The following is a 57671-nucleotide window of genomic DNA, read 5'->3' on the forward strand; positions in this document are numbered from 1 at the left end:
CCGCGCAAAATGTTGAATCGATGGAGCAGCTGGTGCGTTCGGTCACCCACGCCTATTTAAGCTATATTGATGAGCGCGGTCTGATTATCGAACGGTTGCAGGCTGAACCGTCCGTGTCCGAAAATCATGATCCGACCGACTATAACCGCGACATCGCGGTCGACCATCTGACCGATTATGTCATGCGCTTTTACAAAATACCCCGACGCATCGCTCGCGCGGCCACCGATATCTCGTTCGGACTTCCAGCCTCTGCGGGTTCCTATCTGCACCGCAATGAACTGGACGTGCAAATGGTCGAGGATTTGACCGTGGCGATGATTCTGGGAACGTTGAGCGATCTTGAAAACCGGTTCGGGCATTTGCCGCCCGATTACTGAACCGTCCCTGATCCCTACATCGGAAAGATGGTGTGGCCGCCATCCAATATGATGCACTGCCCGGTCATGAAACGGCTTTCCTTGCCGGCAAGAAAGACCGCGATGCCTTCCATATCTTCAAGGCGTCCAATCTCTCCCGAGGCGGCACGACGTCGGGCGGAATCCTGGAAATGCTGTGGTGTATCCAGCGACATTTCAGTCTCGATAAAGCCGGGTAGTATTGCATTTGCCCGGATGCCCGCCCGGCCATATTCGATAGCCAGACCGCGCACGAGACCGGCAACCGCAGCCTTTGTAGTCGAATATCCGGTTGCCATGGGAATACCCATCAATCCTGCAATTGACGATGTAACGACAAGGCTGCCGGGCTTTTTCGCCTCCAGCCAATGGCCGATGGCGCATTGAAATGAAGTTATCACGCTTTGGACATTCAGGTCTGTGGTCGCGGCCCAGTCAGCCCGCGACATTTTGTGAAATGGCCCGCGAACGCCCGAACCACCGGCATTGGCAAAAAAGCTGTCGACAGTGCCGAACCGGGCGAGCGTGTCGGCAAAGCTTGCCTGCGTACTGGCATCGTCGGTGACGTCGCACACAAAGGCGGCCGCTTCGCCGCCCAGAGCCTCAAGTTCGGCCACGGCAGCTTCGTTTTTTTCGGCATTGCGGCCCCAGATGGCGACCTTTGCCCCTGCCTTCACAAGGCCTTTGGCCATGGCAAGGCCAAGGCCCGCATTACCGCCGGTGACGATTGCCACATGCCCGCTCAAGTTAAAAATTGCCGCGCTCATATCCGCACTTCATCCCCGTTCCTGTTTTGCCACATTTCATGCCTGTGTGCATTATTCCATATGCATGGCAAAATACCCTATGGCAGGTCAAAGGCTTTCGCCATGTAAAAGGCCGCAGCGCGTATCCTTCGCGCCGCGGCCCATCGCCTGTCGATCAAAATTTGAACGTGGTCGTCACACCATAAGTGCGCGGTTCCAGAATGCGGGCGTTGCGATAGCTGCCCACCAGGTCGCTTTCGATGATCGAATTGGTGATATTATCCTTGTCGAAGATGTTTTTGACATAGGCCTCAACATTGATGGTCGCGTCGTCATTGCTGAAACGCAGCAAGGCATTGGCGACGCTCCATGGCTTGATCCGGTCGTTCACGGTGTTGAACTCCCGAGCGAAATAGCGGCTCTGCCAGCTATAGTCGCCACGGATCGTCGCACTCCAGCCGCCCGCGCCCAGAGGCACGGTATACTCACCACCCACGGCAATTTTGAATTTGGGCGCATAGGGCAGTTCATTGCCTTTCAGCGTCAGCCGGACTTCGGGCGTTTTGGTCGGCGTTCCGATGCCATTCCATTGTGCAGGGTTGGCCGGATCGCTGGTTTCCTGGCCCGGCGCCAAGCCGCCGAGCCGTGTGTTCAGATAGGAAGCGTTGGCATTGAACAGCAGGCCATCAGCCGGTGCCCAGAGAAATTCGCTTTCCAGCCCCCAAATCTTTGCATCGGTGTTGATGGTTTGCACCGAGGTGCCCCGCCGCTGGCCCAACTGCAGATTTTTATAGTCATAATAGAAGCCCGAGAAATTCGCCTGCAAAGTGCCGTCGGCAAATTGGTTCTTCGACCCTATTTCATAGGCATTGATAAATTCGGGATCGAATGTCGGCAAAGCGGAACCGATGGCGTTCAGCCCGCCGCCTTTAAACCCGCGGGAGAAGGACGCGTAGAGCAGATTATCATCGGTCAGCTTATGGTCGATGACGGCGCGACCCGTAAACGCATCATATTCACCCGCCAATTCGGTAAAGGCAGGGACCGACAAAAATATCGTCCGCCCGCGTGTGGATTTCTTGTCCTTGGTATAGCGTATGCCCAGCGTGACTTTGGTCGCGTCGCTCAATTTGTAATAGGCCTCGCCAAAGGCCGCGAATGATTTCGTGCTGGCATCGCGGGTATCCGCGTTGAACGACCAGGCCTGCTGCGGCAGTCCACGCAGCACACGGGCAAACAGTTCAAGCCCTGGATGGTAGATCTGGAAAGATGCATCACCCTTTGTGTTGAAGAAGTTGATGCCGGCCGTGAAATCGAACGCGCCGTCAAAATCGGATACAGCGCGGAACTCTTGATAATAGGTGCGGCCCGAGGCAACAAAACTGTCCGTCGCGCGCAGTTCGGTCGTGGTCACCGTGGTTTCGCGGTCAAGATTATAGGTCACGGGAATGCTGAACCGGAACGGAAGTACGGCATTGTCGAAATCGGTCCGCGCCTCGGAACGACCCTTGGAAAAGGCAGTCAGCGACAGAAGCGTGATGGGACCGAATTTCTGGCTGATCTCTGCGGTGACATTGGTCTGCCGTCCCACGAAACGCGAGTCATAATCGGTGGCGACCTTGCGCAGGTCGGTCGGATTTTGCGCGCCGGCATAGATGCTTGCCCCTGTCGGGAACAAGGTGCCGCCAAAACCGAAGGCGTTTGTGGCGTTCAGCAATGTCTGGAACAGGACACCGCTGGTGTCAGGGGAATCAAATCCGAGTTCAACCGGCGAGCAACCCAGTACCGGTGTCGCCTTGCACAGCCGTTTGTTCTCGCGCGAACGGCTGCTGTCTTCGCTGGAATGGTTCACCATGATGTCGATGCTGGTATCGGGACCCGGTACGATACGGAGAGATGCCCGCACCGAATGCTGGTTTCGCCCGTCAATGTCTTTGCCGGTACCGATATTCTTGGTGTAGCCGTTGCGGTTCAGATAAAAGCCCGCCAGCCGCAGTTGCACAACATCATCAAATCCAAGGTTCAGCGCCCCATGCACGCGCTTCGTATCGAAGCTGCCATATTGGGCGGTGACATAGCCGCCAAATCCCTCTTCGGGTTTCTGGGTAATCAGGTTGATGGTACCCCCGGTTGTGTTGCGGCCGTAAAGCGTACCCTGCGGACCGCGCAGAACCTCGACGCGTTCCACATCGAAATATTCGTCCTGCGAGCGAAAGCCTACAGGCGCAAAATTCAGAAGAACGCCGGTTCCGTTATCCGCCGTTGAGGAAATGGCATTGTTGCCGATACCCCGCAAAGTCGGCCGGTCGTTCCCGACGATGAGCAAATTGGGCACTTGCAATTGCAGATCGAGCGTATCGTCGAGCCCCTGTCGCTCGATTGTTTCCGAGGTAAAGGCCGAAATCGCGATCGGAACATCCTGAATAACCTCGGTCCGTTTCTGTGCGGTCACAACAATTTCGCCAATGGCGGCGTCGTCCGCACCATTGTCGGCGGCTTCCTGTGCATGGCCGGCAGTCGGCAGCATCATTGCAACAGCTGCAGCCGAGCCGATCAGATATCCACGTAAATTCAGATAGTTCATCCTTCATCCCTCCCATTCGCTCATCAGCGACTCTTATTGACGGTTTGAACAATAAACTTTATTGTAATATCCGTCAATAGAGGAGCGGCGACGCAAGGATGGCTGCGCCGCCGCACATGGGTTTACGCCTCTGCGTGGATAGGGTTGTGTGGCCTTAGTTCTTCCGCATCCAGAATGGTGGAACGATGTGACCGCGCCGATACGCCTTGACGAGCAGGATCACGCCCGCAGTCGTGCATAAAGTGAATGCGGTCAGCGAAGCTTCCAATCCGAATTTTCCTCCGGTCAGCAAATCGGACCCATCAATGATCGGCTTGATAAGTCCCGGCTCGGCAACGCCGCCAGACACGACCCCGCCAAAGACAGCTGACTGCGTGTAATTCCAAGACATATGGAAGCCGATGCTCATCCATAACCGGCGGGTCAGCATATAGGCCGCAGCAAGCAGGAGGCCGGCCTCGACACTGATGAACACCGCCCCGATCAGTGTTGCGTCGGGATTGGTGAGATGCCCAAAGCCGAATACGACCGACGAAACTATGATCGAAATCCAGCTTCCCAACCATTCTTCAACGATCCGGAACAACGCCCCACGAAACAGAAGCTCTTCCAGAAAACCGGAACTTATCGCCAGAGCGATGGCCGGAAGCATGATGGACAAGGGGTTGAACCCTTCGATGCGGAATATCCCCAGCACGTACAAAATCATCATGCAGCCGGTATACAGACCCGCCCCTATCAATAGCCCGATGCCCATCTCCTTCGGCATGCCGGACAGGGAAAATTCAGTGACCTCCCGGCGTTCGATCCAACGGACAAAGCCGAAATAGATACACATGGCCAATGAAGCCATGGCAGAAGCCGCAACGATTGCTGCCGCAGCGTTGCCCTTATTCTCCTCCATGAAGGTATTGCTGAAGGCAATGCACCCAAATAGCGGCGCGCCCAGCAGTACCAGACGGATCAGCGGGAACTGCAATATGCGCAGCCATGTCGGCGGTGGCGATGTCACTTCACTCATGTCAATTTTCCTTCCCCCTTGATTGCCATCCGGCCGAGCTGGTGCGGACGGATGACATGCTACCAAATGCCAGTTTCGGTCCTATTGCTTCCAGCTGTTATCCTTCGGATTGAAGTCCACAAAGATCCCCGTATCGAGTGTAACGGTGCTGAGAGCCTTGCCTTTTGAAACGCGAACCTCGGTTGCGCCTCCATCGGATTGCCAAGTTGCTGGTGTGCGGTGCACGCGCTCGATGGTGCCATCGGCATATGTCAGGACAAGATCGAACGGCATCGCCATGCCTCCTGGATTGCGCACATTTACAATATGCGTTCCCCCTTCCGTGCGCACACCACCCACGGCAAGGTCCATATAATTATAGCCAAAGAACCAGTTTTTGAAGAACCAGCTATGGTCGCCTACACCTGCATTGTTAAAGCTGTTGAACATGTCCCACGGCAGGGGACGTTTCCCGTTCCAGCGCTCCATGAAGGTGTGCAATCCCTTTTTGAAAGCTTCATCGCCCATCAGGTCCTTGAGCGCCAGATAGCCGAGCGCTGCTTTCCCATATTGGTTGAATGCGAATACCGGCGCCTGCCCAAACAGGGAATCATGCGGGGTAATGACCGGGATATCATTGCCTGAAGCAGCTTCAGGCCAGCCGACCTTTACGACCCGAAAATCCTTGAACAGGGCGTCCGCTTTTTCGACACCAAGCACCTCCCGGTTGCGGAGATATTCGAACGCCGTGGTCCAGCCTTCGTCCATAAAGGGATAACGTTTCTCGTTGATCCCCATGTAAAAGGGAAACCAGCTATGCAGGATTTCATGCGTCGCGACAAAGCCGGTGAAGGCATTTTCAGGCAAGCTGGCGGCTTCCGCGCTGCCGATATTTGATCCGTCATTGACCATCATCGGATATTCCTCATCCGCCCCGCCCAATATGATGGTCGTTTTAGGATATGGATACGGCACTCCGGGATATTTGGTGGAGGCAAATTGCAAGGCCTGCCGGCCATATTCCACGATCGGTTTGAAGTCGGTTGCACTGTCGGCATATGCTGCCTGGACACCCGCGCGGCGGCCCGTCTCCGGTGCCACCACAACACTCGACGCCTGCCACCGGTAGTGGTTGCTGAGTGCCAGCGCAAAATCGGGCACATGCTTTGCACGCCATTTCCAGCTTAGCATTTCCGCACGTGCCGTTACCTTGCCGCCCTTGATGTCGGCGGCTTCGGCAATGGTTGCGACCTGATCGCTTTTCTCGCTTTCCTTCAGGCGGGCGACAATGTGGGGCTGCAAAACGTCGGACGGGTTTTGCAATTCTCCTGTTGCCCACACCACATAGTCGCGCGGCGAAACAACCTCGACCTCAAAATCTGCAAAGTCGTTGTTAAACTCCCGTCCCATGGTGAACAAACGGGTGTCCCAGCCGCTTTCGTCGCTGTAGTTGGTGACGCGCGGGAAGAAATAGGCGAGGAAGAACGTGCTTTCGTCAATCGCGCCTTCTTTCCAGCCCTTGTCGCGCACCAGATCATAGCTCCAGCGCATCTTGATCGAAACGCTCCCTTTTGGAGGAATCGGTTTGGGTAAGAGGATGGTATGCATCGTACTGCCCGGAAAATTCATCCCGGCCAGTGGACTTTGGGGATCTTCCCAGAGCATTACTGTTCCGTCGACGCTGAACTCTTCAACGGTGATGCCCGAAGTCATGAAATCGCGCGACGTCGGATATTCACGAAGCGCCTCGGGCTTATGCGCATCCATGTACATGCGGAAAACCAGAGCAGGAAGCGGATCGGGGCTGTTGTTGGTGTAGATGATTTCCTGTTCGCCGCGCACTTTCTTGTCAGGGGGAGCGACCGTCATCTTTATTTTATGGACCGAATGATTTTGCCAATAGTTCGGCCCGGGTTTCCCGTCCCGGCTGCGCGTCCCTTTTTCATAAGCATTCTGGATATGGCGCGGCTCATATAGCCCGGCATCCGCATGCCCATTGGAAATCAGCCACGGGTTTTCGTTGGCCGACGCGACGGAAGGCGAAAGGAGACTGGCCAGTGCAAGCGCGCAAAAAGTGGTGATAGAAATGCGAAAAGTCTTTCCCAATTCCAACCTCCTATGGACATGTTTGACGCGCATGCTTCTGCCTTCCATTCACCCCGATAACCCTACCAGATCCGCACGCGCTGTTCGGGCGGCAGATACAGCCTGTCCCCCGGCTTCACGTTGAACGCCTTGTACCAAGCGTCGACATTGCGGACGACGCCGTTGACGCGAAACTCGCCAGGACTGTGGCTGTCGGAAAGGATGCGACGCCGGATCTCGCCCTCCGTCATGACCGTCCGCCACAGCTGCGCCCAGGACAGAAAGAAGCGCTGGTCACCGGTAAAGCCGCCGATGACCGGCGCCTTGCCGCCCTGCTTTTCCTTTACGAAGCGCTGATAGGCCGCATAGGCCACAGACAGGCCGCCCAGATCGCCGATATTCTCACCCAGATTTTGACGGCCATTTATCCGGAGACCGGGCAGAGCCTCATATTGGTCATATTGCGCGACCAGCCCGGCAGTGCGTTTTTCAAATTCGTCCCGGGCCACCTTTGTCCACCAATCGCGTAATTTCCCGTCGCCGTCGGACCGGCTGCCCTGATCATCAAACCCGTGCCCGAATTCATGTCCGATCACCGCTGCGATCGAACCGAAATTGACCGCAGGGTCGGCATTGGGATCGAAGAAGGGGGGTTGAAATATTCCGGCCGGAAAGGTGATCGAATTTTGCGACTGGCTATATCCGGCATTGATCTCTTGCGGTGAATAGGGAAACTCCCACCGCCGCGTTTCTTCGGATAGTTTCCGCAGATTGTCTGCCCGTGTCCAGTCCGACAGCCGGTTGAGATTACCCACAAGATCGTCGGCCGCGATGCGGACATTCGAACGGTCGTGCCACCGTTCCGGATAGCCGATATAGCGTGTGACCTTTGCCAGTTTGTTGAGCGCCTCGGCCCGGGTCGGTGCGTCCATCCATTCCAGTTTCGCAATACGCTCACGATAGGTGTCGCGAAGATAACCGACCATCTCGTCGACCTTGGCACGGTCGGACGCGCCGAAATATTTAGCGACATATAAACGCCCCACTTCTTCACCGAAGGACGCGTTGACGGCGGCGATACTCTCAAGCTCTGCAGGACGGCGCTGGGGTGTGTCCTGAAGCCGTTTGACGTGAAAATCGAAATGGGCCTGCACCCATGGCTCGGACAATGACGCGGCCCAGGCATCAAGGGTTTTGAAGGTCAGGAAAGACTGCAGATCGGCGACCGGTGTGTCGGCAAATAATTTGGCGACATCGCGCACCGCGGAATCTGTCAGAACCTTGATGCGCGTCTGTTTGTCGAACTTCATTTCCGCCAGATAGGCATCCCAGGGAAATCCCGGCGCATAGCTTTTCAGTTCCGCCGGGCTCATGATCCTGTTCATCGCCACCACATCGCGCCGCTGCGCGGTGGTCCATTGCCGCTTCGCGATTTCAATTTCGAGGGCCATGACCTGGGCGGCGCGCGCATCGGCGTCGGGAATGCCGGCACGGCGGAATGTCGATGCGATATAATCCAGCAGCGCCTTGCGGTGCCCGACATAGGGTTCCGCCTCCGCCAGATAATAATCGCGCGATGGCATCGTCAGACCGCCAATGCCGACCGCCGCTATTTGCCGTTTGGGGTCATCGGCATCGGTCAGAACCCCGGCGCCGACGATGCCGTCGATCCAGGGCAGGGCCATGATCTTTGCCATATCCGCACGGTCGGTTGTCCCCGCAACGATCGACAAGGTGCTGGCAATTGGCGTGAGGCCGAGCGCGTTGCGCCGTTCCATATCCGAATGGGACCGGTGGAAATCGCCAATCAGTTGTTCCGGACTACCCGGTGCACCCGCCTTTTGCCGCGCCTCGGTAATGAGGCCGCCGATCCGCTTTTCCGTGGACAGATAAACATCGACCGAAGCGTCGATATAGGGAATGCCCGCCGGTGGCTTCGCCGTCCGGAGCCATCCTTCGTTGACATAGCGGTAGAAATCGTCGCCCGGCCGGACCGTCGCCGACATGTTGCTTGTATCGACACCCCAGTCCCCAAGCTGCGGCCTTGCCGGCTCCGCTTGCCCAGTGTCAGCCCGAAGCGTGACAGGCTGCGCTATCAGCGCCAACGCGGTCAGACTTGCAAACCATGCCGTTCTCATATCGATCGCCTCTTCTGCAAAGCGGCTCCGCCACCCAATGTGCCGGGCCCATATGTTCCGCCAAAGCGGATGGATGCGACCGGTCCATCCGCAAAGAAACGGGGCTGACAGATCAAAATCCGCCAGCCCCGCCCACGCATCAACCCGATAATGTTCGGATGAAATACCCGCGATTACCAGTCACGGCAGGTCCGCTTCGATACATTTTCGATAGAATTCACATAGCCGTTGCTTGATGTCATCACGACGCATTGTTCTGCGCCTTCATTCCAGAAGGTGAAGTATCGGCCCTCGTCGGTTTTCTTATTGTCACGGACAACAAAGCCCCGGCTCATGAGCTGGGAAACAGCATAGGATCGCGACTGGCCACGCAGATCACCGACATAGGCGTGCGCGGAATAACCACCGCCATGATAGTTGTTGGAACGGTAGGAGGTCTCGTACCCGCGTTGCTCGGTGCCCTTGGAATAGCCGTCCGAATAAGCGTTTGAGCGGCCATAATTATGATAACTCTGGTTATAGAGTCCGTCGCGATAACCACGTTCATATTCGGCTGTGCTTGTCTGATCCGAATATTTGTCGCCACGATCATGCGACTTGCTCGCCAGCGCCGCAACGCCCAGCAAGGCCGCAACACCGGCGATTGCTACCGCCGTTTTGTCGCCATTGCCGCCCTTCTGGTTGCAATCGGAATTCTTGGCTAGGTCGATCGTGTCAAATTTGCCATCATAGGTGTCAACCTTGACACATTCCTTCGTATTGGGGTTCCACCAATAGGTTACCTTGCCACCGTCCTTCGTCAGGCCATGGTGCATGGTAAAGCCGCGTTCTTCCAACGTGCTTTCACCCCCGGCGGCGCGTGCGCCAACCAGGTCGCGCACAGATCCCGGCGGGGCCGCCACCGCCATCGTGCCCTGGGCCAGTAAAGAGGTCGCTACCAGAACTGCTAACGTCGTTTTTCCAAATTGTTTCACAAAAACTCCCCTTTTTGCTGAGTCGCAATCCACCTTGCTGTCCGCGAGGATGCGCCTCCGGCCAGTGCACAACAATTTACAAATGATGACAGCGAATGGACATTTGCTGCCAAAATGTCCCTATTTTCAGGTCGCGCTGACGGTCAGGGTGTAATTGGCCGTTTCATTCCGCCGTGCGGCATTGCGCATCAGATAGACATCTATGGTGTAATTACCCGAAGACGGCACCACGCCCGAATAGCTGTTCCCCTCGGTCGAGCCAATGAACAGCGCCTGCTGTGCTCCGGGAGCCGTGATGTTGAAATAGGACGAGCCATTGCTGGTCACCATTTTGACCTTGAGCGTCTGTCCGGCCTTTATGTTGATCGTGTACAGGCGCCCCTGGTCGCCGCGGATGCTGCCCTTTATGACCTTGGAACTTGCGCCTTTGGCAAATTGTATCGCCACGGGTTTCGCCGCAGCTTGCGCCTGGAGTGTCGCGGGCGCGAGATAGGCACCGCACAAAAGCGCGACGGCGAGTATCGGTTTTACCTTCATCATCATTCTCCTTTTCGGGGGGCAAAGAAAGCGGGGGAAGGGGCGTGATCATCCTGCCAGCCGGCGCGAACGGTAGCGTTCCGGATCAGGTAAAAGCCGTACAGCGCCATCGGGCCGACGATTATCAGGGCGCCCAACAACTGTTCCAGAGGTGCAGCGGCAGGTTCGGTCGAAGCAGGGCCGGATAGAAGCAGGAATACAGACAAGTCCCAAAGCCAGTGCACTATCATCACGGGCAAAAGGGCATGGGTGCGAATGCGGAGCGCAAGGAAAGCCGATCCGCTGAGCATCGCATTAAACGCCTGCACGCCCGCCGAGGCGAATTGGCCGGTCAAAAGCGCGTTCAGAACATGGACGATGCCAAACAGAAATGTCACCAGAAAGAACGCGCCCCAGAAAGGAAGCGCTTTGCGTGCCGCACCCCACAAGACACCACGGAAGGCCAGTTCTTCACTGAACCCCACAATCATGGTGTTGATCGTCACCGTCAGCAGCACAGCCGCGGGAATAGGCGGATGCAAAAAGATCGCGGCTGCAAAAAAGCCGGCGATGATGAGCATCGGGAACCAGATCAAACGCCATGACGACGCCGGCCGCACCGCATTGAAGCCGACATCTGTCCATTTCATCACCCCTATAATGACGAGCAGCAAAGCGGCTGCCGCAGGTGGTCCCCATACAATCTGTCGCGAGACAAGCTGGCCGAGCGAGGTGCCTTCGGCGACCTGCAACAGGGCAAGGCCCATTGTCACCGCAAGCCACAGCACCACTGCCAATATCGAAATCACCAGCCTGTTGGATGATGTGGTCATAGCTCCCCTCCCGATACCATCACTTAATCACAGGCCAAAACAGGATGGCGGCCGCAATAAGCAGCAGCACTGTCGTCATGAAAAATATCATGATGGCGATGGCCCAGCTTCGAAACGGACCAACGTGCAATTTCGACCGGAACCATTGGGCCTGCTGCCGCAAATACCAGCTGAAGGCGAGCAAGGTCAGAATATTGGCGAAGACATGGCTGTTCGGGACATCGAATTGCCGGATGGATTGCGATATGCCGAAACACATGGCGAGGGGCGCGGTCACAAAACACTGGGCGTAAAAGGGTGCCCGCAAGGTTTCACGATCAAGCGGAATTTTCAGGCCATATAAAAGCCGCAGCGCCATCATCAGCGGAAAGACACTGAAAACCAGAACGCGGAAAGCAAGAAGATTTTCTGTGCTGTTCAGAAAGGATGGTAAGGGGACCTCGCCGCTTTTCCCTAAGGTTGCGACCTCAATTGCGTGGCTGATCGCCAGGCACATCATTAGGAAAAGCGGCGGGCTTAAGGTGTCATTATATTGTTCGGACTGGACGTCTCCCAATTCCGTGTCGGCATAATCCATCATCCGTTGCGGGTAACGAAAGGTCAGCCATAATGTCTTCGGATAGAAAACCAGCATGACCATGACTTCGTAAAGCAACTCCTCAAGCGATTTGAGGAGTTTCATAAAGTCCATATATTGTCCCTTTCATGCAGCAGATGTTCCGGAAATATTCCGGGATCAGTCCCCCTGAACAAACACATCGGGAATTTCGTATCTCTCCTTTCCTAAAGTCGCGATTGTCGTGTCTCCTTCCCGCGAAGCGGATGCCTTCATGGCGGCAGTGCCATCGGCCTCGGCCGTGGAGAAGCTGAGGAAGCTGCCATCCTTGTTGAATAAGATGGTGCGTGTGCTTTTATCGGGCAGTGTCACATCGATATAGGCGCCCGTGTCTGCATTGCGGACCACTCCTGCGTCACACATGCCCGCCGCAGCACCTTTATAACCCGCGCACCTGATCTGCGCGGTCGCATTATATTTGGTGCCGGCAACTTTGGCATCACCCGCGCCGTCGCCATCGCCGGGCGCAGCGGCTGCGGAGGCGGGTACCGACACCAGCGTTACCCCATCAACCGTACCGACAACCTTGCCGCCGAGTTTTGCCGCGTCTTCTTCGGACAGGCATCCGGCGAGTGTCGCGCTATCGTCCAGATAGTCGACCGTCTCCGCGCTTTCGCCAATTTTGCGGCAGGCGTCGCCGGGATTTGGAAAGCCGTCGCCGACGAGGACAAGATTTTCCGGCCATTTGGATGACGCGGCCTCTGTTGTGGCGGCGTCTTGTGCGTCACCTGCCTTGTCGCAGGCCGCAAGAGCAAATGCCGAAGCCAAAGCCAAGAGTCCGATGCCTGGGTTCATTTTCATGCGCATATCCTCCAACCTGTTGAGCGACCCGCTTCTCTTTTGAAAGCTTGTGCCAAAATTGCCCGAATGTAACGGATTAGGATATGGACAAATGCTGCCAACATTTGGACATTCAATGCCAAAATCCGCAGCAGCGCCCTGCAGGTGCAAATGTAAAACACTTGTAGATTTAGTCTTTTGCGCTACACTTTACTAAAATCGGGCGCATTCAGTGGTTGGAACTTTCACATCTCGCGAGCAATCGCAGGAGAATGCATGGATCGCTATGAGAATAATCATTGCGAAATTGACCTAGGCCGCGTCGAACATGTCGGTGCGGAACATTGTGCCGATGTTGTGCCGGGCGCTTCGGCTCCCGCCCCTTCTGCCCTGAATGATGCCCTCAAACTGATTGAATATCTGGGGCCAGATGCACAGCGCACCATTGCAACCGCCGCTACCGCCCAATTCGGGGACTGGCTCGGCTGGCCTGCCTGGCTTACCCGCGGCACCGCGCTGCCCCCGGGCGAGCCCTTGCCCGGCCGAGTTACCCTGGCGGATGATCTGATCATCATTGCAAATATTGTGGATCAGGGCGAAGCAAACCCTATTATCGCCCGCCTGTTCGGAGAGTTTAAAATACCCGGCGCGCCGATAACGGTTCCGGCACTCTATAATGCCCCGACATTGCAGGATGCGTTGGATTTTTTCCTTCGGGCAGCGGCCTCTGGCACGCCATTTCTGAAGATCGAATTGCACAAGGATCAGGATCGCTTTTCCATCATCGTCGATTCCCGTCTAAGTCCCGGTCCGCTTCGTGATTTCTGTGCGATTGCAATCATGTCGACGGCATATCGCTTCGTCAGCTTTTTCATCACAAGCGACACGGCCGATATCGCTATCGAATTGGAAGCCACCGAAGATTCGGCCATGGTCGCGCCGGTACTCAGGCTGCCAAGCCGGATAGCCTGTGGTGCGCCCCGCTATGCCATTCATGGTTCCACCGCATGGCTGCCCATAAAGAATGTGCGGTCCGACAGCGCCTTCTGGAATTTTGCTCTGGAGAGGATAGCGGCGGCTGAACGGGAAGGGACCCGGTCCGACATTGCCCGCAGAATCCGCACCGCCATTTGCGCGGCCATGGAGATTGACGGGCGCGTGCCCCGCCTGAAACAGATCGCGGCTCTGGAAGGTGTATCCGAACGGACGTTGGAGCGAACCTTGGCGGCGCAAGGCATCAAATTCCACCAGCTTGTCGAAGAAGAACGCAGGATGAAGGCGGCGGAACTCATCGGAAACAGCACGGTGAGCCTGACCGAAATCGCGCGCCTGCTGGGCTTTACGGATATGTCGAGTTTCGGGCGTTCCTACCGGCAGTGGTTCGGCATTACTCCGGGTCAGGCGCGAAGCCGACGAAACGCGTGACGACCGCCATCCCCCTTCGGCGCATTCGATCGCTCCGGACGGGCCAGCCGGACGGGTTTGCAACAATCTGTTTCACCAAATTCTGGGAACGCGTTGCCTATTACGGATTGCAGGCAATATTGATCCTGTACCTGACCGAATATCTGCTGGTGACACGTGCGCCCGGCGAGATCTGGCTTGTTGCGTCCATCAGCACTTTGTTCAACGTCCAGGGGCAGGCATTGGCATCCAGTATCACCGGCGGCTTTCTGACGTTGATATCGATTATCCCGATAGTGGGCGGCATCATTACCGACCGGTTTCTGGGACCGGCGCGCGCCATTTTACTGGGTGGCTCCATCATGGTGATCGGGCATCTGGCTATGGCGTATGAACCCGCGCTGATATTGGCACTGGCCTGCATCGCGCTTGGCATTGGCCTGTTTCGCGGGGCGATCGCAAGCCAGTTGGGATCACTCTACGACAGCGAGTCCCGTCGGGTGGAAGGATTTCAGCTCTATTTTCTCGTGGTGAATATTGCGGGATTGACAGGGCCGTTTCTGGTGGGGACCATCGGGGAAGAAGCGGGATGGCATTGGGGGTTTGCAGCCTCCGCCAGCGCCATGGCGATGGCCCTTGCGATTTATGCCTTTGGATATCTGGACCATGCACGAATTCCGCATGCACAAGTGCGGGCAAATGCACCGTCCGCCTCCGCTCTGCCGACACGCAAATGGCCGTCCAACATATTGCTCATCGCAGGTGTCGGGTTGCTCGCCATTCCCAATTTTCAACTGTTCAACGCTTATCTGCTGTGGGTGAAAAAGGACTTCGCCCTTATGGCCTTCGGTCAGCCGATACCGGTCAGTTGGCTGGTCGGAATGGATGCGGCGCTCAGCCTGTGTGTGCTTGTGGCGTCTGTCCCCGCATGGCGCGCGCTGGAACGCCACATCGGTCCGGTATCCTCGCTGACCCGGGCAAGTTTCGGGGCGCTTTTTGTATGTGCTGGCACATGCATGCTGTTGGCAGCGGCGCTGATGAGCGGCGGGGGCAAACTCACACTCCTATGGTGTGTGGCGTTCCAGTTTCTGAACGCTGCGGGCCTTGCGCAAATCCTGCCAGCGGCCCTCGCCGAACTCGGTAGCAAAGACAATGTGAAGGGTTCGGCCACGTCAATTTCGGGCTATTTCCTCGGCCTATTTTTTGCAGGGTTGGTCAGCACAGTGCTGGCGGCGCGTTTTGAGGTCTTGCCGATTACAACCTTCTGGTCGCTCCACCTCGGTTGCGCCGTTGCCGGTGCGGCCATGCTCCTGCTGGCAAAGAAGACAGCCGACCATTTCGTGCGGGCACAGGGGCAAATGGGTTAGACAGGCATAGCGCGCACGCTGTGCTTCAGCGCTTTGTCTTGCACGAAATGCGGCGGCCATCATGGCTTGTAAAGTCGATACGCGACCCGCGCACCATCGCGGTCCATACCGGTTTCCAGACAGATTGTTCCGACACCGGCGCGGCAATGGCTCTTAGCCGCTGGTCGTTGCGGGTCCGTACAAGCATATAGCCATTGGGCACCCGGTCGATCTCCACCTGGCCCCAAATTGTGCAGCGTGCGCCCCATGTCCGTTCGCGCATCTGCGTTGCACTTTCCAGAAAGGCGAGCCGGTCGCGATAGGACTGCACCAGGCACCCGCGGTGATCGGTTTCAAAGGCGCAGCGGCTGCGTCGTTTGAACCACTGGTCGTCACTTTCGATCAGCGCGCTTCCGTTCGCAGCCGCCGGCATGTTCAAAATAGCGGTAAGCCGCGCGTCCAGCTGGCGCAATTCGGTATCCCCGCACACCAGTTGATCGGAGGCATAGACCGGTCGCGCGCAATCGGCGGTTGGTTGGGTGGCAGGCGGCGGGACCGACATCTGCGCCAGGGCCGGGGCGGACAAAGCCAGAAGCCCGAAAGAAGCCGCCAACACTGCGACACGATGCGCTACGCCCATTTTATATCCAGTGCACATAGATGCTTGTCGGCGGCAATGGTAACCGATGCCCGAATATTGGCAATGTAAAGCTTACAGCTTGGCCGGGATTACTCTCCGGAACCGCATCCCACGCCATTGCCGCAACATCCACCCGAGCAGATATTGCCCGATTCCACGATTGCGCGGGCTGTTCGGTTTCCGTTTCTTTGAATGCGCTTCCATTCGCCTGCGGTTTTGCAGACCTTGCCCTTTTTCACGAGCGATCCGGTTACTTCAACCTTGCGGCACTTGATCACCAGATCAGGATCAGTGGCACCTGTTGTCTGCGTCGCGTCATCCTTGGAAAAAGCAGGTGCAGCGATGAGTGACATGGCGAGTATGACGGTGGCTGCAAAACGACGCATAGCGATTTCCCCCTATCGGCAAGCTGATATGGGATAGCATGGGGCCGCTCCCCTCAAAATCTGCACCCATGTCGTTGGTCGAAAGCCACCCTGTCGGCCATCCAAAGATGCTGTGCCTTTTCGGGTTCCGAAGACGCCAAAGGCTGCTTGTCACCAACTCTGAAATTCGTCAGGTTGCGGCATGGTCGAATTGGGCATCAAAACCGCGCAGGGCGCGTCTCCAGCACCGCGCGCGCCGATGGCACCGCGATCCATGGTCATCGCCGGGCTTTCGACCATAGTGGAATGGTATGATTTCACGCTTTACCTCTATTTCTCGACAGTGTTGGCGCGGGTGTTTTTCGGAACCGGCCCCCAGTCCTTGACGGAAATTCTCGGCGGCTTTGCCATTGCCTATCTGATGCGTCCGGTCGGCGCGCTTGTCTTCGGGCATTTCGGGGACAGATTCGGCCGGCGGCTGACAATGTTGGGGTCGATGGCCCTGATGACCGGCGCGATGCTCGCCACTGCGCTGCTGCCCACTTACGCGCAGATCGGCCCGCTTGCAGGTGTGTTGCTGATCCTGCTGCGTTGCCTGATGTCCTTTTCGGTGGGCGGCGAATATACCGGCGTTGTCGCCTATCTGATGGAAGGTGCCCGCGACCGGCGGCGCGGACTGGTCACCAGTTGCGCATCGGCCGCAAGCGAGATTGGCGCGCTGCTGGCGGCAGGAGTCGCGGCGCTGACGGTATGGGCGATGCCTGAAGAATCGCTGGTGACATGGGGATGGCGCCTGCCGTTTCTGTTCGGCGCCGCGCTTGCCGGCTTGGTACTCATAACACGTGCAACGCTTGAAGAAACGCCGGAATTCCTGCGCCAGCGGGACGAAGGTTCGGTTCCCCAAAATCCCATAAGGCAGACGCTGACCCGCCATCGTGGCGCTATTGCCCGCGGCTTTGCTATCTCCGCTCTGGGGTCGATCACTTATTATGTCGGCATAACCTATGTCCCGGCCTTTCTGGACGCGACGGGGACCATGCCCGAAACACGCGCGCTATCAATCTCGGTCCTTGCGGCGCTGACCGTCATAATTGTGACCCCTTTCATAGGGGCCTTATCGGACCGTTATGGTCGCCGCCCGGTTCTGCTGGCGCTCGCGCTGGGCGGAATTTTTCTGCCTACAGCGATGTTTGCAGTCATGGCCGATGGCGGCATGGCTAGCTGGACTGGCGCCATCATCCTGGCCGCGCTGGGCGGAGCAGTAAGCGCCGTTGGCGCCGTCACGACGGCCGAACAATTTCCGGGCGAAGGGCGGCTGAGCGGGCTCGCGCTAGGTGCGACAACCGCGACCGCCATCTTCGGCGGTCTCACTCCCTTGATCGCGCACCTGCTGGTCACAAACAGCAACTGGCCCGGCGCGCCCGGTGCCATGATCGCGTTGGTCGCCCTGTGCGTGACCTTTGTCTTCTGGCGCATGCCCGAGACGGCCCCGCATAAAATCCGAATGTAAATTGCTTGCGGGGAAAGCAATAAGTTATCTTTTTGGGCTAAGCACAATAAGATTAAAGTAATCGACCGGATTTGATTGGCCCATATAATGACCAGACATCCCAAATGGCTGCAGGTGCGCAATGTGCTTGCATCGTCCAATCCCGAAAAGCTGATCGGCTATGGCCGGCTTCTTACGGTCGTATTTGCGATCATCGCCATGTATCTCGACCCGACCCAGCCGCGACGGTTCCAGTCGGAAGCCCAGTTTATACTCGCGATCTATGCCACCATTTCGGTGGTCACCCTGCTTTTCCCGATCAAGCAGCCGATCGACAGCCCCGTCCATATTCCCTTCCATCTGCTGGACGCGGCCTTTTTGGGTTCGCTCACATTTCTGTCCAACGAACTGACAAGTCCGTTCTTTTCTTTCCTGCCCTTTACCCTGCTGTCCATGACCATCCGATGGGGTTTCATCGGCGCAGTTGCAGGTGCAATCATTATAGAGATCACCTTGCTGATCGTGGGGATTCCGGATGTTCTGGATGGGGAATCCGAACTGAACTACCTCATCATGCGAAGCGCCTATTTCATGGTGGCGGCGATCATGCTGGCGCATTTCGGTGCCCACCGGGAGCGGAACCAGGACCGGCTGATGGCGCTTGCCAACTGGCGCAGCCGGCTTTTGCGGAAAGACCAGGGCGAATGGATCGACAATATATGTTCCCAAGCCGCGGTCGTTTTGGGCAGCAAATGCGTTGTTGTGCTGTGGCGACATCAGGATGATGCGCGGGGCCGGTCGGCGACATGGTGGTCCGGAACAGTCACCCGTACAGAACTTTCATCCATAGAGGAAATAGACCAGATCGAACGCGCGATCGTGGCGGGTTCCGCAGGCGACCAGGGCCGGCGGCTCGATCCAGCCGAAAACCTCGCCATTGCCAGATTGTCCGCACCCCAGATTGAAACCACCCTCACCGCCAGTTCAAATGGCTATCTGAGCAGTTTTTCGTCCATCGAAACACGCGGCATGATCTGGGCGCTTGATCCCGATTGTCGACCGGAAGATGCGAAGCTTTTGCTTGGCATACTTGCGAAGCAAATCGGTTCCGAACTGGAAAGGCTGGATCTGCTGCAGGAACTATCCACCAATATCCGGTCGGAAGAACGGGTGCGGCTGGCGCAGGATCTTCACGACAGCGTGCTGCAGGATATGACCGCGACAAGCATCAAGCTGAAGGCATTGTCGAATGCGGATGCGCTGCACCATCCCCAACTGACAGAAATCCAGAAAATTGTTACAGATTCCCAAAGACGCATACGCCATTTTGTCGAAGAACAGCGCTTCCCCCCGGCGCAGTCCCCGGAATCGCCGGTAAAGTCGATGCTGACATTCATGGACGAGCTGGCCCGGAACTGGAGCATTGGGGCGACATTCAAATGGAATTCCGACAAGCTGGATACGCTTTCGACATATTTGGCGGATATACAGCAACTTGTTTCGGAAGCTGCATCGAACGCCGTCCGTCATGGCAAGGCGACCGAGCTTTCGGTTATGGCTTTGCAAAGGGACGATGTGATCGAACTGGAAATTTCGGACAACGGGATCGGTCTTGCCGATTCATCGGCACCAACGGGATCGCTTTCCATGCACGCGCGTGTCGGGTCGCTGGGCGGCAATATGGTGCTCAACAGTGAAAGGTCTGGTTTATCCATGACGATTACGCTGCCGGTTCAGAGACGCCGACCATGAAATCGACCGTCCTGATTGCCGATGATCACCCCCTTCTTCTGCAGGCTTTAGCGGAGCTGGTCAGGTCGGCTGGCGCTTTCGAAATCGTGGAAGCAAGTCCGGACGGCCTTCAGGCGTTGGAAAAGATTGGCAGCCATCAGCCGGACATTGCGATACTGGATCTCGTAATGCCGAACCTGACGGGGCTGGACGTGTTACGCAACGTCACGGAACGTCAGTGGCCTGTGCGGGTGATCCTGCTGACCGCATCCATATCACCGCAACAAATCGAAGAAGCCATGCGCTGGGGTGTGTGGGGAATCGTGCTGAAAGATGCCGCAACGGAAGATCTGATCGAATGTTTGATCGAGGTGGCAGATGGAAACAAATGGCTGCCGGAAAAGATTGTCAGACAGATAGGTGCAGTGGCGGACGAACAGCCCGCTGCTTCCTTGGCCGCCTGCCTGACGCAACGGGAATTGGAGATCGCGCATCTGGTCGCGCAAGGATTGTCCAACCGGCACATCGCCGAGAAAGTGGCATCGGCCGAAGGCACCGTCAGCATCCACCTGCACAATATATACCGCAAGCTCGACATCAACAGCCGCGCACGGCTGGCGGCTCTGGTCGCGCGCGAAGCGGAAATGGGGTCGTAATCCGGGCGAATCCAAAACAGAGCGGCTTTCTTGGCCGCAAAGTCCACGGAAAAGCTTTGCATAAAAGAATATCTGCAAACGGCTTCGGACATTTTTAAGAAAAACCAAGGCGCTACCAAGACGAAGGCGGAAATCGCGTCCCGTTTCTTCTTGGACAGGAGCCATTTCGTCTTCGACCTATATCCGCGCGGTGCATCGGTATATCGATGCCTGACAGGCGCAGAAATTGCAAATTAACATATATAATTCAGTAACTTGTCCGGTAACTATATAGGTTATTATAGTCCTTAATTTCCCTTCCAGTCCTGGGGGGCTTTAGATAGTCCGGATAGCAGGAAAAGGTCGCAAAACGCCCTTTACCGGACGGCGCACCGGCAGGTTCTGCAGATCTGCCTCGAAAGTCCGGTTTCGACACTGATACATGCTGGAGCAAAGGTTATGCCGACATTCTATAACGCCCTTGGAAGCCAAACCTTGAACGGTTCAAATCAGCAGGACCGTTTCTACGCCTTTACCTATGACGACAATCTGAACAATTTGCGGGCCGACTCCGTTGTGACGGTGTTCAGCTGGACAACGGGGCTGCGCACCTCGGCAACAAATTTCTTCACCATCACCGGCAATAATGTCCAGCTTTCCTCCGACTTTTTCGCGGGCGGCGAAAAGAATGACTTCATTTACGGGTCGAACGCAAATGACGCGATCTTCTTCAACAACGGGGTCATCAGCGGCGGTATCGGCAGTTTCTCGTCGATTGAACAAATTGAAATGGGCGCCGGCGACGACATTGTGGATCTTTCGGCGCGTGGCCCGTCGGGCGTGGACTATACCAAAAATATCATCATCCGCGGTGACGCCGGCAATGATACCATTATCGGCGGTGCCGGGATGGACACCATTTACGGCGATGACGGCAACGACCTGCTGATCGGGTGGCGCGGCGCCGATACGCTTTATGGCGGTTCTGGCGACGACGTCATTTACAGCGACGATTTCGGTTTCAACGGCATTGCCGGAGATGACTTCCTTTACGGGCAGGCGGGCAACGATACCCTCTATGGCGGCGCGCGCACCGACCGGCTGGAAGGCGGCGACGGCAACGATACGCTCTATGGCGGCGCAGGTGGCGACAATCTTCTCGGCGGTTCGGGCGATGATATCCTCTATGGCGATGATGACGGCGTAAATGGCAATGACAAGCTGGATGGCGACGCAGGCAATGACCAGCTGTTCGGCGGCGGCGGCAATGACGAGATGCGCGGCGGAACCGGCGATGACCTCGTCAATGGCGGAACCGGCAATGATTTTGTCGACGGCGATGGCGGCATCGATATTCTCATCGGCGGTGCCGGTGACGATATTCTGAACGGCGGCACGGAATCTGACACGGCTGTCTATTCCGGAAATCTGAGCGATTATTCCATCGTGCAGAATGTCGACGGCAGCTTCACCATCACCGATTTGCGCGGCGGCTCCCCCGATGGCGTCGACACGCTGCGGAACGTCGAGTTTTTCCAGTTTGCCGATATGACCATCCCGGCTGGCGTGCCCAATACGCCTCCTGTGATCACATCTGACGGTGGCGGCATCTCTGCGTCACTCACCATTTTGGAAAATGCGACCTTTGTCACGACAGTGACGGCTTCCGATGCGGACAGCGGCCAAAGCCTGACCTACTCCATTGCTGGCGGCGCCGATGCGGCCCTGTTTACCATCGACCCGGTAACGGGCGTTGTGTCGTTCATCAACGCGCCCGATTTCGAAAATCCTGCCGATGCGGGTGGAAACAATGTCTATAACATCATTGTCCGCGCCACCGATAATGTGGGCGGATTTGACGAACAGGCCATTGCCATTACCGTAACGGATGTTTCGGAAGGTTCATCGCCTGTCATCATCTCCAACGGCGGCGGTGCGACGGCGAGCGTTACTATAGACGAAAATACAACGGCTGTGGCGACCGTGCAGGCAGAAGATGCCGATGGTACAATGCCGACCTATTCCATCGTTGGCGGTGCTGATGCTGCCTTGTTCACCATTGATCCGCAAACAGGTCAGTTGGTGTTCATCAACGCACCCGATTTCGAAAATCCGACAGATGCCGGGCAGAATAATGTTTATGACGTTATCGTGCAGGCAAGCGACGGCATCAATGTGGATCAGCAGCAGATTTCCGTCATGGTGGCGAACACCAACGATAGTAGGCCGGTCATCATATCAGGCGGCGGCGGACCTAACGGCGTTTATTCTGCGGCAGAAAATGAAACCAGCGCTACCGCCTTTGTTGCAACTGATATGGACGGTTCCCCTCTGTCATACACAATTGTCGGCGGGACGGATGCGGCATTCTTTGAAATCGATCCTGTGACAGGCGCACTTACCTTTATTGCCGCGCCAGATTTCGAAGCACCGAGCGATTCTGATGGCGATAACATCTATGAAGTCTTGGTCAACGTAAGCGATGGCTTGAACAGTGATGTGCAGTTAGCTTTTATAAACGTCAGTAATATCAATGACGCAAGCCCAGTCATTATCTCCAATGGCGGCGGCACGACTACCAATGTCAGCGTTAGTGAAAATGATTCTGCCGTTACGACCGTTACAGCAATCGACGCCGACGGGACAAATCCACTTTACTCTATCGTTGGCGGCGCTGATGCGTTGCTATTTGCCATTGATCCGCAAACTGGCTCGCTGGTGTTCTTGACCGCGCCGGACTTTGAAACGCCGGGCGATTTTGACGGCAACAATGTCTATGATGTTATAGTGCAGGCCAGCGACGGTGTGAATATCAGTCAACAGCAGATCGCTGTAAACGTTGGAAACGTGAATGATTCTAGTCCTGTAATTACATCTAATGGCGGCGGTGGTGCCGCATCGGTCAATGTGGCAGAAAACACGGTTGGCATAGCGACTATGACTTCTACCGATGCCGACGGATCGACGCTGGTTTATTCTATTTTGAGTGGAGGCGATGCTGCCTTGTTCACGATCGATCCGCAGAGCGGGGTGATTCAATTCAGGTCTGCACCTGATTTTGAATCGCCTATCGATTTTGACAGAGACAATATCTATAATATCATCGTACAAGTGAGCGACGGGCAGAATGTCGACCAGCAACAGTTAACGATCACAGTTTCTAACACAAACGACAATGCACCGATCATTATTTCGGGCGGTGGTGAAGCAACCGCAACTGTCAGTGCGGCCGAGAATCAACGAGCGGTAATGACGATCGTCGCACAGGATTCGGATCGCGATAGCATAACCTATTCGATTGTTGGGGGTGCAGACGCTTCCCTGTTTACAATCAATTCCCTGACAGGAGCTTTGGAGTTCATAACAGCCCCCGATTTCGAGACGCCCGCAGATGTCGATTTCAATGGCATATATGACGTGACCATCAGAGCATCCGATGGAAGTTTGTTCGACGATCAGGCGATCTCGGTCGCAGTTGCCAACGTACCCGATAACCCACCCACGATAACTTCGAATGGCGGCGGTGCGACGGCGGCTGTGAGCATTTCGGAAAACAGCGCTACGGTAACAACCGTCACCGCATTTGACCAAGACCTCACAAATCCGACTTATTCCATCGCAGGGGGAGCTGACGCGGCGCTGTTTTTTATTGATCCACAAACTGGATTGTTGAGATTCATCAATAATCCGGACTTTGAAACACCGCTCGATGCGGATGCCAACGGCATCTATGAAGTCATTGTTCGGGCTTCTGACGGTGTCTATTTCGACGACCAAAGACTGTCAGTCACTGTAAATGACGTTACCAACGAGGCAGGCCGCACCATAACAGGATCCTCCGGCAACAATACAATTACACCAACGGCAGCTAATGTGGCACTCCAGACGACTGCATTGAATGATACTATCTTCGCACTTGCTGGAAATGACATCATCGATGGCGGCGCAGGGGCCGACTATATGGACGGCGGCACAGGCGATGATATTTATTATGTCGATCAATACTCTGATGATGGTAACAATTTGAACGACGATCAAGTTATAGAAGGTCCGGGAGGGGGCATTGATCTCGTCTATAGCACTGTTAGTTACAGATTGGCATCCAATAGTGAGGTCGAAAACCTTACTTTACTTGGTTCCAGTTCTATCAATGGAACAGGAAATTACTCTAACAATGTGATCACAGGCAATAGCGGTGCGAATATCCTGTCGGGAGATTTTGGAGATGATGTGCTGATCGGTGGCGCAGGTGATGACACGCTTTATGGGGGTTTAGGACAAGATCGTCTCGACGGAGGAAGCGGGGCAGATATCATGATTGGCGGAGACGGCAGCGATGTATACGTATTCGACACTTTTTCTGACGATGGAAATTCAGCAAATGATGATCAAATAATCGAGTTAGCTAATGGTGGTTTGGAAGATACAGTTATCTCATCTTTCGACTTCGTATTAGGTGTGGAACTTGAACACCTCACTTTAGCTGGCTCGGCGGTTTCTGGGACTGGCAACAGTAAAGCCAATATCCTAAATGGAAATGGATTAGGTAATACGCTGTTGGGCCTTGATGGTAACGACACAATAAACGGCAACGCGGGCGACGATGTGCTTCGTGGAGGCGGTGGAAACGACAACATCAATGGCGGCACCGAAAATGACACGCTTTTTGGAGATGCGGGAACCGACACTTTGCTAGGCGGTGCCGGAAATGATATTATTGCAGGCGGTTCCGGCTCCGACACTCTGAACGGGCAATCTGGCCTGGATATCCTGGTGGGTGGCACAGGCCGGGATTCCATGAATGGCGGCACGGAAGCGGACATATTCAAGTTCGCGTTTGGCGATACGACTACGGTTTCTACCACAATAGATGTTATCACCGACTTCACCACCGGGTCCGACAAGATCGACCTTGATTTTGTCAACGGAGGCATCTCGGCGGCGGCTTATTCGGAAGGGTTGATTGCCACCAACAGCTTCACCGATGCACTGGCAAGTGCGCAGGCGATGCTTTCGGGCGGCAAGTCGGTAGCCTTTGTCGCAGGATCGACCGACGGCTGGCTGTTCTGGGACACCAATGGCGACGGCGTGATTGACCAGTCGATCCTGCTGAAGGGCGTGGGATCGCTGGGCGGTTTTGATTTTACCGACATCATCTAATCCGACACCGGTCGTCCCCGGCAAATGGCGGGAGGCGACCGGTCGTTGCCGCTTACAGCATATTAAGGGAATTATCGCGCATTTCGCGAGATGTGCCAAAACCGGTCAGCGGCAACATTTGGTAAATCGCCGGTTGATGGTTCTCCCTTATCCGCATATCACGATACAAAGTCGCCAATAAAACGCGCAATATTCTACACCAAAAGGGGTAGAATTTGGCGCTAAATACCCAATTCACTGTCCGAATACTCAAGTGTTTAGTCTCTGACGTGCCTTATTCTTGGTACGCCAAGGCTATCAGTTGCTGCGGCGCCTTGCTGGAGACAATATCATGCCTGTTTTTTATAATGTCCTCGGAAGCCAAAACATTGCGGGGTCACTCCAGCAAGATCAGTTTTACGCATTCACATCCGATACAAATCTTAACAACGTGCGCGCCGATGCAACGTTGCCAGTGCTTTCCTGGACCACCGGCATTCGCACGTCAGCGACCGACTTCCTCACATTGACACGCGCAAATGTGCAGATTTCGAGCGATTTTTATTCCGGCAGTGAGAAAGTTGACACAATATTTGGCTCCAATCTCAACGACGCCATTTTATACAATAATGGTGTGATTAGCGGGATATTCGGCAGCTTTTCATCAATCGAACAAATCGAACTTGGTGCGGGCGACGACATAGTCGACCTGACCGCTCATGGTGCTGGCGGATTGGACTATGGCAAGAATATCACCATCCGCGCTGGCGCAGGCGATGACATCATAATCGGGGGCGCAGGACTCGACACATTATATGGCGATGACGGAAACGATCTCATTTTCGGCTATCGCGGCGCAGATACATTGTATGGCGGCACGGGCGATGATCGCCTGTACGGTGACGATCTCGGCTTCAACGGTATCGCCGGAGCTGACTTTTTGTTCGGAGAAGCCGGTGATGATTTTCTGGACGGCGGGGCAAGAGGCGATTTTCTAAACGGCGGAGAAGGTAACGATATACTGATCGGCGGTGCCGGAGATGACTCCGTTTTTGGCGATATCGGCGTCGATACAGCTGTTTTTTCGGGGAACCGAAATGACTATTCTATTGTATGGGACGGATTTAATACACATCGCATTACTGATTTGAGGCCGGGCTCTCCCGATGGCACGGACGTCCTGACGGGCGTCGAGTTCTTCAAATTTGCTGACACGACGGTCGCAGCGAGCGTACGTAATACCGCACCAGTTATAACGTCCAATGGCGGAGACGTTTTTGCATCCATTGCATTGGAAGAAAATAACAACATTGTTACAACCGTCACGTCTACAGATGTAGACAGTAATCAAACGGTATCATTTTCGATTTCCGGAGGAGCGGATGCTGCCTTGTTTACCATCGATCCGGTGACAGGCGTACTTTCGTTCATTAACGCCCCCGATTTTGAAAATCCCGTAGATGCCGGACAAAACAATATTTATGATATTCGAGTTCGCGCAACCGATAGTTTAGGCGCTTTTGACGAGCAGTTTGTTACAATCGCCGTAACCAATATCGCAGATGGCTCACCTCCTCGTATCGTTTCAAATGGTGGCCAAGCAACTACCAGCGTTTCCCGAAGTGAAAACTCTCCCGGCATAGCTTTGGTCGAGGCAGTTGACCCAGATGGGACTACACCTACTTACTCAATTGTCGGCGGTGCTGATGCAGCTCTTTTTAGCATAGATCCACAAACTGGAATATTGCAGTTTATCAATGCGCCCGATTTCGAAAATCCATTAGATGTCGGCGCGGACAACAATTACGAAGTCATCATTCAGGCGAGCGATGGTGTTTATGCGGACCAGCAACAATTTTTAATTTCGGTCTTAAACATCAACGATAACAACCCAACAATCACTTCAAGCGGTGGCGGCGCGACTGCTGCGGTTAGCGCAGCGGAAAACCAGCGCGCCGTGTTGGCCGTGGTGGCCCAAGATGTCGACAGTGCTACAATTACTTACACGATCGTCGGTGGCGCAGACGCCGCCCTCTTCACCATCAACGCCCAAACAGGGGCGCTGGAATTCATCACCGCACCCGATTTCGAATTACCGACGGATGCCGATTCCAATGGTATTTACGACGTCGTAGTTCGGGCGTCGGATGGTACTTTTTTTGACGAACAGGCAATTTCCGTCAAGGTAACTGATTTGGCTGAAAATCCGCCAACTATCAGGTCTAATGGTGGCGGTGCGACAGCAGCTATTAACATCCTCGAGAACAGCAGTTTCGTGACGGCCGTAAATGCAATTGATCCGGACGGCACAATACCAACTTACTCTATCGTTGGCGGTGCTGACGCGGCTTTGTTTCTTATTAACCCCCAAACAGGTGTCTTAAACTTCATTAAGAGTCCAGACTTCGAATTGCCACTGGATGCAGATGCTGATGGAATTTATGAGGTAATAGTAAGAGCTTCGGACGGCATTCAGTTCGATGACCAAGCGCTTTCTGTGACCGTTCGGGATGTAAACGAAATTGGCGTAGTGGTCACTGGAACGTCTAACAACAATACTATTTCTCCAACGTCACAATACATGACAACTGCTTTTGACGACACCATATATGCTTTGGCAGGCAACGATATTATTGATGGAGGAGCCGGAGCCGATCGGATGGAAGGGGGCACTGGGAACGACACATATTACGTCGATCAGTTTTCCGATGACGGTATCGCGGGTAATGATGATCAAGTCATCGAACTTACCGGTGAAGGTACAGATATAGTCAATTCTAAAGTTAGCTATATTCTAAGTGCGAATGTCGAAAACCTGACCTTAATAGGTCCGGGGCCCATTAACGGCACCGGCAATGATCTAAACAATGTAATACGTGGTACAGATTCCGTAAACATACTTGTAGGTGGCGCCGGGAATGACAGCCTCCAAGGCTTTGGCGGCAGCGACTCCCTTTTTGGAGGTATTGGTAATGATAGCTTAGACGGCGGTTTGGGTGCTGATATTCTTGAGGGAGGTGACGGTAACGACACCTACTATATCGATGCTTTCTCGATAGATGGGATTAGTAACAATGACGATATCGTTGTGGAATTTGCAGGGGCGGGTATCGATACTGTCGTTTCTTCCCTCACATATGTTCTGCCCGATAACGTGGAAAATCTCACTGTACTTCGAGGAAACGGTACGGGGAATGAACTTGCAAACGTAATAAAGGGCGGCACTGACGATAGCTTCATCTATGGGTTAGGCGGAAATGACACCATAAACGGGAATGAGGGTGAAGATCGTCTATACGGCGGAGACGGAAACGACGTTATTAGTGGCGGATCGGAAATCGACAATCTATTTGGCGAAGCCGGAAATGACACTCTATTGGGCGGTGCTGACAGTGATTATCTGTACGGCGATATTGGAGACGATATCCTCAGCGGACAATCTGGTAGCGACGTCATTGTGGGTGGTTTAGGTCGAGATACACTAACGGGGGGTCTGGACATAGACTATTTCAAATTTGGGATGGCAGACTCATCAGTTTCCGCTTCGACAATCGACGTTATAACGGACTTTACAACCGGTGTTGATAGAATTGAGTTGGAATTCTTGAACCGTAATGGAGTGGGTGGTTATTCCGAAGCGGCAATAACAACCAACAGCTTCACCGATGCACTGGCAAGTGCGCAGGCGATGGTTTCGGGCGGCAAGTGGGTAGCTTTTGTCGCAGGCTCAATCGACGGCTGGCTATTTTGGGATCAGAACGGCGACGGCGTGATTGACCAGTCGATCCTGCTGAAGGGCGTGGGATCGCTGGGCGGGTTTGATTCTACCGACATCATGTAATCCGACACCGGTCGTCCCCTGCATATGGCGGGAGGCGACCGGTCGTTGCCGCTTACAGCATATTAAGGTATCCTCGGTAGAGAGATGCTTTGTGGCATTGGCCAAATTGAGGGGCATATGATTTCTGTCTTAACCGGAGGTAACGCGGCCAAGCCCCTCGCGCATGCGTTGCAGCAATGCCGTCAGCATCTGTTGCAGGCCGCGATCTTCAGCGCGCTGCTCAATCTCCTTTACCTCGCGCCTGCGCTTTACATGATGCAGGTCTATGACCGGGTCGTACCCACACGCGGGGTGCAGACGCTGGTCGTTCTGACTGTCATCTACATATTTGCGGTTATCACGCTTGCCGCGCTCGACTGGCTGCGGTCGCGGCTGCTGGTGCGTGCCGCGGCGCGTCTGGACCGTCTGCTGGTATCCGATGTTCTGAAGGCACTGCTGGCGATGCCGGACGCGGCACGGGGCAAATCCGGTTCTGTCCTGCGTGAATTTGACACCTTCCGCCAGACGATGACCGGCCCCAGCGTTGTGGCATTGTTCGATGCCCCCTGGGCGCCCATCTATATTCTGGTCTGCTTTCTGCTGCATCCGTTGATCGGATTGTTTGCTCTGGTCTGTGCAGCAACGCTGTTTCTGGTCGGCTATCTTAATGAGCGGGCGATGAAGGATTCGCTGTCCCGCGCCATGACGGACCAGCAAACCGCTTACCGTGCGATCGAAGGCACATTGCGGTCGAGCGGTATCGTGCGCGCGCTGGGCATGTCTGAAGGCCTGATCGCACGCCATTTAGAAGAACGCCGCGCCGCAACCGGATCACAGGCGCAGACCGCCTTCATCAGCGCAAAATATGTCAGCATCACCAAAGCGGCGCGTATCGCGATGCAATCATTCGCTTTGGGCCTGGGGGCATTGCTGGCCATTGACCAGCAGATTTCGGCGGGCGCAATCTTTGCCTCGGCGCTGCTGCTGTCGCGGGCGCTTGCGCCATTGGAAAGCATCACGGCTGCATGGCGCAACACGGTACAGGCACGCGTCGCGCTGGACGGCCTCAACACCGTTTTCAACGCGCAGCAGGACGCCGTCACACCTACCCGCCTGCCAGAGCCGACAGGCAAGATCGACGTCGAGCACGTCACGGTCAACGCACCCGACCAGAAGACAGCGATCCTGCACGACATCAACCTCGCCGTAGGTGCCGGAGAGTTTATCGGCATTGTCGGGCCAAGCGGTGCGGGCAAATCGACGCTTTTGCGGGCGATGGCAGGCGAACTGCCGGTGCATGAGGGCGCCATACGCCTGGACGGGGCGAGCCTTGGCGACTGGCCCGATGACCAGCGCGCCGCCTCCTGCGGCTATGTGCCCCAGGAGGCATCGCTGATGGCCGGTACAATCAAGGACAATATCGCCCGGTTCCAGACAGAGATTGCACCGGATATGCGCGGGCTGGACGAAGAGGTCGTCCGCGTGGCCAAGCTGTGTGGTGCGCATGATTTCATACTCCGCCTGCCGCAGGCCTATGACACCATGCTGGGACCCGACGGGATCGGCCTGTCGGTTGGGCAGGCGCAACGCATTGCCCTTGCCCGCGCGCTCTTCGGCAGTCCTGCGGTGCTCTTGCTCGATGAACCCAACGCGCATCTGGATGCCGAAGGGGAAAGCCATCTGATCGCGACACTCGCCGATCTCAAGCGGCAGAAGGTCACGATCATCATCGTCGCCCATCGTCTGCGGGTTTTGGAAAGCAGCGACAAGCTTCTGGTCCTCAGGGCTGGCCGCGTTGAACAATATGGTAAAAGCGATCGCGTGATCCGCCGCCTCTCCGAAGGTGCGGCTAAAGCGAGTTCGCCCGCAGGACCATTGTCGACATGAACATGATGTCGCCCCTCGACGGCCAGAAGCGGGCCGCAACGCCCGTTCACGACGAAAGCATGGACGACGCGGGCAGCCGCGAGATCCGCTATGGCTGGATGGTGATTATCGCCTTTTTCGGTCTGTTCCTCGGCTGGGCGCTGTTCGTCCGGATGGATGCGGCGGCCTATGCCACCGGTACCATTGCCGTTTCGGGCAACCGGCAGGTTGTCCAGCACCGCGAAGGCGGGACCGTGGCCAAGATCGACGTCAAGGAAGGACAGCGCGTCACAAAGGGGCAGGTGCTGATCATGCTGGCCGGTGAAGATGTGATTGCCACGGAGCGCTCGCTTTCATCACAAGTCATTGGCCTGCGCGCCGAACGCGCGCGCCTGATTGCCGAGAAAAGCGGCCGCACCACCATCGACCCACCCATAGAATTTGCCTCTTTGGAAGGCGCAGATCAGGCAGAGGCCGCCCGCGCGATGGCGTTGCAACGCAGCACATTGCTCGCCCGACGGGAAACCACAGGCGGACAGAAGTCGGTCCTTGGCCAGCAATCTGCCCAGTCTTCTGCACGCATCAAGGGGATTGAAGACCAGATTGCGTCGAACCAGCGGCAAACCGAGCTTTTCCGGGAAGAGCTGGAGAGTCTGCGGTCGCTGGCGGGACGCGGATTTGTCAGCATCAACCGGATACGCGCGCTCGAACGCGCCGAAGCTGCGCTTGTCGGCGAAACGGCGAATTTGCGGGCAAGTATCGCGGCTACACGGGAACAGATTGGCGAAGCGCGGATGCAGATGCTGACGCTCGATTCCCAGAATGAAAAGGATGTGTCGGAAAGCCTTCGCGCCATCGAATTCAACCTGAACGAGATTCTGCCCAAGCTGAATGCCGCCAAGGAACAACTTGCACGCATGACAATCCGGGCACCGGCATCAGGGCAGGTGGTGGGATTGAAAGTCTTCACCGTGGGCGGTGTGATCCCGCCGGGCGAAACCCTCATGGAAATCGTGCCGGAGCGGGTCAAACTGGTTGTCCAGACGCAGATTGCGCCGACCGATGCCGATGACGTCCATATCGGGCAAAAGGCGGAGATACGCATTTCGGCATTGCACAACCGGCAACTTCCCATCCTGACCGGAAAAGTCACCCGCCTGTCCGCAGACAGCTTCCTCGACGAACGGACGGGGCAACGCTTTTTCACGGCAGAGGTAAATGCCGATCCCGACGTGCTGAAGAAATTCAGCGAACAGGTCGGCGGCGGACGGATAAAAGCAGGCTTACCGGTCGAAGTCATCCTGCCGACGCGTAAACGCACATTGTTCCAATATCTGATGGAACCGCTCGACCAGAACCTGTGGAGCACTTTCCGCGAGCAGTGATATAATACGCCAAGAATTTGATCCACGCCTGCAACCATCACGGCATCGAATGCGCGCATGACTTTTCAAGGAAATCCAGCCTTCAATCGCAGAAGAGATTCGGCAGCAGATAAAGCTGATAATCGTCGCTGAAACGGGCGAATTTCCGGCCGTGACGGATTGTTGCAAGGCTGGGAAACATGCTTGGAGGCCCGAGCCGGAATCGAACCGGCGTGCAAGGATTTGCAGTCCTCTGCGTCACCACTCCGCCATCGGGCCCCTGTCAGCATAAAGCTTGATACAGCATCGCTGTATGTGGTGGAGGCGCGCGTCTAGCGGGTTGGGTGGATCAAATCAACCGGCAATCTGGCCTGTTGTGCCCTGATCGCCACAAGTGGCGGGAAAAAATGCGTTTTGCGGGTTCAGGTTGCGTGTTTGTCTGAATCCGGCTTGGCGATTTGTCCTATGCTGGCTAGAACCAGAATCAAAGACTGTATTGTGTTTGCAATACAGTTGTGCCACATGGCCCGGAAAATGATGGAAATATCCTGATGGAATCTGTGAGTTTTGAAGATATGCGGCGGGCGATGGTAGATTCCCAGCTGCGCACCAACGGTGTGACCGAGGCATGGATCCTTGGCGCGATGGGCAGTCTGCCCCGTGAGGACCATGTTCCCGCATCGCACCGCGCCACATCCTATATGGATCGTGCCATTGCGCTGGAGGACGGATCGGTTCTGAACCCGCCCTTGTCGACGGCCCTGCTGCTGCAGGCGGCCGAGGTGAAGCCAAGCGACAAGACTTTATTGATCGGCACCCCGGGCGGTTATGTGGCCGGGCTGCTTCAGAGCCATGTGGCACAATTGACCTGCGCGGCACCTGCCGACTGGGCAGCGGCGCAAAAGGATGCGCCCTTTGACCTGATCGTCATAGACGGCGCGGTCGAGGAGCTTTCCGATGCCTTTCTGGCCCTTGCCCGCGATGGTGCGCGTATCGTCAGCGGCGTTTCCGAAGGGCCCGTCACGCGCCTTGCAACCGGAGTGGTTCTGGCCGGGAAAGTTGCCCTCAAATCCTTTATCGACAGCGAAATTGCGCCCCTTGCCGCATTCGCACGCAAGCCGGAATTCGTATTTTGAGTCCGCGCCGTCTTCTTGTCGCGACCTTGCTCGGGTCCACCCTGTTCAGCGCCTCTGCCTCCGCAGACACGCTGCGCGATGCGCTGGTTTCAGCCTATGAAACCAACCCCAGCCTGACGGCGGCCCGTGAAGGACAAAAGGCAACCAATGAAGGCGTGCCGCTCGCCAAGGCCAATGGCCGTCCCGATGTCACTGTCCAGCCGACCTATTTTGAAAATATCATGCAGGATGGCGGATCGTCGGTGACACAGGCCCGCGGTATCAACGTCAACGGCACGGTATCGGCCCCGCTTTACGCAGGCGGCGGGATCCGCAACGCGATCCGCGCTGCCGAAAACCGGGTGGAAGCCGGATTTGCAAATCTGCGCGGAACCGAAAGCGCGATTTTCTCCGCCGTTGTGGGTGCCTATATGGATGTCATCCGCGATGAATCGATTGTCGAACTGAACCGTGCACAGGTCGGTGTATTGTCGGTCAATCTGGAAGCAACGCGCGACCGGTTTGAAATTGGTGATCTGACCCGCACCGACGTTGCCCAGTCCGAAGCCCGCCTTGCTCTTGCGACCAGCAGCCTTGAATCGGCGCGTGCGAACCTGATCCGGTCGAAAGAAATCTATATCCAGCTGGTCGGCCGCGAACCCGGGCGGCTGGAAGCCCCGCCGCCCCTGCCGAATTTGCCGGGAACGCCCGACAATGCGGTGATTGTGGCGCTGGAAAACAATCCGGACCTGATTGCGGCCCGCGAAGGTCGTGAAGCGGCGAGTTTTGACCGCCGCGCCGCCAATGCATCGCGTTTGCCGACGATCAGCGTATTTACCTCGCCATCCTACAGTAACGCGCTGAATTCGGTTTCGTCGAACATTCCGGGTTTTCAGGCGGACAACAGCTCGTTCACGGCGCAGGCCGGCGTCCGCGCGACGATACCCTTGTTCCAGGGTGGACAACCCGCCGCACAAATCCGGCAGGCACAAGCCCGGCTTGGACAGGCGCAGGAACTGGAAATCGCGGCCGAACGTGAGGTTATTGCCCAGACCCGTGCCGCCTATGCAAGCTGGAAAGCGGCACAGGACGTGATCACTGCGTCCGAGCGTGCCGTTGCCGCGAATGAATTGTCACTGGAAGGCACCCGGGCGGAAAACAGCGTCGGTAACCGCACGATTCTCGACATTTTGAATGCCGAGCAGGAATTGCTGAACAGCAAGGTGCAATTGGTAACCGCACGCCGCAATGCCTATGTTGCCGGCTTCACATTGCTCGCCGCAATGGGCCGTGCCGAGGCCCGCGATCTGGGTCTGGAAGGCGGCGTATTGTACGATCCGGTGGCGGAATATGAAAAGGTCGACAATGCGTGGAACGACTGGGCATCGCAGCCCGATCCGACGACCAAATCGACACGCACCGTTGACACGCCAGCGCAAAAAGCAGAAATAGAGCCGATTCCGAGCCAGTTGCGGAAGTAAAATTAACCAAGCTGTGGGGAGCTGAAACATGGCAGAAGGCCGGAACGAACCATCTATGGACGAAATTCTCTCCTCGATTAAGCGAATCATTGCGGACGACGACCGTAGCCGTCCGGCCACCAAGCGCGCACCCAAGGCAGCCGAACCTGCCGAAGAGGATGACGAGATTCTCGAGCTGACCGAAACCGCGGCGGCCGAGACCGAAATGGACGAAGTTGAGGAAGTACTTCTGGACGACAACAAGGCCCGCAGCCTGCGGCACAGCTTTTCGGCGCTGCAGACACTTTCCGAACCCGGCGTTGCGCCGCAGATCGTCCGTTCGGGCGAAACCTCGCTTGAGGGGCTGACGCGCGACCTGCTGCGGCCCATGCTGAAGGACTGGCTCGACACCAACCTGCCCCCGATCGTCGAAGCGATGGTCGAGCGCGAGATCAACCGTATTACCAAAAAGGGCTGATGCGCGGCGCACGGCTTCTGGCGCTTTGCCTGGCGCTTAGCCCGGCGCCGGTCCTTGCCGAACAGCTTTATATCGAGGCCGGCCGACTGGTCGATGTGACCACCGGAACCGTCCGTACAGGCCAGTGCATCCATATTGTGCGGCACTGGATCGAATCCGTCGCCCCGTGCGGAGAGACGCCCAAGGATGCACGCCGGATCGACTGGTCCAACCTGACGGTCCTGCCCGGCCTGATGGACCTGCACACGCATCTCGCCGATGCGGGTCAGAATTCGGATATCGCCCTGCCGCTTAATACCTCGCCATCGGAAACCGCGCTGATCGGTGCGCACAACGCACGGCTAACGCTGGAGGCTGGATTTACGACGGTGCGCGATGTCGGGACCTATCGCGGGCTAACCGATGTTGTGTTGCGCAACGCGATCAATAAGGGACTTGTGCCGGGGCCGCGCATGTTTGTGGCCGGGGCCTATATCACCATCCCCAAGGGCGGGGGCGAACTGAACGGCGTTATTCCCAATGAACAGCTTCCCGAAGATATGCGGCTGGGCGTTGCCAGCACACCGGAAGAGGCGAAAGCGAAGACCGAGTTTCTGATCGCGAACGGTGCGGACTTTATCAAGACCATCGCCACCGGCGCGGTGCTGGCGATCGGCACGGAACCCGGCGAGCCTGAAATGACCGAGGCGCAGTTGCGTGCGGTGGTCGAGGCGGGCAAGGGCAAGGGGCCGGCGCGGCCGATGCGCAATGCCCCGCGCGACGCGCTGATTGTGCCGGTGCAGCCGACCGACATCTTCGTCACCGCCCACGCGCATGGCGCCCTCGGCATCAAGAGCGCAATCCGCGCGGGCGTGCGGTCGATCGAACATGCCAGCCTGATCGATGACGAGGCGCTGGCCATGGCGAAGAAGGCCGGGACCTGGCTGGTCATGGACATCTATAACGGCGATTATATCAACGATATCGGCACCAAAGAGGGCTGGCCCGAGGAATATCTCCGCAAAAATCGCGAAACCACGGATATCCAGCGCGAAGGTTTTGCCAAGGCGGTGAAGATGGGCGTCAAGATCGCCTATGGCACCGACAGCGGCGTCTATCCCCATGGCCTGAACGCCCGCCAGTTCGCCTATATGGTCCGCTATGGCATGACGCCGATGCAGGCGATCCAGTCGGCCACTATCCGGGCGGCCGAACTGCTCGACAAGGATGATCATCTGGGCAGCATTGCCCCCGGCTACACCGCCGATCTGGTCGCGGTAAAGGGGGACCCGCTGACCGACATCCGCGTGCTCGAAAATGTCGCCCATGTCGTCAAGGACGGCGTGCTGGTCAAATAGCAGCACATAAACAAAAGGGCGGGGAAAGCCCCGCCCGTCTGTCTTTTCAGATCTGTTTTCCGGTTACACCATGGTGACCGAGAAAAGCAGGCTGCTCAGCGCAACGGCGCCGATAAAGCTAGCCAGTTTCTGCATGTTTCATTCCTTCTCATGTGCCGCGCAGCCACCAAAGTGGCCGGGTCGTCCGTTCGAAGGCATCCTTTATGTTTTTGTTATGCCGCCCAAATAGGATGTAAAAGTTAAAACTCAATTGCGTTAGTAGACATAAGAGTTGCAATTATGTAAACATAGCATCGCTATGGGCGAGGTAATTTTCTTGCGCGCGTCCATCGGGTTGACTAGCTTGTCGGCCATGAAAAAGCCCCTTTTGATCGCCGCCCTGATCGGCACCACCGTCCTGTCCGCACCCGCCTTTGCCCGTCCCATGACGGAGACGGACCTTGCCACGATGAAGCGCCTTTCGGGGGTGACCGCCTCGCCCGACGGCACGATGGTCGCCTACCAAGTGCGCGAGACGGATCTGGCGGCGAACAAGGGCCGGACCGACCTCTATCTGCTCAGGCTCGGCACGCCCAAGGCGCAGCCTGTCCTGTTCGCATCCAAGCCCGACAAGAATGAGCATGACCCCGCCTTTGCCCCCGACGGCAAGAGCATTTTCTATATCAGCAATGAAAGCGGGTCGGACCAGATCTGGCGCTACGACCTGGCCAGCGGCACCGCCACCCAGGCGAGCAATTTCAAAGCGGATGTCAGCGGTTTCAAGATTTCGCCCGATGGCAAGAAATTCGCGGTCTGGGGCGATATCGCGCGGGACTGCATGGAATTTGGCTGCGAAAAGGATGGTGACAGGTCGAAACCGGGCCCCGGCACCGGCCGCGAATATGACCAGCTGATGGTCCGCCACTGGGACGCATGGGAAACCCCCGGCAATTACAGCCGCATCTTCACCGTGGTGCTGGGTGCCGATAACAAGTTGGGCACATTGGGTGAGGCCATGGACGGCGATCTGGTCGGCGACGCCCCGTCCAAACCCTTCGGCGGCGCAGAAGAGGTGAGCTGGGCCGCCGACAGCAGCGGCATCGCCTTTGCCCTGCGCGAGGCCGACGCCAATGAAGCCAAATCCACCAATCTCGATATTTACGGCGCATCGCTGAAATCAAAGGAAGTGGTCAACCTGACCGCGGACAATGCCGGAACCGATACCACCCCTGCCGCATCGCCGGATGGCAAATGGCTGGCATGGACGTCGATGGCCCGCGCCACCTATGAAGCCGACCGGCTGGTCATCAAGTTGATGGACCTGAAAAGCGGCAAGGTCACCGCGCTGACCGACGCCTGGGACCGTTCCGTTGGCTCGCTGGCCTGGGCGCCCGACAGCAAGAGCCTGCTGGTCACCGCGCAGGATACGCTGGAAACTCCGCTTTTCCGCGTCGACCTGAAGGGCAAGGTGACCCGCCTGACCGAACGCGGCAATATCGCGGAGGTCGTGCCGCTGAAAAATGGCGGCGTGGTCTATGCGATCAACAGCATTTCCGGGCCGTCTGACCTTGTCCTGATGGACGCCAAGGGCAAGACGACACGGCTGACCAACGTCAATGCCGAGGTCTTTTCCACGCTCGACCCGGTCAATTATCAGAAATTTGATTTTGCCGGGGCCAATGGCGAACAGGTGTTCGGCCAGATCGTCAAACCGCAAAATGCGACCGGAAAGCTGCCCGTCCTGCTTCTGGTGCATGGCGGCCCGCAAAGCTCGTTCAACAATAGCTGGTCCTATCGCTGGAACCCTGCCGTCATGGCGTCGCAGGGCTATGCCGTGGTCACCATCGATTTCCACGGCTCCACCGGATATGGCCAGAAATTCACCGACAGCATCAACAAGAACTGGGGCGGCTGGCCGCTGGAAGATTTGCAGAAGGGCATGGCCGCGGTCGGCAAGATCGACAGCCAGCTTGATACCGCCAATGCCTGCGCGCTTGGCGGGTCCTATGGCGGCTATATGATGAACTGGATCGCCGGCAACTGGCCCGACCGGTTCAAATGCCTTGTCACCCATGCCGGCATTTTCGACCTGCGCGCCATGGCCTATGAGACCGAGGAATTATGGTTCGACCAGTGGGATAATGGCGGACCGTGGACCACGCGCACCGATGCCGAAAAATGGAATCCGGTGAACCATGTCGCGAAATGGAAAACCCCCACGCTGGTAATCCATGGCGAAAAGGATTACCGCATCCCCTATTCGCAAAGCCTCGCCGCCTTCACCGCGTTGCAGCAGCAGGGCGTGGAATCCAAACTGCTTGTCTTCCCGGACGAGAACCACTGGATATTGAAACCCAAAAATTCGATCCAGTGGCACCAGACTGTTTTCAAATGGGTCGATAAGCACCTGAAACCTGCCAAGTAAGGCGCGCGCAGCAGGCATCATCATCTCACACGAAGACACGAAGGCACGAAGAAGAACGACAAGCTTTCCTTCTTAACCTTTGTGCCTATGTGCCTTTGTGCGAGACCCGGATAAAGCGTCGCGCTTGCCTTTGCTGCTTTACATCTGAAAACCTTGCCCAAATGCGCGCGCGCTGGCAAAGGCAGCGGCATGACTATCGACAAGACGTTTGACCCCGCCGCGATTGAGGCGAAATGGTATGCCCATTGGGAATCGACCGGCGCGTTCCGCCCGGAACGCCCGGATGCCGAGCCCTATACGATCGTCAACCCGCCACCTAATGTGACGGGCAGCCTGCATATCGGCCATGCGCTCGACAACACCTTGCAGGATATCTTGATCCGCCATGCCCGTCTGCAGGGCAAGGATGCCTTGTGGGTCGTGGGCACCGACCATGCCGGCATCGCCACCCAGATGGTGGTTGAACGCCAGATGGCGCAAAAGCAGCAGAAACGCACCGACTTCACCCGCGACGAATTTGTGGCCAAGGTCTGGGAATGGAAAGAGGAAAGCGGCGGCGAAATCACCCGCCAGCTCCGCCGCCTCGGCTGTTCCATGGATTGGGAAAATGAACGCTTCACCATGGACGAAGGGTTCAGCAAGGCCGTCATCAAGGTATTTGTCGACCTGTATAACCAGGGCTTGCTCTACCGCGACAAGCGGCTGGTCAACTGGGACCCGCATTTCAAGACGGCAATTTCAGATCTTGAGGTCGAAACGCGTGAAGTAAGCGGTCATATGTGGCACTTCAAATATCCGCTCGCCGGAGGGGAAACCTATACCTATGTCGAGCGTGATGCTGATGGTAATATCACGGTTCAAGAAGAACGCGACTACATCGCAATTGCCACAACTCGGCCGGAAACGATGCTTGGTGACGGCGCTGTGGCGGTTCATCCCGATGACGAACGGTACAAACCCATCATAGGCAAACTTTGCGAAATTCCCGTTGGCCCCAAAGAACATCGTCGGCTGATCCCAATAATCACCGACGAATATCCCGACCCGGATTTTGGTTCAGGCGCCGTGAAGATTACGGGCGCCCACGACCAAAATGATTATGGCGTAGCCCAACGCAACGGCATCCCGATGTATCGGCTAATGGACGAAGTTGCCGCGATGCGTAGCGACGGCGCGCCTTATGCCGAGGCTGCTGCGCAAGCAAAATCAATTGCCGCCCGAAAGCAGTGGACCGCCGCCGAAATCGATGCACTCAATTTGGTCCCTGATGCTTATCGCGGACTTGACCGCTACGAAGCGCGAAAAAGGGTGGTGGCAGATATTGACGCTGACGGCTTAATGATTGCAGTCGAAAGCAAGGTTATACAGCAGCCTTTTGGTGATCGGTCCGCGGTGGTCATTGAACCGATGCTGACAGACCAATGGTATGTTGATGCTAAAACACTCGCGGCTCCAGCCATCGAGGCGGTGCGCAGCGGGGCCATCGATATCGTCCCCAAATCATGGGAAAAAACCTATTTCAACTGGATGGAAAATATCCAGCCATGGTGCGTCTCGCGCCAGCTCTGGTGGGGTCACCAGATACCGGCATGGTTTGACAGCGACGGCAAATGCTATGTCGCCGAAACGGAAGCAGAAGCGCAAGGCTTGGCAGGTGAAGGCGTCGCCCTGACCCGCGATCCCGACGTGCTCGACACATGGTTCTCCTCCGCACTATGGCCGTTCGGCACGCTGGGCTGGCCGGACCAGACGCGCGAACTCGACCGCCATTATCCCAATGACGTTCTCGTCTCCGGCTTTGACATCCTGTTTTTCTGGGATGCGCGGATGGCGATGCAGGGCATCCATTTCATGAAGGAAGTGCCGTGGAAGACGCTTTATCTCCACGGTCTCGTCCGCGCCGCCGACGGCAGCAAAATGTCGAAGTCGAAAGGCAACACCGTCGATCCGCTGGGTCTGATTGACCAATATGGCGCCGATGCGCTGCGCTTCTTCATGGCGGCGATGGAAAGCCAGGGCCGCGACATCAAAATGGATGAAAGCCGCGTCGCCGGATACCGCAATTTTGCAACCAAGCTGTGGAACGCCGCCCGCTTTGCGCAATCCAACGGCATTGGCGGATCGCACAGCATCAGCGCGCCCAAGGCGGAGCTTGCCGTCAACCGCTGGATTATCGGCGAAGTCGTCGAAACCGTTGAAAAGCTGAACAAGGCCTTTGCCGAATTCCGTTTCGACGGCATGGCCGACGCCATCTACCATTTTGTCTGGGACCAGTTTTGCGACTGGTATCTGGAGCTTATCAAGCCGGCCTTTGTCGACGGCGAAAAGCAGGACATGGACCCGGAATCACAGATGGTCGCAGGTTGGGTGCTCGACCAGATATTGGTGATGCTGCATCCTTTCATGCCCTTTGTGACCGAAGAATTATGGCACGCGCTCGCCGATCCGGCAGCGCCGCGCGCCTATGACCTGATCCACGCCCGATGGCCGGAGCCCAAGGCCGAAGTCGATGCCGATGCCAAGGCAGAGGTCGAATGGCTGATCCGACTGGTCGGCGAGGTCCGGACCGCGAAGAACGAACTGGGCATTGCGCCGGGTGCGAAGATGGATGCCTTTGTCCGTGACGCGTCCCCTGCGACAGAGCAACGCATTGCCCGTCAACAGTCTGCGCTGGCCCGGTTGGCGCGGCTCGATTCGGTGACGCCGGGCGACGCGCCGGAAGGTGGATCGGTCCAGCTTGTGGTGGATGAGGCAACCTTTGTCCTGCCCCTCGCCGGTGTTATCGACCTCGACGCCGAACGCGCCCGCATCAGCAAGGCCATCGAAGCCGCCACCAAAGAAGCGGCGTCGCTTTCGGCGCGCCTGTCGAACGCCGCCTTCGTTGAAAAGGCGAAACCCGAAGCGGTGGAAAAGGCACGGGCCGACCATGCCGAAAAGACGGCCGAAGCAGAACGTCTGACCGCCGCACTGGCACGATTGGGTTGAAGAAACTCGCGGTCCTTTTCGCCGCGCTGGGGACGATTCTGTCCCCGGCCGCCGCTGCAGAAAATGACCGCAGTTCGATTGTCACCGGGGTTGTTTCCCCCTTGGGCCCATCCGCGAGCCAGGCCGGACAGAAGGCACCCTGGATAGGCGCGGTCACGCTGGTGGCATGGCGGTCCGGCGACGGCCCGGTTGAAACTTCGCCCCTGCGGATCGAGCATCCTCTGGGCGACGGTGCCGATAACCAGAAAAGCTGGATGCAATTGTTCCGGCCCCGCGCGGTTGTCCGCTTTCGCATTTCCGGCACGGTCGGGACAAAGGGCCTGTGGCCCTTCGCCGAATTTGCCGAATATCTGGGCACCGCCGACGATGCGGAATTGGTGAAGGCGGCAGACCCTATCCTCAATCCCCCCGATTTTGTGGATGCGGATCTGGGGCGTTTTGTGGCCGACCTGCGCCTACCCGACCTGTTCAACGGGACGGCGACATGGTTGGGTGCGCCTATTGATCTGGTGCTGAGCACGCGGTCGCGCGATGATCTGCCTGACTGCGCCGCGACGGCCAAAGAGATGCTGAAGGACGCAGAGCGCTGGCAGGCCGAGGCGGAAAAGAAGATCATCGAAAATCTGTACGAGCTGTGGGTGGAGGAATGGCGTCCGAATGACGCGCCCATCCTGTCCCGAAAGGCCTTTGCCAAGCGGCTCGGCAAACCTACGATCACCATCTATGAAGGCGGTGAATTCGAAATGGAATTTGGCGACGGCGACATGTTCGGCGGGCACTGGATCATGGTGCCGGGCTCGCTTGAGGAAGGCGTAGAAGACGCCGGACTAGCCGGCTAACGCGCATGCGCACAAATTGCGTCTATCGGGATCGCTCCGGCTTTGCCATGACGGCACCATGACTGCCCCTGCCCATCAACGCGACCTGACCGTCGGCCCGGTTGCCCGTACATTGTTCCTGTTTGCGCTGCCGTCGCTAGGCGTGAACATTTTGCAGTCGCTGAACAATTCGGTGAATTCGATCTGGATCGGCCAGTTTCTGGGCGAAGAGGCGCTGGCCGCATCGGCCAATGCGGGGCTGATCATGTTTCTCATGTTCTCCGCACTGTTCGGATTTTCGATGGCCACCACTATCTTGATCGGCCAGAATATGGGACGGCGCGATGTGGAATCGGTCCGCCGTGTCATGGGCACCGCCACGGGCATATTCTTTGTATCCGGCGCGGTCATTGCGGTTTTCGGATGGATATTCGCGCCGAACCTGCTGCGCCTGATGGCAACGCCGGAGGGGGCCTATCCTTTGGCGCTGGCCTATTTGCGCGTCATGTTCCTGTCGATGCCGACATCCTTTGTCATGATCCTGATCTCCTCCTCTTTACGCGGCGTCGGGGATTCGGTGACGCCCTTCTGGAACACCGTGCTCAATGTCGGGCTCGACATCGTGCTGAACCCGGTTTTCATTCTCGGGCTGGGGCCTATTCCGGCGATGGGCATTGCCGGATCCGCGCTTGCCACGTTGATTGCCAGCATCATCAGCCTCGCGCTGCTGATCCGCAAAGTCTATGCAAAGGATCTGACGATCCGCCTGCGCGGGGCGGAGCTCAAATGGATCCGTCCGGATGCGCGCTTTTTGAAACCCATTGCCCGCATGGGCCTTCCCATGGGCCTGTCGATGATCATCATGTCGGGTTCCGCCGTCGTCATGATCGGCCTCGTCAACCGCGAAGGGGTCGACACCACGGCGGCCTTTGGCGTGATGAACCAGTTGTGGAGCTATGTGCAAATGCCCGCGGTTGCGGTGGGCAGCGCGGTCAGCGCCATGGTGGCGCAGAATATCGGTGCCAATAACTGGGCGCGCGTCGACCGGGCGGTGTGGTCCGGCATCGTCATCAACCTCATCATGTCAGGGATATTGGTGCTGCTGACGACCGTCTTTGCAACGCCTCTGCTCGGCCTGTTCCTGCCCGAGGGCAGTCCGGCCATCGCCATTGCCATCCACATCAACCATGTCATCGGATGGAGCTTTATCCTGATGGGAATATCGGTGGTCGTGACATTCGCGGTACGGGCGAACGGGGCGGTTTTGGCGCCGCTCCTGATCCTGATATTTTCGGCGATCGTGGTGCGGTTCAGCGTCGGTTACGGCCTGCACGACTGTTTCGGGGCGAATGCGATCTGGGGAGCGTTCATTGCCACGTCGATTGTATCTTGCCTGCTGTCCATCAGCTATTATCTCCACGGAAGTTGGCGCAAGGCAAAGGCGATGTCCTTTGCACCGCCAGCCGAAACCGCCCCGGCGGCCGAATAAACTGCTGTCCTGGCGTCCGGCTTGGTGGCAAGGGATTTTCCATGACGCGTGCACAAGAACAGGGCATTGGTTGGCGGAGTCGGGTAACGCTCTTATGCGGTATGCTGGCTCTGCTGTGGCTGGCCCTGTTCAACCTGACCGGCCCCGCCCGCGCCCAAATACCCGGTGCCCCCCAGAATGTCCGCGCGATGGTAGAGGCAGAAACATCAAATCCCGCCCCCGGGGACACGGTTACCGTCGCCGTCATCATGGACCCGAAACCCGGCTGGCACGACTATTGGCTGAACCCCGGCGACGCCGGAACGCCCCTTGAACTGGACTGGACCCTGCCCGACGGCGTAACCGCCGGCCCGATCCGCGCCCCGGTCCCGGAAACCCTGGTTGTCAGCGGGTTTATGAACCATATCTACAAGGCCAGGCACGCCTTTCTGGTCGACCTCCAGATAGCGCCGAAGCTTCAGCCGGGTAAAAAACTCGACCTCAAAGTCGATGCAAGATGGTCAGCCTGCTCCGACCTGATCTGCGTTCCGGAAAGCGGAAGCTTTACCATCCCGCTGACGGTCGGCAACGGAACCATCGCAGCACAGCAGCGCACCCGCTTTGACCAATGGCGTGCTGCATTGCCGGTACCGCTGGACCGGCAGGCAAATTATGCCATCAACGGCAGCAGTATTTCGATTGCCATCCCGTTCCCCGAAAGTGCCGCAGCCGACAAAGTCTGGTTCTTCCCCCAAACCCAGAATGTCTTCCGCTACGCCGCCCCGCAAACTGCCCGGCGAACCGGCAACTGGCTCATTCTGACAGGCGGCGTCGACAAAGGCTTTGACGGACAGATTGACGGCCTTCTCCGTTTTGGCGACGGTCAGGGAATAGAGCTGCGCGCTCTTCCGGGATCGATACCAAGCGGCGGTGAAACGGTGTCGGTCTTGGGCGCCGGCGATACCGCTCAAGAAAATCGCAATTCCGAAAGTTTCGCGGTCATTCTGGCGCTTTCGATCTTGGGCGGGCTTTTGCTGAACCTGATGCCCTGTGTTTTCCCGATTTTGGGATTGAAAGCGATCGCTATCGCCAAGGCAGGTGGAGATGAACGGACGGCGCGACGCGACGCACTCGCCTATACCGCCGGTATCCTGTTGAGCTGTCTCGCTCTGGGTGCGATCATGCTGGGCCTGCGGGCCGCAGGGCAAGAGGTTGGATGGGCGTTTCAGCTTCAAGACCCGTTCATTGTATTCATTCTGCTGTTGTTGATGGTGGCGATCACTGCAAATCTTGTCGGTCTGTTTGAACTTGGTGCCGTCGGCGCGGGCGAAAAACTTGCACGGCAAGGGGGTGCTGCCGGTTCCTTCTGGACAGGCGTGCTGGCGGCTGTTGTTGCGACACCGTGTACCGGACCTTTCATGGCAGCAGCGATAGGTGCTGCACTGCTTCTGCCATCGGCACAGGCTTTACTCATCTTTGCAGGGCTCGGTCTTGGTCTTGCTCTGCCGTTTTTGGCCATAGCCTATATCCCGGCGCTGCGGGCGAGGATGCCACGGCCGGGTCCCTGGATGGTGAAATTACGTCAATGGATGGCGCTGCCCATGGGCTTGACGGCTCTGGCGTTACTGTGGCTGCTCGCACAACTGGTGGGCGGTGCCGGTTGGGCGTTGGGCGCGATTTCGACAGCGATCCTTTTGATTGCCATTGTCGTCATCAAAAGACGGCAGACACCGGTCGGTCTGCTGTTGGGGGTGACGGGAGTATTGGCGATTGCAGGTAATCTGGCTCTGGACCGGTTGCCCCGTCCCGCCGCGATCCAGTCTGCGGCGGCGGAACTTGGCGGTGAAATATTTTCAGAAGCGAAACTTGCGCAACTTCGGGATGAAGGCAAACCTGTCTTCCTCTATTTCACGGCGGACTGGTGCGTAACGTGCAAGGTCAACGAAGCTGCCGCAATTGATCGTGAAGACACACGAAAAGCTTTCGAAAAAGCCGGGATTATAACAATGGTGGGTGACTATACGCGGCGTGACCCTGCCATAACGCGCTTTCTTGCCAAGCATGGACGTTCAGGTGTGCCGCTATATCTTTACTATCCCAAGCAGGGCGAGGTAAAAATACTCCCGCAAATTCTGACCGTGTCCGATCTGACGGAACTGGCAAATTAAGCGGGGGAAAGTACGGGGACAGACAAGCGATGTGCCTGCCCCCGGACCCTACCGGCAAGTTGCGACCCTCTCAGGACTCACCGGCAATGTCGATCCGCTTCACCTGGTTGGCGCCGATTACGGCAATCCCCCGATTCCCCGTAATACCGGTCAGCGGGATCGATCTCTCGAAACTGGTTAAAGAGCCGGTTTCGGACGATTGATTGGAAGCGTGCGCCTGAACAACGACCACCTCTATGCCCCAATAATCAGGCGCGCTTTGATAAATCCGGGGGGCCAGTCTAGCTTCGTAACCTGCTCCCGGGAGAGTCCCCTTGACCCAGAGATACAGGCTGTCTTGAAAAGGCAGCTTGCGCAATTCGGCTGTTTCGAAGTCAATGATCCGCCCATTTGGTACGCTGGACAGCGAACCGCTGGAGGAACTGTTCATTTTACATCCTAATCTTTCGTAATAATATATCACAAAAGAGTTTTATTGATTGTCAATTGTGACACTATATTTCAGCGCAATACAGGGTTTTACCTGCACGTAAAGTGAACAATCTGGCCGTTTGTCGCAAAGTTCAGTATCGCGTTGAAAGCGTTTCTAAAAATATCTGACGCGTTATTTCCGCATTCGTATGCGTAATTTGCGACTGGCCTTGCTGGCGCATTTGGGGGCCGAATCATCCGCTTGGCAACAGGAAGGCCATCGCCGCGCATCTTATATCGTTGCGCAACAGTCACTATATGCGACAATATTGCACGGTTACCGCCTAACCCCTTTATTTGCACAGCAAATGGCTGTATTGGCGCACCATAACAACTTCAGGAGTACCCACTATCGCAACCCCGCCTACCCGGCGCGCTATGACCCCACCTGTTAAAAGTGGACCGCGCTACAACAATCTGATCACCGCCGAAAAAGTCCGTGTCATTGATGATGACGGTGAGAATCTGGGGGTGATGTACACCCGCGAAGCGATAGCTCAAGCTGCTGAAGTTGGATTGGATCTGGTGGAGGTATCTCCAAATGCCGATCCCCCCGTTTGCAAATTTCTCGACATTGGCAAATTCAAATATGAAGCCCAGAAAAAGGCTAATCTAGCTCGCAAGAGCCAGAAGACGCAGGAAATCAAAGAGATCAAGATGCGTCCGAACATCGATGACCATGATTATATGGTGAAGATGAAGAAGGTGGCCGAATTCATCGAAGAGGGCGACAAGGTCAAAATCACGCTCCGCTTTCGCGGACGCGAGTTGGCGCACCAACAGCTGGGAATGCAGCTTTTACAGCGGGTTCAGGCCGATACGGCTGAATCGGCCAAGATTGAGGCCCATCCCCGGATGGAAGGCCGCCAGATGCTGATGGTGCTTTCACCCAAATAAGCGGGCAATGCCATCACCAGACGGCTTGCCGAATAAGCTCCAACCCAACGCCGATCATCAACAGGTTGATGATCGCGTTAAAGCGGGCGGGCGATACTCTTTTCACCAGCCAGACGCCTGCAAATGTGCTTGCGATTGCCAATGGCATGAAGACAGCCGTGAGTGACATATTCTCGCTGTTGAACTGTCCTAGCGCGGCATAAGCAGGGACCTTCATCCAGTTGATGATGGCAAAAAATATCGAGGATGTTCCCACAAATGCCAGATGGGGAAAATTGCGGGACAGGGCCCAAATCTGGAATGGCGGCCCGCCCGCATGCGCAATCTGGCTCGTAAATCCGGACAAGGCGCCCATCACAGTGCCGATCCATTCGGGTGCCGGACCGCGCATCTGGGCAAGTCGGTTCACCTTGGGCGATAGCCTGTACAGGCCAAATACCAACGCAATCATGCCCACCAGGCCACGCACAGCGTCCGCGTTCACGACCGCGGCGAACCACCAACCCAGAAAAATTCCGATGACAGCCCCGGGCAGGGTGATGGCGAGGGTCCGGCGGTCAAAGCTACGCCGAAATGCCCACACGCTCACAATGTCTTGCGCCATCAGGATGGGCAACAACATGCCGGCCGCCGACACCGGATCCATGACGAGCGCGAGCAACGGAATAGCTGCAGCACCCAAACCGGCAAACCCGCCCTTCGCCAGCCCCACCAGGATAACTGCAGCTGAAGCGACGAGGTAGAAGGTAACGTCTGACGGAAGGTTCAAGCCGACTGCATGCGCTTGCGCAGCGCCAATATATAAATGATTGCGGCAGCAGCGGCGAAGATGAACCACTGAATGGCGTAAAGCAGATGGTTATTAGGGATCTGCTGCGGCGATGGCAGCGAAAGCTGCTGCAGGCCTTCGACGTGATCGGTGACAACAAGCTTGATCAGCTGCTGATTATCGGGCGCGATGATACCATTCACTGTCCCCCCGGCCCACTTAGGCGACTGGGGCCGTTCCGACCAGCCGATCGCCACCTTCGCCCCGGGACCTTCGGCTCCGCCGGTTGAACAGGAAGCCAGATGCGCAAAGCCAGCTTTGCCTTCACGATTGCTTCCGGACACCGTTTCAATCCGCAAAACCTTGATACACATCAGAGTCGATTTCCGGAACAGAGGAAGTGCATCCTTGTCCGGGACAGAAGGCCATGTGACAGGCGGCAGGTTTGCGGCGGCCTCATAGCGCGCGAGGAGCTGTTCCTTCTGCTCCTTACGCTGCAGCTGCCAGATCCCGAGCCCGATCATGGTCGCAACGGCGGCCGACACCAGTATCGTGGGAATCACCGGCCATTTCATGCCACATCATCCCGGCCCGCTTCATGCGCGCGGTTGTAATGTTCCGCCGCCAGCAATGCACCTTTGGACACACGGAGCGCATAGATGGTCATAGCGATCGTGAAAGGAACCCAGATCACGACATGAACCCAGAACGGCGGACGCACGGCGGAATCCAGAATGATGGCCAAAATGATGATCAATGCCCCGATGAGCAGCGTCAAAAGAGCAGCAGGTCCGTCACCAACATTAAACCCCGAATAATCCAGACCGCAGCCCGAACAGCGTTCGGAAAAGCGGGCGGGGCCGGCAAAGAGGGTCTTGGCCCCGCATTCGGGGCACAGACCAAAAAGGGCAGCTTTGGCGATGCCAGGCTGCCCTTCTTGTATTTGTAAGTCTGGCACTAAAATGCCTTTATGCGTGGACGGGGGCGCCCCATCCTCCCCAGATATATACGGCGATAAAGAGGAACAGCCATACGACGTCCACAAAATGCCAGTACCAGGCAGCAGCCTCAAAGCCGAAATGCTGCTGCGGAGTGAAATGCCCCTTATACGCACGCACGAGGCAGACAATCAGGAAGATCGTACCGACAATGACGTGGAAGCCATGGAAACCGGTGGCCATGTAGAATGCCGTGCCATAGTTCAATCCACCGAAGGGGAAGGGGGCAACGGAATATTCATAAGCCTGAATGGCACTGAACAACAGGCCGAGGAGAATGGTCAGCCAGAGGCCTTTTTTCAAACCATCGCGATCACCGTGGATCAGCGAGTGATGTGCCCAAGTGACGGTCGTACCGGAACAGAGCAGGATGAGCGTATTCAGGAGCGGAAGCTTCATCGCATCCAATACTTCCAGACCCTTTGGCGGCCACTGCATCAATGCCGCGGCACCTTCCTGACCGATCAGGTTGGAAACCGTGAATGCGTGTGTTTCTGGGTCCTTCACCAGTTCAAGCGGGACGGGGAACAGGGAGAAATCGAACCATGCCCAGAACCAGCCCACAAAGAACATGACTTCGGACGCAATGAACATGATCATGCCGTAGCGCAGGTGCAATTGCACAACCGGGGTGTGATCACCGGCATGCGCTTCATTCACAACGTCGGTCCACCACGCGAAGAAGGTGTACAGAACGCCGATAAGACCGAGACCGAAGACAAGGCTGCCGTAGCCGAACTGCTCGGGATGCATCCACATCACCAAGCCAAAGAACATCGTCAGCGCCGAGAATGAGCCCATAAGAGGCGTAATGCTCGGCGGCAGAATATGATAATCGTGATTTTTGGCACCAGCCATGGTCAATTCCCTGTAGTCTAACGCGTTATCTTGGTTCTTAGCTTCCCTCGGCCGCCCGGTCTACCGTCTTTGGGTTTTCCACGGGGTAGAAAGTATAGCTAAGGGTAATTTCTTCGATATCTTTCGTTTCGGGATCCGACATGATTTTCGGGTCCACATAATAAAGAACCGGCATCCGCACCTGCTGGCCCGGCTGCAACGTCTGTTCTGTAAAGCAGAAGCACTGGATCTTGTTGAAATATTTTCCGGCAAGTTCCGGCGTCACGTTAAACGTTGCCGTCCCGGTTACCGGTTCATTGGACAAGTTTTTCGCGATAAAAATCGACATGTCTTTCGCGCCGATGCTGACGGTGTCGGTCGGGCGCTCCGGCTTGAATTCCCAGGGCAAACCATCGCGCTGATTGGCATCGAACCGGATGACGATGGGTTTTTGTGTTGCAACAACCGTCGCCGCCTGCGCCGCATCAACACGCATGGTTGTGCCGCCAAATCCGGTCACCTGACAAAATATACGGTACAAAGGAACGGCCGCAAAGCCCACGCCCACCATCGATATCGCTATCGCGGCGGCCATTAGCCCAACCTTGGCATTTGAACGTGCCATCAGCCCCATACTCCGATTTTAACAACGGTAATCAGGAAAAACAGGACGCACAGGGCCACCAGAATGACACCCATGATGCGTGAGCGGGCGGCTTGCCGTGCCCGAATGATACGCGTCTCTTCGGCTGTGAATCCGTTTTGCTCAGGCTGTGTCATGCCAGCAAAATCCGATCAAAGGCAAAGATTGCGAAGAGCAGGAAAAGATAGAGTATCGAAAAAGCAAACAACTGTTTTTCAGGCTTCATATCCTTTGCCTCGTTCGCTTCATTGCGCCAGACTTTAAAGGCCAGCATCAGGAACACGAGGCTGAGAATTGCCGAAGCCATCCCGTAGAGCCATCCGCTTTCCCCCAACACAAATGGGGCAATAGCGACTGCGGCCATGGGAAAGCTGTAGCCAAAGATCTGGTTCCGCGTGACGCGCTGACCGGATACATTGGGAAGCATCGGAATGCCGGCGGCACCATAATCGGTCTTCATGAAAAGCGCCAAGGCCCAGAAATGGGGCGGCGTCCAAAGGAAGATGATGGAAAAGAGCAATATGGGCAAGAGCGTGACGTCGCCAGTTACCGCTGCCCAGCCAATGACGGGCGGGAATGCCCCTGCCGCACCACCGATGACGATGTTTTGCGGCGTATTTGGCTTAAGCCAGATTGTATAGACGACGGCATAGAAGAAGATCGAAAAGGCCAAAAGACCAGCAGATATCCAGTTTACGGCAACGCCCATGATGCCGACAGAAAAGGCGGCAAGGCCAATACCGAAATGCAAGGCAGCTTCACGATCCATGCGACCGGCAGGAAGCGGGCGTTTTGAAGTCCGCGCCATTTTCGCATCGACATCTGCTTCATACCATTGGTTAAGCGCACCGCACGCGCCAGCACCCAGAGCAATGCACAATATAGCCGTGAAACCGATCACCGGGTGAATGTGGCCGGGCGCCGCCAACAGACCGCATAAAGCCGTAAATACGACAAGCGACATCACCCGGGGCTTGGTCAACGCCCAGAAATCACGCCATTCCGCTGGCAGGGATATGTTACGCGAAGCCGTTGTCATAACTTGGTTCCTGTCCTGCCCCGCCAGTTCAGCGGAGCAGGATTGGAGATTGCGTTCCGGTTACTTGATAACCGGAAGGGTTTCGAACTGGTGATAGGGTGGAGGGCTGGAAAGCGTCCACTCGAGTGTGGTTGCACCCTCTCCCCAGTAATTTTCTTCCGCACGACGTCCTGCGGCCAAGGACCAGAAGACGTTGATGAAGAAGATCAGCACGCCGACAGCCATGATGGCATAGCCCATCGACGCGACACCGTTCCAGTAAGCAAAGGCATCCGGATAATCGGGATAGCGACGTGGCATGCCCGAGTTTCCAAGGAAGTGCATCGGGAAGAACAGGACATTCACGCCGATGAAGAACACCCAGAAGTGCAGATGGCCAAGGAACTCGTTCAGATGACGGCCGGACATCTTGCCGAACCAGTAGTAGAAACCGGCAAACAAGGAGAACACCGCACCGAGCGAAAGCACATAGTGGAAGTGTGCAACAACATAATAGGTGTCGTGCAGGTTATCGTCCAGACCACCATTTGCGAGCACGACGCCGGTCACGCCACCTACGGTGAACATGAAGATGAAGCCCATGGCCCAGACCATCGGGGTCTTGAAGCTGACCGAGCCACCCCACATTGTCGCAATCCAACTGAAGATCTTGATCCCGGTCGGAACGGCGATCACCATGGTTGCGGCGGTGAAGTACATCTTCATATCGACGCTCATGCCCGTGGTGAACATGTGGTGCGCCCAGACGACAAAGCCTACAACACCGATGGCGACCATTGCGTAAGCCATGCCGAGATAACCGAACACAGGCTTGCGGCTGAAGGTCGCGACGATCTGGCTGATGATGCCGAAGCCCGGCAAAATCATGATGTACACTTCAGGATGGCCGAAGAACCAGAACAGATGCTGGTAAAGTACGGGGTCGCCACCTGCCGATGCATCAAAGAATGCACCGCCAAAGTTACGATCGACGAGCAACATGGTGATAGCTGCAGCCAGAACAGGCAAGGCGAGCAGCAACAGGAATGCCGTTACCAGCACGGACCATACGAACAGCGGCATTTTGTGCAGGGTCATACCCGGTGCCCGCATGTTGAAGATGGTTGTGATGAAGTTGATGGCACCCAGAATAGATGCAGCGCCGGCAAGGTGGAGCGAGAAAATCGCCATATCGACAGCCGGACCAACCGAGCCCGAGGTCGACAGAGGCGCATAAACGGTCCAGCCCGTTCCGGCGCCGAGTCCCGTGCCACCTGGTACGAAGCTGGAGCCCAAAAGCATGATGAACGCCACAACCGTCAACCAGAAGCTGATATTGTTCATACGCGGGAACGCCATGTCCGGTGCACCAATCATCAAAGGCACGAACCAGTTGCCGAAGCCGCCAATGATGGCGGGCATGACCATGAAGAACACCATGATCAGACCGTGCGCCGTGATCAGCACGTTCCACATATGATAAGCCTCGTCCATCGAGGCGTCCTTACCGGCCATCATCGACGCCCAGCTTTGCAGATATTGGATACCCGGCTCAGCCAGTTCCATACGCATCAGACCCGAAATCGCCCCGCCGACAACGCCGGCAAAAATGGCAAATATCAGATATAGCGTTCCAATATCCTTGTGGTTGGTGGACATGAACCAACGGGCAAAAAAGCCCGGCTTATGATCCGCATCATGATGGTCATGTGCGTGAAGGTCGGCGCCCGTAGCAGCAATGGTTGTCATCAGTCTGGCCTTTTACTTGGTTACGGCTGCGGCAGGCGCAGCGCTGGAAGAGGTGGCTGCAGCGGCAGGTGCAGCAGCAGCGGCAGGTGCAGCAGCAGCGGCAGGTGCAGCAGCAGCGGCAGGTGCGGCAGGAGCCGCGGCTTCACCAGGCATCTGCCCGCCTTGTGCCTTTACCCATGCTGCAAATTTTTCCGGTGGCAGGGCTTCTACCGCAATCGGCATGAAACCGTGACGCGCACCGCAAAGCTCCGAACATTGACCGAAATAGACACCCGGCTTGGTGATCGTGAGCGATTTTTCGTTCAGACGGCCAGGAACAGCATCCAGCTTGAACCAGAGCGAGGGGACCGCAAATGCGTGGATAACATCTGCTGCTGTCGTCTGGATACGGAGCGGCACGCCAGCCGGAACGACCATGCGATTGTCTACGGCCAATTGGCCCGGACCATCATTTTCGGTACGGAAACGCTCACCCGGCGCTACATCGCCTTTTTCTTTCAACATGTTGGAAACGACTTCGAATCCGCCATGATCGGGATAAGAATATCCCCAATACCACTGATAGCCTGTTACCTTGATGGTCACGGCGTCTGCGGGGGCAGGCTTGAACTGCTTTGCCAGCAGATCGAGTGACGGGTAAGCGATGCCCAACAGAATCAGAACCGGAACCAGGGTCCACACGATTTCAATGAATGTGTTGTGCGTTGTTTTCGACGGCACCGGATTGGCGCGGCGATTGAACCGAACGATCACCCAAAGCAGCAGACCCAATACAAAGAGAGAGATTACCGTGATGATCGGAAGCAATATGCTGTTGTTGATCCATTTCGCATATTGGCCATTCTCGCTGAATTGCTCTTGAAAATCGATCTCTTTCGGGCTCGGCATCCCGATACCTTCGGTCGGCTTCATCGGGGTGTAGCCCGGCAAAGAACCGTCCATAGATTTGGGAGCCGCAGCCTCTGCTGGAGCGGCGGTTTCGGTTGCTGCAGCAGCAGGCGTTGCCACGACCGGCGCGGCAATTTCCTTTGCCACAGGCGCAGGGGCGGGATTCGCCGGTTGCGCCATGGCCAATGACGGCATCGTCATTGCAGCAAGGACAATCAGGATTTTCTTCAACATATTCATCAACTTGGCCCCGTATTCTTGGTGCGGCGCAGGAATATTGCGCAGTTCCGACCAAACCTCAGCCAGCCGGACTCGCGCGACCTATAGGCGCGCTTTTCCGAACCCTCAAGCGGTCGATTAAAGATTTTTAGCATTTATTTGCGTGGCTTTTCCACCTATTTGCCGATGCAATCAAACACGCCAGACTTGCATAAAATGGCAATCACTTAAAAGGGACATCCCCATTTCCATGACCGAAGATGAAATCCTGTCTGAATTTCGCGCCGCCGAAGCACTTCTTGAGGGGCATTTTCTGCTCTCCTCGGGGCGGCACAGTGCGCATTATCTGCAATGCGCGCGGTTGCTGATGAATCCGGACCGGGCCGCCCGCATCGCCCTTGCCATCACCCAGAAGATCCCGCGGGAAGTACGCAGCGAGATCCAGGCGGTAATTTCGCCGGCGATGGGCGGAATCATCATAGGACATGAAATGGGTCGCGCCTTGGGTGTCGACGCCATGTTTGTGGAGCGCCCCGAAGGCGTATTCGGACTGCGCAGGGGCTTTTCAATTGCTCCGGGAACCAAGGTTCTGATGATGGAAGATGTCGTGACGACCGGTCTTTCGTCGCGCGAAGCGATCAAGGCCATTGAAGAAGCAGGTGGCGAGGTTGTCGCCGCAGGGGCCGTTGTCGACCGTTCCGCAGGCACAGCCGATCTGGGTGTGCCCTTCTATCCGCTCATCCAGCTCAATTTCCCGACATATGCCGCCGAAGAGGTGCCAGCCGATCTCGCCGGTATTCCAGCCGTAAAGCCGGGCAGCCGGATAGCGGCGTGACGGCTCCGCTGCGCCTCGGGGTCAATATTGACCATGTCGCCACCATCCGCAACGCGCGGGGAGGCGATCATCCGGATCCCGTTCGCGCAGCCGAAATAATTGCGCATGTGGGTGGTGATGGCATCACCGCCCATTTACGGGAGGACCGCCGCCATATCCGCGACGCCGATATCGAACGGATCATGGCGGCGACAAATCTGCCGCTGAACCTGGAAATGGCCGCGACCGAAGAGATGCTGACCATCGCCTTGCGGCACCGGCCACATGCCGCCTGTATCGTGCCCGAAAAGCGGGAAGAGCGGACGACCGAAGGCGGGCTGGATGCGGCTGGCCTGCACAATCAGCTGGCGCCTATGGTGACGCAGTTGCGCGAAGCCAATATCCGGGTCAGCCTTTTCATCGAACCCGACGCCCGGCAAATTGACGCCGCCATCCAGCTAAAGGCACCGGTGGTCGAGTTTCACACCGGCAAATATGCCCATCTGCTGCTCGATGGCGATCGCGCAGGAGCCGAGGCCGAGCTCCGCCGTATCGCCGATGCAGCTGCTCTTGCGGCCAAAAACGGGATCGAATCCCATGCCGGGCATGGCCTGACTTTCGACAATGTCCAGCCCATCGCCGCCATCCCGCAGATCGCCGAACTCAATATTGGTCATTATCTGATAGGGGAGGCTATCTTCATCGGTCTGGAAGAAAGCGTCCGCAAAATGCGTATGCTGATGGATATGGCGCGTTGATTATCGGCCTCGGATCAGACCTGTGCAATATCGAGCGGATTGCCAATTCGCTTGAGCGTTTTGGGGAACGGTTCGAAAAGCGCGTATTCACCGATGTCGAGCGGGCCAAAGCCGGCAGGCGTCCTTTTACCAAGGCCGGGACATATGCGAAACGCTTTGCCGCGAAGGAAGCATTTTCAAAAGCGGTCGGTACCGGATTTAAACGTGGCGTCTTTATGAAAGACATAGGCGTCGTGAACGCACCATCCGGTGCACCGACACTGGCACTGACCGGCGGGGCAAAAGCGCGGCTCGACGCGATGATTCCGAGCGGCTATGAAGCGCATATTCATCTGACGCTCACCGATGACCATCCATGGGCACAGGCATTTGTAATTATAGAGGCGCTTCCAGCACAAAAGGTATGAGCAGTTTGACAACCGACAACAGCAATCCCGCCACCCCGCCCGCGTCGACACCTGAAAAGCGGAGTTGGGCGGCATCGCTTTGGGCCGAGATCAAGGGCATGTTCTGGCTTCTCGTCGCCGTGCTGGCTTTCCACAGCTTCATCGCCAAGCCCTTTTACATCCCGTCGATTTCGATGATGCCGACATTGTTGGTGGGTGACCGCCTGTTCGTGTCGAAATATCCCTATGGCTGGAGCCATGTTTCCCCGACCATTCCCAACCCCGTTGCGATATTCCGCTGGTTGGTGCTGCGTGAAGAGGTCGAGGCGCTTGCCGTCCCCCTGCCTGAGAGCAATACGCGCGTCTGGGGCAAGCTACCCGAACGCGGAGACATTGTCATCCTGACGCCCAAGGGCAAATATCAGGACTGGATCAAGCGTGTCATTGGCCTGCCGGGCGATGTGGTCGAGCTGCGCGAGGGTCAGGTTTTCCTGAATGGAAAGCCCGTCAAACAGGAAACCC

Annotated in this window: 46 protein-coding genes and 1 tRNA gene (2 of these 47 cut by a window edge); 24 read left to right on the forward strand and 23 right to left on the reverse strand. The window is 56.6% G+C overall.

Going from position 1 to position 57671, the window contains the following annotated elements; translation table 11 throughout:
- Positions 1 to 380: the 3' portion of a TetR/AcrR family transcriptional regulator gene (locus tag FOM92_RS11790; RefSeq protein ID WP_143777060.1), read on the forward strand. 244 nt of this gene lie to the left of the window's left edge; the window shows 380 of its 624 coding nt (coding positions 245–624); its start codon lies beyond the left edge, outside the window; it ends in the stop codon at positions 378 to 380.
- 14 nt (positions 381 to 394) lie between these two features.
- Here the strand turns inward: FOM92_RS11790 and FOM92_RS11795 are convergent, their stop codons facing one another.
- From FOM92_RS11795 to FOM92_RS11840, 10 genes are all read right to left on the reverse strand, one after another.
- Complete coding sequence (locus tag FOM92_RS11795; RefSeq protein ID WP_143777061.1) at positions 395 to 1165, reverse strand: SDR family NAD(P)-dependent oxidoreductase; 771 nt, start codon at positions 1163 to 1165, stop codon at positions 395 to 397.
- 154 nt (positions 1166 to 1319) lie between these two features.
- Positions 1320 to 3728, reverse strand: a complete 2409-nt coding sequence (locus tag FOM92_RS11800; protein WP_143777062.1) for a TonB-dependent receptor — start codon at positions 3726 to 3728, stop codon at positions 1320 to 1322.
- Positions 3729 to 3882: 154 nt separating this feature from the next.
- Entirely contained in the window at positions 3883 to 4749 is an 867-nt protein-coding gene (locus FOM92_RS11805; RefSeq protein WP_143777063.1) for a CPBP family intramembrane glutamic endopeptidase, read from the reverse strand.
- Positions 4750 to 4830: 81 nt separating this feature from the next.
- The gene (locus FOM92_RS11810) at positions 4831 to 6834 is read right to left on the reverse strand and encodes a M1 family metallopeptidase (RefSeq protein ID WP_143777064.1); all 2004 of its coding nucleotides are present in this window, start codon (positions 6832 to 6834) and stop codon (positions 4831 to 4833) included.
- Between the two features lie 62 nt (positions 6835 to 6896).
- Complete coding sequence (locus FOM92_RS11815) at positions 6897 to 8951, reverse strand: M13 family metallopeptidase (protein ID WP_143777065.1); 2055 nt, start codon at positions 8949 to 8951, stop codon at positions 6897 to 6899.
- 173 nt (positions 8952 to 9124) lie between these two features.
- Positions 9125 to 9925, reverse strand: a complete 801-nt coding sequence (locus tag FOM92_RS11820; protein WP_143777066.1) for a hypothetical protein — start codon at positions 9923 to 9925, stop codon at positions 9125 to 9127.
- 126 nt (positions 9926 to 10051) lie between these two features.
- Entirely contained in the window at positions 10052 to 10468 is a 417-nt protein-coding gene (locus tag FOM92_RS11825) for a hypothetical protein (RefSeq protein ID WP_211347400.1), read from the reverse strand.
- Complete coding sequence (locus FOM92_RS11830) at positions 10465 to 11274, reverse strand: CPBP family intramembrane glutamic endopeptidase (RefSeq protein ID WP_143777067.1); 810 nt, start codon at positions 11272 to 11274, stop codon at positions 10465 to 10467. Before FOM92_RS11830 ends, FOM92_RS11825 begins: the two co-directional genes overlap by 4 nt.
- 19 nt (positions 11275 to 11293) lie before the next feature.
- Positions 11294 to 11965: a hypothetical protein gene (locus FOM92_RS11835; protein WP_143777068.1), complete on the reverse strand. Its 672-nt coding sequence runs from the start codon at positions 11963 to 11965 to the stop codon at positions 11294 to 11296.
- A 45-nt stretch (positions 11966 to 12010) separates the two neighbouring features.
- Positions 12011 to 12691 (reverse strand): hypothetical protein, encoded by a 681-nt coding sequence (locus FOM92_RS11840; protein WP_143777069.1) that lies wholly within the window; start codon positions 12689 to 12691, stop codon positions 12011 to 12013.
- 255 nt (positions 12692 to 12946) lie between these two features.
- Here FOM92_RS11840 and FOM92_RS11845 point away from each other — a divergent pair, with 255 nt between their 5' ends.
- Together FOM92_RS11845 and FOM92_RS11850 are read left to right on the forward strand one after the other, a co-directional pair.
- On the forward strand, positions 12947 to 14095 hold the full coding sequence (locus tag FOM92_RS11845; RefSeq protein WP_143777070.1) for an AraC family transcriptional regulator: 1149 nt from the start codon (positions 12947 to 12949) through the stop codon (positions 14093 to 14095).
- Positions 14092 to 15441: a POT-type proton-dependent oligopeptide transporter gene (locus FOM92_RS11850; RefSeq protein WP_170226874.1), complete on the forward strand. Its 1350-nt coding sequence runs from the start codon at positions 14092 to 14094 to the stop codon at positions 15439 to 15441. Before FOM92_RS11845 ends, FOM92_RS11850 begins: the two co-directional genes overlap by 4 nt.
- A 25-nt stretch (positions 15442 to 15466) precedes the next feature.
- Here FOM92_RS11850 and FOM92_RS11855 read toward each other — a convergent pair whose 3' ends face one another.
- Together FOM92_RS11855 and FOM92_RS11860 are read right to left on the reverse strand one after the other, a co-directional pair.
- The gene (locus FOM92_RS11855) at positions 15467 to 16060 is read right to left on the reverse strand and encodes a lysozyme inhibitor LprI family protein (RefSeq protein ID WP_143777072.1); all 594 of its coding nucleotides are present in this window, start codon (positions 16058 to 16060) and stop codon (positions 15467 to 15469) included.
- 89 nt (positions 16061 to 16149) lie between these two features.
- Positions 16150 to 16446 carry a hypothetical protein gene (locus tag FOM92_RS11860; RefSeq protein ID WP_143777073.1) on the reverse strand — a complete coding sequence of 99 codons (297 nt, stop codon included), beginning with the start codon at positions 16444 to 16446 and terminating at the stop codon, positions 16150 to 16152.
- 181 nt (positions 16447 to 16627) lie between these two features.
- On the opposite strand from FOM92_RS11860, the gene FOM92_RS11865 reads away from it, so the two are divergent.
- From FOM92_RS11865 to FOM92_RS11895, 7 genes are all read left to right on the forward strand, one after another.
- A complete protein-coding gene (locus FOM92_RS11865; protein ID WP_246087276.1) occupies positions 16628 to 17935 on the forward strand; it encodes an MFS transporter in 1308 nt (435 codons plus the stop codon).
- Between the two features lie 87 nt (positions 17936 to 18022).
- Entirely contained in the window at positions 18023 to 19666 is a 1644-nt protein-coding gene (locus FOM92_RS11870) for a sensor histidine kinase (protein ID WP_143777074.1), read from the forward strand.
- Positions 19663 to 20301 (forward strand): response regulator, encoded by a 639-nt coding sequence (locus tag FOM92_RS11875; protein WP_143777075.1) that lies wholly within the window; start codon positions 19663 to 19665, stop codon positions 20299 to 20301. The genes FOM92_RS11870 and FOM92_RS11875 overlap by 4 nt, the downstream gene beginning before the upstream one ends.
- A gap of 438 nt (positions 20302 to 20739) precedes the next feature.
- Positions 20740 to 25440, forward strand: a complete 4701-nt coding sequence (locus FOM92_RS11880; protein WP_143777076.1) for a beta strand repeat-containing protein — start codon at positions 20740 to 20742, stop codon at positions 25438 to 25440.
- A 331-nt stretch (positions 25441 to 25771) separates the two neighbouring features.
- Positions 25772 to 29260 (forward strand): cadherin domain-containing protein, encoded by a 3489-nt coding sequence (locus tag FOM92_RS11885; RefSeq protein WP_143777077.1) that lies wholly within the window; start codon positions 25772 to 25774, stop codon positions 29258 to 29260.
- A 117-nt stretch (positions 29261 to 29377) separates the two neighbouring features.
- The gene (locus FOM92_RS11890; protein WP_143777078.1) at positions 29378 to 31126 is read left to right on the forward strand and encodes a type I secretion system permease/ATPase; all 1749 of its coding nucleotides are present in this window, start codon (positions 29378 to 29380) and stop codon (positions 31124 to 31126) included.
- Positions 31123 to 32490, forward strand: coding sequence for an HlyD family type I secretion periplasmic adaptor subunit (locus tag FOM92_RS11895; protein ID WP_143777079.1), 1368 nt, complete (start codon positions 31123 to 31125; stop codon positions 32488 to 32490). The genes FOM92_RS11890 and FOM92_RS11895 overlap by 4 nt, the downstream gene beginning before the upstream one ends.
- 184 nt (positions 32491 to 32674) lie before the next feature.
- On the opposite strand, the gene FOM92_RS11900 is transcribed toward FOM92_RS11895, so the two are convergent.
- Positions 32675 to 32748: transfer RNA gene (locus FOM92_RS11900), tRNA-Cys, on the reverse strand.
- Positions 32749 to 33020: 272 nt separating this feature from the next.
- On the opposite strand from FOM92_RS11900, the gene FOM92_RS11905 reads away from it, so the two are divergent.
- The 9 genes from FOM92_RS11905 to FOM92_RS11945 all read left to right on the forward strand — a co-directional run bounded on the left by FOM92_RS11905 (position 33021) and on the right by FOM92_RS11945 (position 46702).
- Positions 33021 to 33605, forward strand: a complete 585-nt coding sequence (locus tag FOM92_RS11905) for a protein-L-isoaspartate O-methyltransferase family protein (RefSeq protein ID WP_143777080.1) — start codon at positions 33021 to 33023, stop codon at positions 33603 to 33605.
- On the forward strand, positions 33602 to 35065 hold the full coding sequence (locus FOM92_RS11910) for a TolC family outer membrane protein (protein WP_143777081.1): 1464 nt from the start codon (positions 33602 to 33604) through the stop codon (positions 35063 to 35065). Before FOM92_RS11905 ends, FOM92_RS11910 begins: the two co-directional genes overlap by 4 nt.
- Positions 35066 to 35093: 28 nt before the next feature.
- The gene (locus tag FOM92_RS11915; protein ID WP_143777082.1) at positions 35094 to 35522 is read left to right on the forward strand and encodes a DUF2497 domain-containing protein; all 429 of its coding nucleotides are present in this window, start codon (positions 35094 to 35096) and stop codon (positions 35520 to 35522) included.
- Positions 35522 to 36859 (forward strand): metal-dependent hydrolase family protein, encoded by a 1338-nt coding sequence (locus FOM92_RS11920; RefSeq protein ID WP_143777083.1) that lies wholly within the window; start codon positions 35522 to 35524, stop codon positions 36857 to 36859. The genes FOM92_RS11915 and FOM92_RS11920 overlap by 1 nt, the downstream gene beginning before the upstream one ends.
- 352 nt (positions 36860 to 37211) lie before the next feature.
- Positions 37212 to 39263 carry an alpha/beta hydrolase family protein gene (locus tag FOM92_RS11925; protein WP_143777084.1) on the forward strand — a complete coding sequence of 684 codons (2052 nt, stop codon included), beginning with the start codon at positions 37212 to 37214 and terminating at the stop codon, positions 39261 to 39263.
- 189 nt (positions 39264 to 39452) lie between these two features.
- Positions 39453 to 42248, forward strand: coding sequence for a valine--tRNA ligase (locus tag FOM92_RS11930; RefSeq protein WP_143777085.1), 2796 nt, complete (start codon positions 39453 to 39455; stop codon positions 42246 to 42248).
- A complete protein-coding gene (locus FOM92_RS11935) occupies positions 42245 to 43087 on the forward strand; it encodes a DUF2262 domain-containing protein (protein ID WP_143777086.1) in 843 nt (280 codons plus the stop codon). The genes FOM92_RS11930 and FOM92_RS11935 overlap by 4 nt, the downstream gene beginning before the upstream one ends.
- A gap of 58 nt (positions 43088 to 43145) precedes the next feature.
- Positions 43146 to 44555, forward strand: coding sequence for an MATE family efflux transporter (locus tag FOM92_RS11940; RefSeq protein WP_143777087.1), 1410 nt, complete (start codon positions 43146 to 43148; stop codon positions 44553 to 44555).
- Between the two features lie 41 nt (positions 44556 to 44596).
- Complete coding sequence (locus FOM92_RS11945; protein ID WP_143777088.1) at positions 44597 to 46702, forward strand: protein-disulfide reductase DsbD family protein; 2106 nt, start codon at positions 44597 to 44599, stop codon at positions 46700 to 46702.
- Positions 46703 to 46772: 70 nt separating this feature from the next.
- On the opposite strand, the gene FOM92_RS11950 is transcribed toward FOM92_RS11945, so the two are convergent.
- On the reverse strand, positions 46773 to 47132 hold the full coding sequence (locus FOM92_RS11950) for a hypothetical protein (RefSeq protein ID WP_143777089.1): 360 nt from the start codon (positions 47130 to 47132) through the stop codon (positions 46773 to 46775).
- A 419-nt stretch (positions 47133 to 47551) separates the two neighbouring features.
- On the opposite strand from FOM92_RS11950, the gene infC reads away from it, so the two are divergent.
- Positions 47552 to 48070: a translation initiation factor IF-3 gene (gene infC / locus FOM92_RS11955; RefSeq protein WP_143777090.1), complete on the forward strand. Its 519-nt coding sequence runs from the start codon at positions 47552 to 47554 to the stop codon at positions 48068 to 48070.
- Positions 48071 to 48083: 13 nt separating this feature from the next.
- Here the strand turns inward: infC and FOM92_RS11960 are convergent, their stop codons facing one another.
- Genes FOM92_RS11960 through coxB form a run of 9 tightly spaced genes read right to left on the reverse strand, consistent with a single transcriptional unit; the run spans position 48084 to position 55212 of the window.
- On the reverse strand, positions 48084 to 48839 hold the full coding sequence (locus FOM92_RS11960; RefSeq protein ID WP_143777091.1) for a sulfite exporter TauE/SafE family protein: 756 nt from the start codon (positions 48837 to 48839) through the stop codon (positions 48084 to 48086).
- Complete coding sequence (locus tag FOM92_RS11965; protein ID WP_143777092.1) at positions 48836 to 49414, reverse strand: SURF1 family cytochrome oxidase biogenesis protein; 579 nt, start codon at positions 49412 to 49414, stop codon at positions 48836 to 48838. The genes FOM92_RS11960 and FOM92_RS11965 overlap by 4 nt, the downstream gene beginning before the upstream one ends.
- Positions 49411 to 49797, reverse strand: coding sequence for a DUF983 domain-containing protein (locus FOM92_RS11970; RefSeq protein ID WP_143777093.1), 387 nt, complete (start codon positions 49795 to 49797; stop codon positions 49411 to 49413). The genes FOM92_RS11965 and FOM92_RS11970 overlap by 4 nt, the downstream gene beginning before the upstream one ends.
- 10 nt (positions 49798 to 49807) lie before the next feature.
- Entirely contained in the window at positions 49808 to 50695 is an 888-nt protein-coding gene (locus FOM92_RS11975) for a cytochrome c oxidase subunit 3 (RefSeq protein ID WP_143777094.1), read from the reverse strand.
- A gap of 37 nt (positions 50696 to 50732) precedes the next feature.
- Positions 50733 to 51299 (reverse strand): cytochrome c oxidase assembly protein, encoded by a 567-nt coding sequence (locus FOM92_RS11980; RefSeq protein ID WP_246087277.1) that lies wholly within the window; start codon positions 51297 to 51299, stop codon positions 50733 to 50735.
- Positions 51299 to 51454 carry a hypothetical protein gene (locus tag FOM92_RS15995; protein ID WP_170226875.1) on the reverse strand — a complete coding sequence of 52 codons (156 nt, stop codon included), beginning with the start codon at positions 51452 to 51454 and terminating at the stop codon, positions 51299 to 51301. The genes FOM92_RS11980 and FOM92_RS15995 overlap by 1 nt, the downstream gene beginning before the upstream one ends.
- Positions 51451 to 52356, reverse strand: coding sequence for a heme o synthase (locus tag FOM92_RS11985; protein ID WP_143777096.1), 906 nt, complete (start codon positions 52354 to 52356; stop codon positions 51451 to 51453). Before FOM92_RS11985 ends, FOM92_RS15995 begins: the two co-directional genes overlap by 4 nt.
- A gap of 60 nt (positions 52357 to 52416) precedes the next feature.
- Complete coding sequence (ctaD, locus tag FOM92_RS11990) at positions 52417 to 54084, reverse strand: cytochrome c oxidase subunit I (protein ID WP_143777097.1); 1668 nt, start codon at positions 54082 to 54084, stop codon at positions 52417 to 52419.
- A gap of 12 nt (positions 54085 to 54096) precedes the next feature.
- Positions 54097 to 55212, reverse strand: coding sequence for a cytochrome c oxidase subunit II (gene coxB, locus FOM92_RS11995; protein ID WP_143777098.1), 1116 nt, complete (start codon positions 55210 to 55212; stop codon positions 54097 to 54099).
- A 229-nt stretch (positions 55213 to 55441) separates the two neighbouring features.
- Between coxB and pyrE the strand changes: the two genes are divergently transcribed.
- The 4 genes in view from pyrE to lepB are tightly spaced (each overlapping or abutting the next) and all read left to right on the forward strand, a layout consistent with a single transcriptional unit that may run on beyond the window.
- The gene (gene pyrE / locus FOM92_RS12000) at positions 55442 to 56026 is read left to right on the forward strand and encodes an orotate phosphoribosyltransferase (RefSeq protein ID WP_143777099.1); all 585 of its coding nucleotides are present in this window, start codon (positions 55442 to 55444) and stop codon (positions 56024 to 56026) included.
- Positions 56023 to 56763: a pyridoxine 5'-phosphate synthase gene (locus FOM92_RS12005; protein WP_143777100.1), complete on the forward strand. Its 741-nt coding sequence runs from the start codon at positions 56023 to 56025 to the stop codon at positions 56761 to 56763. Before pyrE ends, FOM92_RS12005 begins: the two co-directional genes overlap by 4 nt.
- Positions 56760 to 57170: a holo-ACP synthase gene (gene acpS, locus FOM92_RS12010; protein WP_143777101.1), complete on the forward strand. Its 411-nt coding sequence runs from the start codon at positions 56760 to 56762 to the stop codon at positions 57168 to 57170. Before FOM92_RS12005 ends, acpS begins: the two co-directional genes overlap by 4 nt.
- Positions 57167 to 57671 carry the 5' portion of a signal peptidase I gene (gene lepB / locus FOM92_RS12015; protein ID WP_143777102.1) on the forward strand. It continues 440 nt past the right edge of the window, so 505 of the gene's 945 nt are visible here — the first part of the coding sequence; the start codon lies at positions 57167 to 57169; its stop codon lies off the right edge, out of view. Before acpS ends, lepB begins: the two co-directional genes overlap by 4 nt.

Source organism: Sphingorhabdus contaminans, assembly GCF_007280415.1.
Lineage (GTDB): Bacteria > Pseudomonadota > Alphaproteobacteria > Sphingomonadales > Sphingomonadaceae > Sphingorhabdus_B > Sphingorhabdus_B contaminans.

Bases quoted from the DNA above. Each gene is read 5' to 3' on its own strand.
- FOM92_RS11875 (WP_143777075.1), top strand. From the start codon at position 19,663: ATGAAATCGACCGTCCTGATTGCCGATGATCACCCCCTTCTTCTGCAG.
- FOM92_RS11845 (WP_143777070.1), top strand. From the start codon at position 12,947: ATGGATCGCTATGAGAATAATCATTGCGAAATTGACCTAGGCCGCGTC.
- FOM92_RS11985 (WP_143777096.1), bottom strand. From the start codon at position 52,356: ATGACAACGGCTTCGCGTAACATATCCCTGCCAGCGGAATGGCGTGAT.
- FOM92_RS11915 (WP_143777082.1), top strand. From the start codon at position 35,094: ATGGCAGAAGGCCGGAACGAACCATCTATGGACGAAATTCTCTCCTCG.
- FOM92_RS11940 (WP_143777087.1), top strand. From the start codon at position 43,146: ATGACTGCCCCTGCCCATCAACGCGACCTGACCGTCGGCCCGGTTGCC.
- FOM92_RS11870 (WP_143777074.1), top strand. From the start codon at position 18,023: ATGACCAGACATCCCAAATGGCTGCAGGTGCGCAATGTGCTTGCATCG.
- FOM92_RS11930 (WP_143777085.1), top strand. From the start codon at position 39,453: ATGACTATCGACAAGACGTTTGACCCCGCCGCGATTGAGGCGAAATGG.
- FOM92_RS11855 (WP_143777072.1), bottom strand. From the start codon at position 16,060: ATGGGCGTAGCGCATCGTGTCGCAGTGTTGGCGGCTTCTTTCGGGCTT.
- FOM92_RS11880 (WP_143777076.1), top strand. From the start codon at position 20,740: ATGCCGACATTCTATAACGCCCTTGGAAGCCAAACCTTGAACGGTTCA.
- FOM92_RS11835 (WP_143777068.1), bottom strand. From the start codon at position 11,965: ATGGACTTTATGAAACTCCTCAAATCGCTTGAGGAGTTGCTTTACGAA.
- FOM92_RS11805 (WP_143777063.1), bottom strand. From the start codon at position 4,749: ATGAGTGAAGTGACATCGCCACCGCCGACATGGCTGCGCATATTGCAG.
- FOM92_RS11920 (WP_143777083.1), top strand. From the start codon at position 35,522: ATGCGCGGCGCACGGCTTCTGGCGCTTTGCCTGGCGCTTAGCCCGGCG.
- FOM92_RS11975 (WP_143777094.1), bottom strand. From the start codon at position 50,695: ATGGCTGGTGCCAAAAATCACGATTATCATATTCTGCCGCCGAGCATT.
- FOM92_RS11945 (WP_143777088.1), top strand. From the start codon at position 44,597: ATGACGCGTGCACAAGAACAGGGCATTGGTTGGCGGAGTCGGGTAACG.
- FOM92_RS11885 (WP_143777077.1), top strand. From the start codon at position 25,772: ATGCCTGTTTTTTATAATGTCCTCGGAAGCCAAAACATTGCGGGGTCA.
- FOM92_RS11890 (WP_143777078.1), top strand. From the start codon at position 29,378: ATGATTTCTGTCTTAACCGGAGGTAACGCGGCCAAGCCCCTCGCGCAT.
- FOM92_RS11860 (WP_143777073.1), bottom strand. From the start codon at position 16,446: ATGCGTCGTTTTGCAGCCACCGTCATACTCGCCATGTCACTCATCGCT.
- ctaD (WP_143777097.1), bottom strand. From the start codon at position 54,084: ATGACAACCATTGCTGCTACGGGCGCCGACCTTCACGCACATGACCAT.
- FOM92_RS11905 (WP_143777080.1), top strand. From the start codon at position 33,021: ATGGAATCTGTGAGTTTTGAAGATATGCGGCGGGCGATGGTAGATTCC.
- FOM92_RS11865 (WP_246087276.1), top strand. From the start codon at position 16,628: ATGGTCGAATTGGGCATCAAAACCGCGCAGGGCGCGTCTCCAGCACCG.
- FOM92_RS11840 (WP_143777069.1), bottom strand. From the start codon at position 12,691: ATGAAAATGAACCCAGGCATCGGACTCTTGGCTTTGGCTTCGGCATTT.
- FOM92_RS11965 (WP_143777092.1), bottom strand. From the start codon at position 49,414: ATGAAATGGCCGGTGATTCCCACGATACTGGTGTCGGCCGCCGTTGCG.
- FOM92_RS11795 (WP_143777061.1), bottom strand. From the start codon at position 1,165: ATGAGCGCGGCAATTTTTAACTTGAGCGGGCATGTGGCAATCGTCACC.
- infC (WP_143777090.1), top strand. From the start codon at position 47,552: ATGACCCCACCTGTTAAAAGTGGACCGCGCTACAACAATCTGATCACC.
- pyrE (WP_143777099.1), top strand. From the start codon at position 55,442: ATGACCGAAGATGAAATCCTGTCTGAATTTCGCGCCGCCGAAGCACTT.
- FOM92_RS11980 (WP_246087277.1), bottom strand. From the start codon at position 51,299: ATGGCACGTTCAAATGCCAAGGTTGGGCTAATGGCCGCCGCGATAGCG.
- FOM92_RS11825 (WP_211347400.1), bottom strand. From the start codon at position 10,468: ATGATGATGAAGGTAAAACCGATACTCGCCGTCGCGCTTTTGTGCGGT.
- FOM92_RS11925 (WP_143777084.1), top strand. From the start codon at position 37,212: ATGAAAAAGCCCCTTTTGATCGCCGCCCTGATCGGCACCACCGTCCTG.
- FOM92_RS15995 (WP_170226875.1), bottom strand. From the start codon at position 51,454: ATGACACAGCCTGAGCAAAACGGATTCACAGCCGAAGAGACGCGTATC.
- FOM92_RS11815 (WP_143777065.1), bottom strand. From the start codon at position 8,951: ATGAGAACGGCATGGTTTGCAAGTCTGACCGCGTTGGCGCTGATAGCG.
- coxB (WP_143777098.1), bottom strand. From the start codon at position 55,212: ATGAATATGTTGAAGAAAATCCTGATTGTCCTTGCTGCAATGACGATG.
- FOM92_RS11830 (WP_143777067.1), bottom strand. From the start codon at position 11,274: ATGACCACATCATCCAACAGGCTGGTGATTTCGATATTGGCAGTGGTG.
- FOM92_RS11950 (WP_143777089.1), bottom strand. From the start codon at position 47,132: ATGAACAGTTCCTCCAGCGGTTCGCTGTCCAGCGTACCAAATGGGCGG.
- FOM92_RS11895 (WP_143777079.1), top strand. From the start codon at position 31,123: ATGAACATGATGTCGCCCCTCGACGGCCAGAAGCGGGCCGCAACGCCC.
- FOM92_RS11800 (WP_143777062.1), bottom strand. From the start codon at position 3,728: ATGAACTATCTGAATTTACGTGGATATCTGATCGGCTCGGCTGCAGCT.